This is a genomic window from Elusimicrobiota bacterium (genome assembly GCA_016788905.1).
Lineage (GTDB): Bacteria > Elusimicrobiota > Elusimicrobia > FEN-1173 > FEN-1173 > JADKHR01.
In genome coordinates, this window is the sequence record JAEURZ010000005.1 from 57672 (window position 1) to 115342 (window position 57671).

Annotated in this window: 51 protein-coding genes and 4 tRNA genes (1 of these 55 only partly in view); 2 read left to right on the forward strand and 53 right to left on the reverse strand. The window is 53.1% G+C overall.

Annotation, left to right across the window (positions count from 1 at the left end; genetic code table 11):
* From JNK54_03370 to JNK54_03610, 49 genes are all read right to left on the reverse strand, one after another.
* Positions 1-4289, reverse strand: partial view of a hypothetical protein gene (locus JNK54_03370; GenBank protein ID MBL8023310.1) — the 5' portion only. Its footprint begins 3340 nt before the window's first position; the window shows 4289 of its 7629 coding nt (coding positions 1-4289); its start codon is at positions 4287-4289; its stop codon lies off the left edge, out of view.
* 379 nt (positions 4290-4668) lie between these two features.
* Positions 4669-4742, reverse strand: a tRNA-Met gene (locus JNK54_03375).
* A gap of 20 nt (positions 4743-4762) precedes the next feature.
* Positions 4763-5551, reverse strand: a complete 789-nt coding sequence (locus tag JNK54_03380; protein MBL8023311.1) for an ABC transporter permease — start codon at positions 5549-5551, stop codon at positions 4763-4765.
* The gene (locus tag JNK54_03385; protein ID MBL8023312.1) at positions 5548-6303 is read right to left on the reverse strand and encodes an ABC transporter ATP-binding protein; all 756 of its coding nucleotides are present in this window, start codon (positions 6301-6303) and stop codon (positions 5548-5550) included. The genes JNK54_03380 and JNK54_03385 overlap by 4 nt, the downstream gene beginning before the upstream one ends.
* Entirely contained in the window at positions 6300-8039 is a 1740-nt protein-coding gene (locus JNK54_03390; protein MBL8023313.1) for a 4-alpha-glucanotransferase, read from the reverse strand. The genes JNK54_03385 and JNK54_03390 overlap by 4 nt, the downstream gene beginning before the upstream one ends.
* A gap of 86 nt (positions 8040-8125) precedes the next feature.
* Positions 8126-10513, reverse strand: coding sequence for a protoporphyrinogen oxidase (gene hemG, locus JNK54_03395; GenBank protein ID MBL8023314.1), 2388 nt, complete (start codon positions 10511-10513; stop codon positions 8126-8128).
* Positions 10510-11538, reverse strand: coding sequence for a uroporphyrinogen decarboxylase (hemE, locus tag JNK54_03400; GenBank protein MBL8023315.1), 1029 nt, complete (start codon positions 11536-11538; stop codon positions 10510-10512). The genes hemG and hemE overlap by 4 nt, the downstream gene beginning before the upstream one ends.
* A gap of 26 nt (positions 11539-11564) precedes the next feature.
* On the reverse strand, positions 11565-11942 hold the full coding sequence (locus tag JNK54_03405) for a response regulator (GenBank protein ID MBL8023316.1): 378 nt from the start codon (positions 11940-11942) through the stop codon (positions 11565-11567).
* A 14-nt stretch (positions 11943-11956) separates the two neighbouring features.
* The gene (locus JNK54_03410; GenBank protein ID MBL8023317.1) at positions 11957-12367 is read right to left on the reverse strand and encodes a hypothetical protein; all 411 of its coding nucleotides are present in this window, start codon (positions 12365-12367) and stop codon (positions 11957-11959) included.
* A 165-nt stretch (positions 12368-12532) separates the two neighbouring features.
* The gene (locus JNK54_03415; protein ID MBL8023318.1) at positions 12533-13318 is read right to left on the reverse strand and encodes a hypothetical protein; all 786 of its coding nucleotides are present in this window, start codon (positions 13316-13318) and stop codon (positions 12533-12535) included.
* A 3-nt stretch (positions 13319-13321) separates the two neighbouring features.
* On the reverse strand, positions 13322-14083 hold the full coding sequence (locus JNK54_03420) for an ABC transporter permease (GenBank protein MBL8023319.1): 762 nt from the start codon (positions 14081-14083) through the stop codon (positions 13322-13324).
* Positions 14080-14847: an ABC transporter ATP-binding protein gene (locus tag JNK54_03425; GenBank protein MBL8023320.1), complete on the reverse strand. Its 768-nt coding sequence runs from the start codon at positions 14845-14847 to the stop codon at positions 14080-14082. The genes JNK54_03420 and JNK54_03425 overlap by 4 nt, the downstream gene beginning before the upstream one ends.
* Before the next feature lie 7 nt (positions 14848-14854).
* Positions 14855-16441, reverse strand: a complete 1587-nt coding sequence (locus tag JNK54_03430; GenBank protein MBL8023321.1) for a phosphoglycerate dehydrogenase — start codon at positions 16439-16441, stop codon at positions 14855-14857.
* 10 nt (positions 16442-16451) lie between these two features.
* Entirely contained in the window at positions 16452-17588 is a 1137-nt protein-coding gene (locus JNK54_03435) for an alanine--glyoxylate aminotransferase family protein (GenBank protein ID MBL8023322.1), read from the reverse strand.
* 24 nt (positions 17589-17612) lie between these two features.
* Complete coding sequence (gene clpX / locus JNK54_03440) at positions 17613-18872, reverse strand: ATP-dependent Clp protease ATP-binding subunit ClpX (protein ID MBL8023323.1); 1260 nt, start codon at positions 18870-18872, stop codon at positions 17613-17615.
* A gap of 32 nt (positions 18873-18904) precedes the next feature.
* The gene (locus JNK54_03445) at positions 18905-19504 is read right to left on the reverse strand and encodes an ATP-dependent Clp protease proteolytic subunit (protein ID MBL8023324.1); all 600 of its coding nucleotides are present in this window, start codon (positions 19502-19504) and stop codon (positions 18905-18907) included.
* 20 nt (positions 19505-19524) lie between these two features.
* A complete protein-coding gene (tig, locus tag JNK54_03450) occupies positions 19525-20994 on the reverse strand; it encodes a trigger factor (protein ID MBL8023325.1) in 1470 nt (489 codons plus the stop codon).
* Between the two features lie 17 nt (positions 20995-21011).
* Positions 21012-21093: transfer RNA gene (locus JNK54_03455), tRNA-Leu, on the reverse strand.
* A 181-nt stretch (positions 21094-21274) separates the two neighbouring features.
* A tRNA-Lys gene (locus tag JNK54_03460) sits at positions 21275-21346 on the reverse strand.
* A 115-nt stretch (positions 21347-21461) separates the two neighbouring features.
* Positions 21462-21535, reverse strand: a tRNA-Arg gene (locus JNK54_03465).
* Positions 21536-21712: 177 nt separating this feature from the next.
* Entirely contained in the window at positions 21713-24175 is a 2463-nt protein-coding gene (locus JNK54_03470; protein ID MBL8023326.1) for a DUF3536 domain-containing protein, read from the reverse strand.
* Positions 24176-24184: 9 nt separating this feature from the next.
* Positions 24185-25417 (reverse strand): glucose-1-phosphate adenylyltransferase, encoded by a 1233-nt coding sequence (gene glgC / locus JNK54_03475; protein ID MBL8023327.1) that lies wholly within the window; start codon positions 25415-25417, stop codon positions 24185-24187.
* Complete coding sequence (locus JNK54_03480; GenBank protein ID MBL8023328.1) at positions 25414-26106, reverse strand: RNA pseudouridine synthase; 693 nt, start codon at positions 26104-26106, stop codon at positions 25414-25416. The genes glgC and JNK54_03480 overlap by 4 nt, the downstream gene beginning before the upstream one ends.
* Positions 26103-27194 carry a response regulator gene (locus tag JNK54_03485; protein ID MBL8023329.1) on the reverse strand — a complete coding sequence of 364 codons (1092 nt, stop codon included), beginning with the start codon at positions 27192-27194 and terminating at the stop codon, positions 26103-26105. Before JNK54_03485 ends, JNK54_03480 begins: the two co-directional genes overlap by 4 nt.
* On the reverse strand, positions 27191-29140 hold the full coding sequence (locus JNK54_03490; GenBank protein ID MBL8023330.1) for a response regulator: 1950 nt from the start codon (positions 29138-29140) through the stop codon (positions 27191-27193). The genes JNK54_03485 and JNK54_03490 overlap by 4 nt, the downstream gene beginning before the upstream one ends.
* The gene (locus JNK54_03495) at positions 29137-30951 is read right to left on the reverse strand and encodes a hypothetical protein (protein MBL8023331.1); all 1815 of its coding nucleotides are present in this window, start codon (positions 30949-30951) and stop codon (positions 29137-29139) included. Before JNK54_03495 ends, JNK54_03490 begins: the two co-directional genes overlap by 4 nt.
* 67 nt (positions 30952-31018) lie before the next feature.
* Positions 31019-31876 (reverse strand): ABC transporter substrate-binding protein, encoded by an 858-nt coding sequence (locus JNK54_03500; protein ID MBL8023332.1) that lies wholly within the window; start codon positions 31874-31876, stop codon positions 31019-31021.
* Positions 31873-32190, reverse strand: a complete 318-nt coding sequence (locus JNK54_03505) for a Rieske (2Fe-2S) protein (GenBank protein ID MBL8023333.1) — start codon at positions 32188-32190, stop codon at positions 31873-31875. The genes JNK54_03500 and JNK54_03505 overlap by 4 nt, the downstream gene beginning before the upstream one ends.
* Positions 32191-32192: 2 nt before the next feature.
* Entirely contained in the window at positions 32193-32729 is a 537-nt protein-coding gene (locus tag JNK54_03510) for a type 1 glutamine amidotransferase (GenBank protein ID MBL8023334.1), read from the reverse strand.
* A complete protein-coding gene (locus JNK54_03515; protein MBL8023335.1) occupies positions 32726-34216 on the reverse strand; it encodes a leucyl aminopeptidase in 1491 nt (496 codons plus the stop codon). Before JNK54_03515 ends, JNK54_03510 begins: the two co-directional genes overlap by 4 nt.
* Positions 34213-34425: a sulfurtransferase TusA family protein gene (locus JNK54_03520; protein MBL8023336.1), complete on the reverse strand. Its 213-nt coding sequence runs from the start codon at positions 34423-34425 to the stop codon at positions 34213-34215. The genes JNK54_03515 and JNK54_03520 overlap by 4 nt, the downstream gene beginning before the upstream one ends.
* A gap of 25 nt (positions 34426-34450) precedes the next feature.
* Positions 34451-34858 carry a TraR/DksA family transcriptional regulator gene (locus JNK54_03525; protein ID MBL8023337.1) on the reverse strand — a complete coding sequence of 136 codons (408 nt, stop codon included), beginning with the start codon at positions 34856-34858 and terminating at the stop codon, positions 34451-34453.
* Between the two features lie 14 nt (positions 34859-34872).
* Positions 34873-36327, reverse strand: coding sequence for an aminotransferase class I/II-fold pyridoxal phosphate-dependent enzyme (locus JNK54_03530; protein MBL8023338.1), 1455 nt, complete (start codon positions 36325-36327; stop codon positions 34873-34875).
* Between the two features lie 143 nt (positions 36328-36470).
* Complete coding sequence (dusB, locus tag JNK54_03535) at positions 36471-37520, reverse strand: tRNA dihydrouridine synthase DusB (GenBank protein ID MBL8023339.1); 1050 nt, start codon at positions 37518-37520, stop codon at positions 36471-36473.
* Positions 37517-38563: a tRNA (adenosine(37)-N6)-threonylcarbamoyltransferase complex transferase subunit TsaD gene (gene tsaD, locus JNK54_03540; GenBank protein MBL8023340.1), complete on the reverse strand. Its 1047-nt coding sequence runs from the start codon at positions 38561-38563 to the stop codon at positions 37517-37519. Before tsaD ends, dusB begins: the two co-directional genes overlap by 4 nt.
* Before the next feature lie 36 nt (positions 38564-38599).
* Positions 38600-39124: a hypothetical protein gene (locus JNK54_03545; GenBank protein MBL8023341.1), complete on the reverse strand. Its 525-nt coding sequence runs from the start codon at positions 39122-39124 to the stop codon at positions 38600-38602.
* 17 nt (positions 39125-39141) lie between these two features.
* Positions 39142-40398 carry a S41 family peptidase gene (locus JNK54_03550; GenBank protein ID MBL8023342.1) on the reverse strand — a complete coding sequence of 419 codons (1257 nt, stop codon included), beginning with the start codon at positions 40396-40398 and terminating at the stop codon, positions 39142-39144.
* A 39-nt stretch (positions 40399-40437) separates the two neighbouring features.
* Positions 40438-41592 (reverse strand): peptidoglycan DD-metalloendopeptidase family protein, encoded by a 1155-nt coding sequence (locus tag JNK54_03555; protein MBL8023343.1) that lies wholly within the window; start codon positions 41590-41592, stop codon positions 40438-40440.
* A complete protein-coding gene (locus tag JNK54_03560) occupies positions 41589-42398 on the reverse strand; it encodes a hypothetical protein (protein MBL8023344.1) in 810 nt (269 codons plus the stop codon). The genes JNK54_03555 and JNK54_03560 overlap by 4 nt, the downstream gene beginning before the upstream one ends.
* A gap of 15 nt (positions 42399-42413) precedes the next feature.
* The gene (locus tag JNK54_03565) at positions 42414-43430 is read right to left on the reverse strand and encodes a polysaccharide pyruvyl transferase family protein (GenBank protein ID MBL8023345.1); all 1017 of its coding nucleotides are present in this window, start codon (positions 43428-43430) and stop codon (positions 42414-42416) included.
* The gene (locus JNK54_03570) at positions 43412-44983 is read right to left on the reverse strand and encodes a hypothetical protein (protein ID MBL8023346.1); all 1572 of its coding nucleotides are present in this window, start codon (positions 44981-44983) and stop codon (positions 43412-43414) included. The genes JNK54_03565 and JNK54_03570 overlap by 19 nt, the downstream gene beginning before the upstream one ends.
* 13 nt (positions 44984-44996) lie before the next feature.
* Positions 44997-46493, reverse strand: a complete 1497-nt coding sequence (gene glgA, locus JNK54_03575; protein ID MBL8023347.1) for a glycogen synthase GlgA — start codon at positions 46491-46493, stop codon at positions 44997-44999.
* Positions 46490-47503, reverse strand: a complete 1014-nt coding sequence (gene galT / locus JNK54_03580; GenBank protein ID MBL8023348.1) for a galactose-1-phosphate uridylyltransferase — start codon at positions 47501-47503, stop codon at positions 46490-46492. Before galT ends, glgA begins: the two co-directional genes overlap by 4 nt.
* A complete protein-coding gene (scpB, locus tag JNK54_03585) occupies positions 47496-48164 on the reverse strand; it encodes an SMC-Scp complex subunit ScpB (protein MBL8023349.1) in 669 nt (222 codons plus the stop codon). Before scpB ends, galT begins: the two co-directional genes overlap by 8 nt.
* Positions 48164-48979: a segregation/condensation protein A gene (locus JNK54_03590; protein MBL8023350.1), complete on the reverse strand. Its 816-nt coding sequence runs from the start codon at positions 48977-48979 to the stop codon at positions 48164-48166. Before JNK54_03590 ends, scpB begins: the two co-directional genes overlap by 1 nt.
* The gene (gene trpS, locus JNK54_03595; GenBank protein ID MBL8023351.1) at positions 48976-49968 is read right to left on the reverse strand and encodes a tryptophan--tRNA ligase; all 993 of its coding nucleotides are present in this window, start codon (positions 49966-49968) and stop codon (positions 48976-48978) included. Before trpS ends, JNK54_03590 begins: the two co-directional genes overlap by 4 nt.
* Before the next feature lie 54 nt (positions 49969-50022).
* Positions 50023-50889 (reverse strand): CCA tRNA nucleotidyltransferase, encoded by an 867-nt coding sequence (locus tag JNK54_03600; protein ID MBL8023352.1) that lies wholly within the window; start codon positions 50887-50889, stop codon positions 50023-50025.
* Between the two features lie 97 nt (positions 50890-50986).
* Entirely contained in the window at positions 50987-52615 is a 1629-nt protein-coding gene (locus JNK54_03605; GenBank protein MBL8023353.1) for a tetratricopeptide repeat protein, read from the reverse strand.
* A 37-nt stretch (positions 52616-52652) separates the two neighbouring features.
* Entirely contained in the window at positions 52653-53618 is a 966-nt protein-coding gene (locus tag JNK54_03610) for a VIT1/CCC1 transporter family protein (protein MBL8023354.1), read from the reverse strand.
* 51 nt (positions 53619-53669) lie between these two features.
* Between JNK54_03610 and JNK54_03615 the strand changes: the two genes are divergently transcribed.
* Positions 53670-54359 (forward strand): 7-cyano-7-deazaguanine synthase, encoded by a 690-nt coding sequence (locus tag JNK54_03615; GenBank protein MBL8023355.1) that lies wholly within the window; start codon positions 53670-53672, stop codon positions 54357-54359.
* A 210-nt stretch (positions 54360-54569) separates the two neighbouring features.
* Positions 54570-55520 (forward strand): hypothetical protein, encoded by a 951-nt coding sequence (locus tag JNK54_03620; GenBank protein MBL8023356.1) that lies wholly within the window; start codon positions 54570-54572, stop codon positions 55518-55520.
* Between the two features lie 55 nt (positions 55521-55575).
* Here JNK54_03620 and JNK54_03625 read toward each other — a convergent pair whose 3' ends face one another.
* The 4 genes from JNK54_03625 to secE all read right to left on the reverse strand — a co-directional run bounded on the left by JNK54_03625 (position 55576) and on the right by secE (position 57545).
* Positions 55576-56262 (reverse strand): 50S ribosomal protein L1, encoded by a 687-nt coding sequence (locus JNK54_03625; protein ID MBL8023357.1) that lies wholly within the window; start codon positions 56260-56262, stop codon positions 55576-55578.
* Between the two features lie 111 nt (positions 56263-56373).
* Positions 56374-56808, reverse strand: a complete 435-nt coding sequence (rplK, locus tag JNK54_03630; GenBank protein MBL8023358.1) for a 50S ribosomal protein L11 — start codon at positions 56806-56808, stop codon at positions 56374-56376.
* Positions 56808-57338 carry a transcription termination/antitermination factor NusG gene (gene nusG, locus JNK54_03635; GenBank protein MBL8023359.1) on the reverse strand — a complete coding sequence of 177 codons (531 nt, stop codon included), beginning with the start codon at positions 57336-57338 and terminating at the stop codon, positions 56808-56810. The genes rplK and nusG overlap by 1 nt, the downstream gene beginning before the upstream one ends.
* A 15-nt stretch (positions 57339-57353) precedes the next feature.
* The gene (gene secE, locus JNK54_03640) at positions 57354-57545 is read right to left on the reverse strand and encodes a preprotein translocase subunit SecE (GenBank protein ID MBL8023360.1); all 192 of its coding nucleotides are present in this window, start codon (positions 57543-57545) and stop codon (positions 57354-57356) included.
* Between the last annotated feature and the right edge of the window lie 126 nt (positions 57546-57671).

Sequence of the window (57671 nt, forward strand, 5' to 3'; positions counted from 1 at the left end):
AAGCCAATAGCGCTGGCCCCGGCTTTCTGTAATTCCTGCGATTTGGTCCAGGCAAAATCCCAGTCCGCGCCGCGGGGGATGTAGAAGGGGATCAACAACGGACCCCATGTGGTGAACCGCTTGACGCTTTCAGGGAGGTACCGCTGAGCGGCGGAGGGCCCAATATAGCGCGCGATCTTTTCGTCCAACTTGTCCATCCCAATAAAGCTCAAGTTGACCAACGTCGCGACGCGAAGACCCATATGGTCAATCCAGATTAAGACCCGAACCAAATCCACCGCCAAGAGAGAAACAAATACCCCCAAACTCCAGGCTTGGAAGTCCCCCGGGCTCAACGTAAGGTTTTTGAAAATGGCGTAAAGCGTCCGAATGGCCCCGTCTTGGTTGTACCACGTGGCCTTGGCCATCATGTGAATCCCCGTGTTAATGATGGGCGACATCCAAAGTCCCCATCGCATCACGTGGATCAGATTGACCACCAATTCGGAAGCACCGGCCTTCGAGAAAAAATACTTAATGGGCGCTTTGTCCCTTTGAAAGTAGGCGGTCATAAAAACCCGGTTAATCGCAAACAAAGGCGCGGCAATGGACCAGGTAATCAGGCCCGCCAAAGCTTCGTCAAACAGCAATTTAACCCCGCCCGTGTAGCCCCCCAGATCGATTCGGCCCCATTTGCTCACCAGGGAGTAAACGGTGAAATTGGTTTTTTCAAGCCCCACCGATGTGTACGCCCCAAACTTTTCAATAATCGCGGTGACCTGAACCGCGTCCAAGTAAAAAGCCACCAGAGAACCGATAAACACACCCACGAGAGAATCAACGATATAGACCCGTAACGTTTGAATACGTCCCTTATTCCGAAGACCGTTCAAAAGATCGCGAAGCAAACTGACCCCACTCGAACACATCAGTCCCGCCATGAGACCGAAGAACAAACGGTCCTCCGTTTCCATGTACATCATTCCGCTGGTCAACCCATAAGCGAAAACACCGCCCACAACAATTCCCCGTAAATACAGTGTCCATTGACGGTAACCGTAACGGGCCCGCACAAGGAAAGGCATACTGCCGTCAAAACTTTCAATAATCGTTTTGATTAAAGGGAAAATCAACGCCCCGAACAACATCCCCCCGATAATCGGGGACGACAGGAAGAACAATCGAGCGCTGTCCCACAAAACCAACCCTTTGATCCCGTAAAGAAACCCCATAAAGAGTCCGCTGTAGGCCATGCCTTTCTTGAAACCCGTCCTCCCGTGGCGGGCCACCGCATCCCCATTGGGCGCGTATCCCAACATCCCATCCAAAATCATGCCCGTGATGAGGTAGGCTTCCATCCAAAGCCCTCCCTGGGACAGCATGGCCGTCAGAAGAGCAATCGGAATTCGCAAATAATCGGGAAGTGTTGCCACGGAAAAACTGGCTCCCCAATCCGCAATCGAAGGAGCCAAAACGACGCACAGAGTCACGAGGGCAATCCACGCGTGAGCCTTTTTAGTTTTGAGGCCAATTCCTTTCGTGGCATACCCAATGGCATGGGCAACCAATTGATTAAAAACAAAAAGGAGAACAAATCGACCAAGGAACTCTTGCAAAGCGGGCCACCCGCTCCCCGCTCCCACCATAAAGAATGCCCCGATGGATTGGAGAAGGGGAACAGTTTCCAACATTAATAACCATCCAAAAAGGAAGGGAGACCCAACAATCATCGCCGCGGAAATCGGCCGCAAATGCTTACCGGAAGACGAGAGGCGAACCCCGTTGGCCACGTGATAGATCGCGCAAACCAACCCCGCTGTAATATGGCTTTTCATTAACACGTGCGTCCACGCCGTCGGCGCCTGCCACAACACCTGGGTGCTGGCCGTGGCCCACAAAAATCCCGTCACAAAAAAGTTCTGAAAGATTTCACCCGACGTGAGATGGGTTTTCGTGCGGGTGAATTTATACAACTCCGCAATCAACACGCCCGCCGCCCCAATCCAAATCCCCGAAGAAAGCGCGGACACGGGAACCGTTCCCAGCGCGTAGATGGCCAAAGAAGTTGCCGCCGTTAAAACCAACGCCAGCCCGGTTAAGAAATGAAACCGCATGCGCGAAAAGGTGGTTTCCTGCCGTTCCTCTTCTCCCAAAAGGTCCTCAAGCTCCTTTTCTTGGCCCCAAACTTTTTTGGCCCATTTCCCCACTCGCTTAAAGAAGAAAGACACCCCCAACGCCAGCAACAGGATCCAGAGAGTCTTTTGAGCCCCCGACGGACCCGTTTCTTTGACAGGAAGCTCCCCCTTAAAGAATTCCAGATCCAGAGAAACCGTTCCCGTGCGCTCCCCCCCACTCAAAGGAGTCAAGACAAAAACCGCTTCTTTCAAATTTCCAATCAAAGCCCAATCAATGGCTTCTTCGATAACATGGACTCCCGGCTGAAGGACCAAGGGAATGGTTTGAATTTTCTCGCCCTTCAGTTCCAGTTTAAGCTCAATTTCTGAAACGATGGCGGGGTTGGTCAAGTTCGCCGAAACGCGAACACCATTGACTGACTTTTTCGATAACCCAGCCGGATAATCTTTAGACCAAATTCCCACCACAGCCCCCGGAGCGCATCGATACGTAAACCGAAGAACTTCTTTCTTCAAATCCGGATCAACGGAACGATCAATAAGACCTTCAGAATCTTTAATGTTGAACACACCGATCGCCCCAGCCTGGCCAATCCCATAATGAGAAAGAAGAGGCGCGTCTTCTCCCTCGCCCGGAGTTCCTTCTGCCGGGGGACTGGGAACAGCGGCCACCGTTTTAGGGAAATCCCCCTTAGAAAACTCCAAATCGAATGAAACCGTGGTGAGAACGGGTTTGGACTTAACGGCAGGTTTGAGAACAAAAACGGCTTCCTTCAATTGGCCAATTAAAACCCAATTCACCTCGTGGCGAACCGTGTTCCATCCCGCCTTGATGGGGATGGGAATCGTCTGAAACTCTTTGTTGCTTCCCTTCAGCTCAAGAGCCGCGGTAAGTTCGCCCACAGACGATGCCGGAACAAACAAAGAGGCGGTCACGCCGTTCACAGAAGAAGGCAAAAGCGTCGGGGGGTAATCTTTCGTCCACAATCCCACAATCACTTTGGGTGGGAACGAGGCCGCCAAGGTCACCACTTCTTTACCCAGGGAATCATCAAAAGCCGAACCAACGGACAGGGTCGCGGGACCCGTGTTAAACGCGCCACGCCCTCGCGCATCGCTCAGAGTAAAAGTCCCCTCGACCACAGGAGCAACTTTCGGGAATTTGACGAAAGTCAAATCCACCCAAAAGGTTCCCTTCCTCTCTGGCCCAATGGGGGCAAGGACGAACACCACTTCACGCAAATCTCCGATTAATTTCCAATCAATCAAATGGGGAACGGCCTTCCAACGGGAATCCACGTGAAGAGGGATTTTCTGTACATCGCGCGACCCCTTGATTTCAAGAACCACCTGCACTTCTTTGGCCTGTTGGGCCGAAGAGCCCTTCACAGAAACTTTCACCCCATTAAAGTTCTCAGCGTTTAGAGTAGAAGGGTAGCCTTTCGTCCAAATTCCAACGAAGCTCCCCGGGGGAGCTTTATACTCAAATTTAAAGACCTCTCGCTTAAGGGAGGAATCCAGGAGAGGGGTCACTTTCCCTTCCGACCCTTTGATGTTAAAAATCCCCTTGGAACCCGCCTGAGCGATGGTCAGGCCCCCTAATTTTTTTGAAACGACCGCTCCCGTTTTGAGAAATTCAAGGTCAAACAGCAGGGTCCCTTTTCGATCCCCACCTATCGGGGAAACAACAAAAACGACTTCCTTAAGAGGTCCCACGCGATCCCATTCAATCGGAACGTCCATGGTCACCCAACCCGATTGAAGCGCAACCGAAATCTTCTGCACTTCCCGTTCCCCTTTAATTTCCACCGCCACACTCGCTTCTCGAGCGAGTTGATCCGAGGCACTTTTTACAGAAATTCTAACCGCTTTGGCCGTTTTATCTCCCAATTCGGAAGGATAGCCTTTGGTCCAAACCCCCACGTGGGACCCCGACGGCGCATCGAACACCAATTGCAAGACCCCGGATCGTCCCGGTTCCGTGTTCACTGGAGAAACCGACCCCTTGGACGGTCCGATATTAAAGACCCCTTTCCCGGCGGCATCTTTCAGTGAAAACGAACGTTCCGCACCCTGGAGAAGTGTTCCCGAAAAGAATCCAAAAACGACAAGAAGGGCCGTGAGAGATCGCCCCATTCCCCGAACCAGGCGATTTTTTTCTGTCAAAGAGGTCATGAACAAAAAGGCTATTTTTTCCAACATAATTTGTCTCCCTCAATAGGAAAGATGAATAAACCCGGATTTTATATTAGGACGCGGCATTCAACCAAGGATGCCGGACTATTTCTTCCTCAAAACATTCAACACGTACCCCGACATCGCTACCGAATCAAGCCCCCGGCTCTCAGACCGTGGCCATTGATCCTGTCTCCGTTTAACCAAAACACAAAGTTATTGAAGCAAACCGCGGCCCCAATAGTAACAATTTTCAACCAATTTTTCAGATCGATTTCAAGGGACAAAATGTCTCTTTCGTCGTCGCGTCTTCACAACCTTCAAAAACCAGAACCAATAAAAAAACCCGCCCTAAAATCAAGGCCGGGTCTTGAAAAAATAGCGGGGGAGGGACTTGAACCCTCGACCCCACGCTTATGAAGCGTGTGCTCTAACCAGCTGAGCTACCCCGCCAATTGCGGAATATTAGCACTTTATCCGGCCATCCGCACGAGTTGGCCATTTTTTCGCCCCCGTTCAAGCATGCGAAGACAAAACCAACCGAACAAAAATGTCACGACAATATTCAACCCCACCGCGGCCCACAAAGAGCTCCAAGGGAAAACCCCATGGTCAATCACACTTCGCATCGCCTCAAAAACATGTGTGCTGGGAAGGAGGAGAACGAGGGGTTTTAACCACGCTGGATAAACAGAAACCGGATAAAATATCGCTGAAAAAGGCTGGATGAGAAAAGGGACTCCCCAAATCAACGCTTCCGCGGCATGCCCCCACCGCAAAAGTAATCCGGTCGTGAACAACCCCGTGGCAAAACCAAAAAGGAGGAGGTTGAGGGCCAACGGAACAAAATAAAACCCAAGGGAGAAAACATTAAAGGCGTAACAGAGGGCCGCCAGAAAGAGAAGAATGATAACGATAATCCCGGTTTTAATCACCCCGTAAATATACGCCCCGATCACCCACTCTTTAATTCGCAGGGGAGAAATCAAGAGATTGAGGACATTGCGGGTCCACAGCTCTTCCATAAAAGCCAAACTGAGGGATTGTTGGGATCGATAGAGAATGTCCCAGAAGACAAGCGCGTTCAAGAGAGTCACCATCAAGCGCCCTGTGGCGTCCAGGTTCTGCCCTTTCAAATAAACCGCAAAAAAACCCCAGACAAAAAGTTCCATGACAGGCCAAAAAAAGATGTCCAACAGGCGCGCCGGACTTCGCAGATGGATCAGAACGTAACGTCGAACGATGGTCAAGATCCGATTCATCGGGGAATCTCCGCATCCACCACATCCCCTGTACGAACCAAATGGATAAACACTTTTTCAAGGGAATCTTGTTCAAATCGCTCAGCCACTTCTTTAGGGGTCCCCTCCGTGATCGCTTTTCCTCGATGAAGGAACAACACCCGATCACACAACGCCTCGACTTCCGCCATGTTGTGCGATGTGTAGAGCACGGTGAGATGGAGACGACGTTGAATATCCTGAAGGACGCGGCGCACCAAATCCGCAATATCCGGGTCGAGACTTGCGGTGGGCTCATCTAAAAAAAGGAGTTCCGGATCGTTGAGCAGTGCCTTACAAAGATTCAAACGGGTCTGTTCCCCAGAAGAGAGGGAGCCGGTCCGGCTTTTGGCTTTATGGGTAAGCTTAAAGGCTTCCAAGAGAGAATCAATTTTTTCCGCACGCGAGGGGATTCCATACAGACGAGCAAAGATATCCAAATTCTCCCGGGTGGTCAGGTTAAACGGCATTTGTACATAAGCCGAAGAAAAATTGACCCGGGGAACAACTTTTTCGCGGTCCGTGAACGGAGAGAGGCCAAACACCTCCACACGACCGGAGGTGGGGGTTAACACCCCCATGAGAACATGGAGAGCGGTTGTTTTGCCTGCCCCGTTGGGCCCCAACAACCCGTAAATATCGCCCCGCTGAACGCGCAGGCTGAGATGATCCACAGCCACAACATCCTTGTATCTTTTCGTCAGACCTTCAACGACAACGATCGTCTCTTTCAAGAACACCGACCCGTGCGTCTGTTCACATCAAGAATCGCCGGGTTGCCCGCCCACCCTTGCAACGCCTCCAAGGAATGGGGAAGAACGTAGGACCAATTCATATCCCCAACGGTCCCAGGCAAGTTAATGCGAACGTCCCAGGGGTCTTGCCCCTTAAGTCCATCCGCTATCGAAAGCCAATCTTGCATCAGCTGCACACTGAAGATGGACGCGGTCTCACCGACCCGTTCCAAAACCCGGCGATAGAATTCCGGGGTAGGTTTCTCCAGGGGCAATCCCTCGAACCCCAAATGTTTCCAAAAAAGTTCCCGTTCCCAACGGGTGGATCGAAACATTTCCAAAAATTCCGTGGCCTCTTCGGCCCCCAACCCCAGCGCCGCGAGCAGAACGTCTTCCGAATTGATTTCGGATCGCCAATGAATACGCCCGTGGGCTTCCCGTGTCCCATCAAACAGTTTTTCTTTCAGCGCATCCTCCGGCAAATTCTGAGCGCGGCACTTGACCTTAAAAAAATAATCGTCAACCGTGGAGGCTTCGTGCATCCACCAGGCGGACAAAACGCACATGTCGTGAGTGGCACAAACCGAAATGGAGTTGACACGGTAAGCGTCCGGGGATTTAAACTCATAGGTTTTCCCCCAATCCCGCGCCCAGCGTTGAACATCAATCCCTGGGATCGCCAACTCACGGAGAACCTTAAAGGAACAGGGAGGAACCATACCCAGATCTTCCCCACAAGGAAGCATGCGCGTGCTTTTGAGCATCACCTCCAACAACCGCCGCCCGTGCTCTTCCCATTCCCCCTCATCCTTCGGATCAAAACATCCATCCAACCCTTCCCGCTCCGCCGGACTTGAAATGGGAATCGTGTAGAGACGAAACACGCCGATGACGTGATCAATTCGAAACATGTCGTAAAAGTTTTCCGCGTAACGAAGTTTTCGCTCTAAGTAATCGTAATCGCCATCGGCCATGGCGGGCCAATTGTAAGCGGGCATTCCCCAGCGCTGTCCTCCCGCAAAATACAGGTCCGGAGGGGCCCCCGACAACAAATCCAGCTTGAAATAATTGGTGTGCGACCAAACGTCGGCAGAATCCCGGGCCACCAAAAAGGGCATATCCCCCATCAGAAAAACCCCGTGTTTCTTGGCGTGGGACTTAACGTCTAAAAACTGTTCGTAAAGTTGCCATTGTACCCACTCATGAAACCGCACCGACTCCTTCTCTTCGCGAACCAAGTTGTCGAGCGCCTGGGGATTCCGCCCTCGAAATTCCTCCGGCCATTCTTCCCACGCCACGCCCTTATACCGTTGTTTGAGGATCTTGTAGAGGGCGTCGTCCCGAAGCCAAAAAGCGGTCCGCCGTCGATAGAGCTGAAACCGAGAATCTTCCGGCCGATTGCGTTTTTCAAACATCTTCCAGAGGAGAGCCATCTTCTCCCCCTTAATGCCATAGTTGACCCGCCCGCCAATCGGGAATCGACCAGCCATGGCTTGAATCTCTTCTTCGAAGAGGTCCGTTTCCACGCCCAGCAATCGACGTAAAGAAAGATACATGGGATCCATCGCAAAAGAACTCTGGGCACTGTAGGGGGCGAAATCATACCCCACATCATTCAGCGGAAGAAGCTGAATGATGGAAAGACCCGTCGTTTTGCACCAATCCACGAGGAGTTTCAGATCTGGGATTTCACCCATCCCAACGCTGTCCTTGGAATGGAGCGAAAAGAGGGGCACACACACGCCCGTCCTCCGTTGTAAGCCCACCCGATCCCAGTGTGGCCGAGAGGGAGTCTGTAAAAATGATTTGTAGTTAAAGTCAGTCACGGGTGTTTGGCCTCATGAGTTGATTCTATAATTTGAAGAGAGCGAAAAATACGGTCCGCGGCCGCTTCGCCCGAAGCCACGCAATCCGGCAATCCAATTCCCATGTACCCGTTCCCCGCCAACGCCAGTCCATCGATCGAAGAAAGACGTCCAAACAGCTCTCGGACGCGATCCACATGGCCCAAAGTGTAGTGGGGCATGGCGGCAGGGTAGCGGCGAATTTCCATCCATTCCGGGTTCCCGTGGAGACCTAAGAGGTCTTGTAAATCCTTTAACACGGCGGCCCGCAATGAATCGTCGGATCCCTTTAAAACATCCCCTGCCACAAAAGCGCGAAGCAGCGCGAACCCTTCCGGAGCGCGGCCTGGAAATTTAACAGAACTAAAGGTACAGCCCGTCACGGACCGGTTTTCCACCTGGGGGACCACAAATCCAAAACCATCCAAAGGGTGAACCAATCGGTCCCGCCGCACAGCCACATTCACCGTGGCCACATCTCCATAAGGGGTCTGGCTCAAAAGAGAAGCCACCCGACCATCCAACTTTCCCATAAGCCCTGCCGCCACCGGGGAAGGAACCGCCAAGAGGACCCCATCGGCCTCAAAAGTATCCCCTCCGTTGCATTTCAACAACCACCCGGATCCCGACCGTTCCAAGTGGGTGACCCGTGAGTTTCCAACGTAAGTTCCCGCTGGAAGTTTTTGAAGAATGGCCTCTAAGAAAGAACCGACACCCTTTTCAAAAGCCGCAAAGAGCCCGTACCGGGGCCCGCTGGTTCCCTGAAGAGGACGAACGCCCTTTCGCTTCGCCGCCTGGCGGGCCCGCAAAAGAGACCGAATCACCCCGCCTTTCGCCTCCATTTCAAGAAACCGCGGGAACGTCGCCTGAAGACTTAAGGTCTCCGGATCAGCGGAATAAATACCCGCCACCATGGGCTGAGCCAAACGATCCAATATCTCCTGTCCAAACCGACGGCGAACAAAAGAAGCCAAACTTTCATCCCCTCCAGAACGGCGTGGGGGAACAATCAATTCCATAGCCGCCCGAACCTTTCCCGGCCACGAAAGAATCCGTGTGCGAAAAAGGGGCCAAAATTTGGTGGGTGCCAAGAGATAAAACCCTTCCGGTGTGGGCAAAAGGTTTCCGTCACGTGCCACAAAACTCTGCTGAAAAAGACGATTGGTCCCGCGAATCTGATGATCAAAACCCAACCGTCGGGCTAAAGCAATAGCGGCCGGTTTTTCAGTGATAAAACTGTCCGGCCCTCCTTCCCAAAGAAACCCGTCCCGCCGAACGGTTTCCACCACCCCACCCGGGCGAGAGCCCGCGTCCAAAATTTTCACATCGACATCCGCTCCTGATCCCTGGGCACACTCCCAAACCCGATGGGCCGCCGAAAGACCAGAAAGACCTCCCCCCACCACAACCACCCGCCGTGACGCCTTCGGGTAGGGGCCCGAAACGGTCGGGGGAGTTGTCGGAAAAAGTTCAAGCACTTTGTTTTTTAGCATGTCCAAAAAGTCCCCATGAAGTCCCACCGTTTTAGCGCGATGGTAAACAGCGCCCACGCGTTCCGCGGCTTCCCGCGCCTTAATATCGAGATCGAAGAGCACTTCCACATGGTCCATCAAAAACCCGATCGGGATCAACACCACATCCCGCCCTTTGAGGGTGGGGTCTCTCTCCAAAACGTTCGACACATCGGGCTCCAACCACGGAGTCTCCGGGCGACCGCTTCGGCTTTGATAAACCAACGACCAATCCTTCTGCTGAAACCCGTTGGCCACGCGTTGGCAAAGAGCACGAATCTGCCCGGAATAGCCCGAGGACTCGTCCCAGGGGATGGGGATACTGTGCGCGGTAAAATACCACCGAGACGTTGACCGTCGTTCCACCGGCAACGTCTCCAAAACTTCTTGCACACGAGCAACGACGGCCTTTTCAAACAAAGGGTCCGAGTGCCAAGGGGAAACATACCTTAACCGAAACCGCCCCCCCACCGCGTGAAAAGCGTCCGCGGTTGATCGAAGGTAATAATTCCAACTGGGGATAGACCGGTAGGCCGCCAACACAACACCCACGAGGTCGGTCACCCCGTCCGCCTTCAACCGACCCAAGACATCCGACAGGGAAGGGGCCCAATTCCGCATCCCAAGCGTGACGAGGATTTGATTCCCAGCCAATTTCTTTTCCAGCGCCTGGGCCAGTATTTCCGCCAGGGAATTGTACGGAGATCTCCCGCCTAATTTTTCATATTGGCGCACCACTTCTTCCACCCGTTCGGGAGACACGGGCCTGCCCTTCAAGACATTGGCCAAAAAAGGCCGAATATCTTCTGCACGATCGGGCCCGCCAAACCCAATTAACAAAACCGCCCGTTTCACTTGGCTCGAAACTCCTTCACGCACCGAACCAAAGCCAAAACGTTTTCGTAAGGAGTCGTGGGCAACACCCCATGCCCCAAGTTAAAAACGAATCCCGGCCGAGACCCCACTTGCTTCAAAAGAGAGTGAACTTCTTTCCGAAGTATGGACTCTGAACCCAACAGAACGGTCGGATCCAAATTACCCATAAGGCCAACAGACCCCAACGTATTCCAGGTCTCCACCAGGGGCACACGCCAATCCACCCCCATCACGGTGCCCCCCGCTTCTCGCATTAAGCCCAGAAGGGTGGTCGTTTGGGTTCCAAAGTGAAGCGTGGGCACATTCTTGGGAAGTTGTTGAAACACGGCCCGGGTGTGGGGTTGAACATAGGTTTTATAATCCGCCGGAGAAAGGAGTCCCACCCAACTGTCAAAAAGTTGAACCGCCTGAACACCAGCCACAATTTGCTCATTCAACAAATCACCCACCACACGAGAAATCTTTGCCAAGAGGGAATGCCAAGCCTTCGACTCTTCCCGCATGAACCTTTTCACCAAAGCAAAATCCTTGGATCCCCCCCCCTCAATCATGTAAGCGGCCAACGTAAAGGGGGCCCCCGCAAACCCCAACAAGGGAATCTCCGGGGAAAGCGCGCACCGCGTTCGCCGGACGGCTTCAAACACATACCCCAAAGAGGCCCGAACCTCCACCGGCCGAAGCCGTGCCACATCCTCCGCGCTCCGAACGGGAGGAACAATCACAGGGCCTTCCCCCTTTTGAAACGACAAGGCAAGTCCCATGGGTTCCACGGGCAAAAGGAGATCGGAAAATAAAATGGCCGCGTCCGCGCCAATTTCCTGAACAGCGTTCACAGTGACTTGCGCCGCAAGGTCCGGGCTCTTGCACAATTCCAACATCGAGACGTGAGATCGAAGTTTCCGGTAACTGGGTTGATAACGTCCCGCTTGACGCATCAACCAGACCGGGGGCCGTTCTGTTTTTTCACGGCGACACGCGCGAAGGAACAAACTGTTTTCCCACAAAGGCTTTGTTCCCGGGGTTGTGTGCTTCACCACTCCCCCAAACAGGCCACCAGCATGGAGCGAACCGATTCCGGCGTCACGGGCTTCAGCAGGACCCCAAAAGCGCCAAGGGCCTTGGCTTCCGTTTCATGAATCTTGGCGTCCGCGGAAAGGAGGATAAGAGGAATCTTGGCCACGCGAGGATCGGCTTTCAAACGAGAGATCACATCCAAACCCGACATATCCGGAAGGCGATAATCCACCGTGACAGCGTCAGGCATTTCGCTTACCGCTTGGGTGAGGGCGGAGGCCCCGTCCACCGCCGGGATGGGGACAACCGAAATTTCATCACAAAAATCAACCATAAGATCCATAAGGTTCGGATCGTCTTCAACAATCAAGAGCCGCTTTTTCGCGTCGCCCATAGATTTCTCCTCTCTTAAAAAAGAAAATCTTTGCCCAGCCGAAACCCCGAAACGATTTGAGTCCCCAGCACCCACAGGGCCGCCAACCACACCAGAACCAACAGGGGGCTGGGCCGACGACCCGCTAAAAACCGCCAAACAGAAAGAGCCAGGAAAACGCCTGCGGACCAAATCCCTAAAAACCGATGTTCGACTTCCGGGCCTGAGAAATTTTGAATAATGACCGATTTTGGCGGCTGAATAAAGCCCAACACCACCGCCCCCAAAAGACCCGCCGTTCCCACCCACAAACACCAGCGAGCCCCCCACACGGCCGGTTGGGCCCTGGCCGATTTAAAAAAGGGATGAACCTCAAGAATAAATCCAAGAAGTATAAAACAGGCGGAAATCCAGACGCTGAAAGAGTGGTAACTTGAGGGAATCAAAGGGTATCTCCAAACCGCGACGAGGTTAGGCCAATAATGAAGGCAAGAAGACCACAGCAAGATACGTCCACATCCAATTCAAAACGAGGGATTATTTCTTCAAAACCCCTTGCCCCAAAATCGGGACAAAAAGTACGGCCCAACGAAAGGACAGGCCCTGTATTTTTAATCCCGAATCACCCCGAATCGCCGTAGTTGCTGTTCCGCTCGAGCCGAATATTCTTTGTCCCGAGAATTTAATAAATCCAGATAAAGAACAAAGGCCCTCTGGGAGTTCCCCTGCTTAATGTGTAAGTTCGCCAAAATATTTTTGATCATGGAAGGACATTCGGGGTCTTGAATGGCCAATTCAAGATTAGCGATGGCCTGGTCCACTTCTTTATCTTTCCGGTAGGCAAAAGCCCCCTGATAAAGTCGATACCTCCAGAAATGGGGATCGTGGCGAATCCCATCGTTAAGGACCGCCATCGCCTCCTCTCCACGATTTAAATTGAAAGCGAGCGCTCCACTGGCAAACAAGTAGGCGAAATGAAACCGTGGATCCAAAGACCCCACGCGTAAGACGTATTCAGCCATTTGCGGAAAAGCGGGGGAAGGGATATTGGTCAAGTCGGGAGCACTCTCGGATCCCAGATGCATATGACCGTGCCCCTCATGCTCTTCTTCAGGGTGAGCCACCGCTTTTTTTCGTCGACCCCGAGGATGATTCGGGTCAGCGTTCTCCGCGGTCCCATAGTATTGCATGAGCTGAATAAAAGCCAAATCCGCGCCCAAACGTCTGGCCCCGTTCAACACGGTTCCCATATCCTGAGCGGCAAAGTATTCCATCACAGGCCGCTCAAAAGGAGGGAAGAATACGCCCCGCCCTCGCGAAACGACCCCCGCCAGCAGCAAAAAAATGACCGCCGCTAGGATTCCACCATAAAACTCAACACGCCGACGAATCGGCACGTGTTAAAATTCCTTTTTCGAAAAAAGAGCGGAACTCAGGGCAAGACAAGCGAACGTGTAAAGAAGCGCGTAGCCGACCCCATGCAGGAGGACCTCCGCACCAAACCCAGGAAGGTCAATCATGTCGCGAGCGTTCAGAAGGCTCAGGTTCGGCAAAATGACCCCAATGATTTGGCCAAAGAATTCCGCTGTGGGGCCTGACTTATGAGCCAAAAACTTAATTTCCTGGCCGAAATGTCCCAAAACCCATAACAAGATGGAAAAGACAGAAGCCGTTGGAGCGGAAGTGAACGTGAGCGAACACAAAAGACTTAACCCGGTCATAACCATGACCTTCAGTCCAATCATCGGGACCGCGGCAAAAACCGCCAAATCCGGTTTCCACCCTTTAAAAAACAAAAGTGAAAAATGGAGCGATTCCATGAGGACAATACTGGCAAAGACAGCAAGGAGAAGACCCAAAAACCGACCCACCACATAGAACGGGCGTGGAAGCGGGCGAGTCAGGATCAAATAGATTGTTTTGGATTCCATCTCTTCAATCACCAAAGTCACAGCGCCAAAGACCGCCGTGGCCAGGGCAAAGATTTCTGCCGTCACTAAACCCACATCCAAAATCACCCGTAATTCCTGGTCCCCCGCCAATGCCCCAAAAAGGAGAGACGCCCCCATCATCAACACACCGAACAAAACCACCACCAAATAGAGACGGTTTCTGAATTGTTGAATAAACGTGTAGCGCGCAATCGCCAGGAGAGATCTCATACGGGGGCCTTCACCGATTCGGGATCAACGGTGGACACAAAAATTTCCTCCAATTTCCCGTGAGCACTTCCCCATTCGGCATGATCCACCACCCGGGCCAAACGGCCTTCAACCAAAATCCCCACTCGATGACAAAGTTTCTCGACTTCAGATATGCTGTGGGAGGAAAAAAAAATAGTTTTACCCTTTTGATTTAAACCCTGAATCAATTCCCTCATTTCCCGAAGTCCCAAAGGATCAAGACCTGTCACGGGCTCATCCAAAACCATTAATTTCGGATCGTGAATCATGGACTGGGCCAAAGCGATGCGCTGCAACATGCCCTTGGAATATTCCCGCATGGACCGCCCGGCGTTTCCCGTCATTCGAACCTGAGCGATCACTTCATCAATGCGAGCGGTCAAACGATTTTCCGGGAGACCGGACAACCGCCCATAGAACCGCAACACTTCGCGCCCGCTCAGGTATTTATAAAAGTAAGGAATTTCAGGAAGGAATCCCACCAAACGTTTGGCTTCCGGCGACCCGGACTCGGCGCCAAAAACACGGGAGTGGCCTGCCGTTGGAAATAAAAGGCCCAACAACAGTTTAATGGTGGTGGTTTTGCCCGATCCATTCAGTCCCAGAAGGCCAAACACTTCGCCCTCCCGGACCGACAGCGTGATCCCGTCCACCCCGCGACTTGTTTTCACTCGCCCGAGGTGAGATCGACGGTACGTTTTGCTCAGACCGTCTAATTGAATGGCCATCACGTTCTGTTCCATAAGTCGATTAAATTTTTACCATTTTCACCGAAAGAACGGAAGCGTGTTTTTTTACCTGCGCCAAAACATCTTCAGGCACTAAAGCGTCCACGCTCCACAAAGAAACGGCAACCCCTCCCGGCCGGTTGCGAGCGATATCCAGTCCCGCGATATTAATCCCGCCCGCCGAAAGAACCGTTCCCGTATGCCCGACAACTCCCGGACGATCTTCGTTGCTCATCACCATGAGAAATCCCTGGGGGTTCACATCCACCGCCAGTTCATCAATTCGCACAAACCGCAAATCCCCGCGACCGTAAACCGTCCCAGCCAATTGGTGGGCCCCGGTGGCCGTAGAGGCTTCCATTTCCAGAAGAGAAGCGTAGTCTTTCGCTTCCGGTTGAACCTGCTCAGCAATCTGGAGTCCTCTCTGTTGCGCCAAAAGAAGAGCATTCACGGGAGTCGCGGGAACACCCATCCCTGTGAGATACCCCGCCACCGCGGTCGCCGTGTAAAGAGCGGGGTTCACACGCCCCAATTCCCCTGAGTAGCGGAGCGATAAGCGCACCGGGTCCCCTTCCGCCACTTGCGACAGGAACATCCCCTGTTTGTACGCCAATCCCACAAACGCCAGCAATTGGTTTTGCCCGGCCACATCCAACGGGGGCAAATTGACCGCTTGACGCGCAAACCCGTTTTTAAAAAAGTCCACCAGAGTCTGAGACAACTCAACCGCCACCTTCACCTGAGCCTCTTCGGTCGAAGCGCCCAAATGGGGCGTCACAATAATTTCAGGATGCTTTAACAAAGGAGACGCTGGGTCCAAGGGTTCTTTCTCAAACACGTCCAACGCCGCGCCTTTCACGTGCCCCTTTTCGATGGCTTCAATTAAAGATTTCTCATCGATAATGCCGCCCCGGGCACAGTTGATCAGTCGAACCCCCACTTTTGTTTTCGCCAATGTCTCGCGGTTCAATAAGCCCCGCGTTTTCTCATTTAAGGGCACATGAACGGTGATAAAATCGGCCTGGACCAAAAGTTCGTCCAAGGAAACAAAAGACACACCGGCTCGCCGACACCACGATTCATCCCCCAGGGGATCAGACGCCACCACCCGCATTCCCAACCCAATCCCGCGGGTAGCGACTTCCCGACCAATGCGGCCCAGTCCCATGACCCCCAAAGTTTTTCCAGTAATTTCAGTCCCCACAAACTTGGCCCGTTCCCATTTCCCCGCCCGGGTGGAGGCATCCGCCTGGGGAGTGTTCCGGGCCATGGCAAAAAGTAGCGCCAAGGTTTGTTCCGCGGCAGAAATGGTGTTTCCGCCCGGCACATTGGCGACCACAATTCCATGCCGAGACGCGGCCCCCAAATCAATGTTGTCAACGCCGGTTCCCGCACGACCGATGAACCGAAGTTTCTTGGCCGCGGCAATCACGTCCGCGGTGACTTTCGTTTCCGACCGAACCAATAAAGCATCGCAGTCGGCCACTTCTTTCAAGAGGTCGGGTCCCTTCAGACCCGTCTTGACGTTCACCTGAAAACCTGGAGCCTGTCGCAGAGGAAGCAGGCCTTCTTCACTGATGGGATCCGAAACAAAGACGGAAATCGTCATGGATTCTCTCCTACGCCGCGGCGACGGCTTCTTGCGCCGCCTGCACGGCCTTCCCTGGGGTGACAGACATTCCGAACTTTTTCAACCCCCATTCCAAAGCGGTGAGCCCGATAATGAGATCGAAGGAATCCATATACCCCATATGGGCCAGACGAACAATTTTTCCCGCCAATTTCTCCTGTCCTCCAGCCACGGAGACGCCATGCTCATCCCGAATCCAATTCACTACTTTTTTTCCGTCCACGGAAGCCGGAAGTTTCCCCGAGGTCAGAACGGCGCAGGGACGATCCGCCAATAAAGAAAGTCCCAACCCTTGCATCCCGGCCCGCGCCATGGCCGCCAACCGGCGGTGGCGGGCCCAAACGTTTTCAATCCCATCTTTGTGAATCATATCCAAGGCCGCCACCAAACCCGCCACCAAGGACACCGGAGGCGTCCAGGGGGTTTCATTGTCTGCCAAGGATTTGCGAATTTGAAGGAAATTGAAATAGAACTTCGGGTTTTTGGACGTTTTAACCGCGTCCCACCCCTTCGAACTGACAGAGGCAAAAGCGAGACCCGGCGCCAACATCAGGCCTTTTTGGGACCCGGCAACCACCACATCCAATTTCCAATCGTCCATATGAAGCTCTTCCCCCCCCAACCCCGAGATCGCGTCGACGACCAGGATCGCTGAGGTTTCCGCAACAATTTTCCCCAACGTAACCAAATCGTTCACAATTCCCGTCGAAGTCTCCGTGTGTTGAACAAAAACGCCCTTCGCCTCCGGGTGCTCTTTCAGAGCTTGCCGAATCTTTTCCGGATCCACCGCTTTGCCCCATTCCTCGCGAACAGGAACCACCTTGGCGCCGAACGCTTCCCCGATCTTGATCCAACGCTCGCCGAAAGACCCCACGGCCCCCACAATCATCGTATCGTTGGGCGAAAGGGTGTTGGCCACGGCGGCCTCCATGGCCCCCGTCCCCGACCCTGAAATCATGAGAATATCTTCTTTCGTTTTATAAACGCGCTTCATCCCATCGACGGCTTTCTGAAACATGGCTCCGAATTCGTGGGTCCGATGATGCAAAACAGGTAACGCGCTCTGAAGCGCAACTTCCGGCGGAACCGGTGTCGGTCCCGGGGTGATCAGATATTGTTTTTTCATGGGAATGCTCCTCGTCGCTTGTCGTTACGCCGTTTTTTTGGCCTTGCCGTAAATGAGAACAGGTTGCTTGAGCCCGCTCACCACGTCTTTGTCCACCAAAACCCGCGTGAGTCCTGTTTCTTCAGGAAGATCGTACATCGTGTCCAAAAGGACGCTTTCCAAAATGGACCGCAACCCCCGAGCCCCCGACCCTCGCTTCAAAGCCCTCTGAGCGATCGCCTCCAAACTGTCCGGGGTAAACTCCAGTTTCACCCCTTCCAAGGCGAACATTTTTTCATATTGTTTCACAAGGGCATTTTTGGGTTTCGTTAACACATCCACCAAGGCCCCGGCGTCCAGGTGATCCAACGTGGCCAAAATCGGGAGCCGCCCCACGAATTCAGGGATCAAGCCAAACTGAATCAGATCTTCCGGCTGAACTTTCCGAAAGATATCGCCCAAATTCATCCGTTTCTTGGGCTTCGCTTCCACACCAAACCCAAGACCGGTTTCCCCCAAACGCTCTTCAATCACCTTATCCAATCCCTCGAAAGCCCCCCCACAAATGAACAGGATGTTTGAGGTATTCACCTGAATGTATTCCTGCTGGGGATGCTTTCGCCCCCCTTGCGGAGGCACAGCCGCAATCGTTCCTTCCAAAATTTTCAAGAGCGCTTGCTGTACCCCTTCACCCGAAACGTCACGCGTAATAGAGGGGGACCCCGCCTTCCGTGACGTTTTGTCAATTTCGTCCACATAGACGATCCCCCGTTGCGCCCGTTTCACATCGTAGTTGGCGTTTTGCAAAAGGCGAAGGATAATGTTTTCCACGTCTTCCCCCACATACCCCGCCTCGGTGAGGGTCGTGGCGTCCGCAATGGCAAAAGGCACATGGAGCAACCGCGCCAACGTCTGGGCCATTAACGTCTTTCCCGTACCCGTCGGCCCGATAAACATGACATTGGACTTTTGAAGCTCCACTTCCGGCGAAAGTTCCGATGAGCTCGCGTCCACGCGACGGTAATGATTGTAGACGGCCACCGAAAGGGTGCGTTTGGCGGATTCTTGGCCAATCACAAAATCGTCCAAAACTTTCTTAATCTCCGAAGGTTTCGGAAGAGTCCGTTGAGCCCGTCGCTCTTCTTCCTCGTTAATCCGAGACAACAGCGTATGAGAATTGCGAATACAATCTTCGCAAATATAAACGCCTTGCCCACCAATCAGTCGCAACCCGTCTTTTTTGCCTTTATTGCAGAAGATGCACTGAATGACTTCTTTCGCGTCTTTCCCGGTCCCGTTTGTCATTTGCCCACCTTAACTGTGAATTATCCACCACCCTACTTCCGAGGAACAAAAACCTCATCCACCAAGCCGTATTCTTTCGCGTCATTCGCCGACATATAAAAATTGCGTTCACAATCGGCTCGAACTTTATCGAAGGGTTGATCTGTGTGCTTCGCCAAGATTTCCGTCAATCGCATTTTCGTGTTTTCCAATTCTTTGGCTTCAATAGCGATATCCGTCACCTGGCCAGAAACGCCTTCCCCATAGATCAACGGTTGGTGAATCATGATTCGAGAGTTGGGAAGCGCATACCGTTTCCCTTTTTTTCCAGCCCCCAACAAGAGCGCGCCAAAAGACATGGCCATGCCCAAACAAATCGTCGTAATCGGAGCGCGAATATACTGCATCGTGTCATACACCGCCAACCCTGCCGTCACCATCCCCCCTGGGGAGTTGATGTACAAATTAATTTCCCTTTCCGGATCTTCGGCTTCCAAATAGAGAAGTTGCGCAATGATCGCGTTCGCGGAGTCGGTGTCAATGGCCCCACCGTAGCCGCCAATAAAGATAATCCGATCGCGAAGCAGTCTTGAATAAATGTCATAGCCAACCGCCGCGCCTTGGTTCCAGCGCTCAATGATGGTGGGGATCATTCCGGGCATAAGTTTCTCCTTTACGACGGCTTTTCATCCACCACGGTTTCGGTCACCGTAGCGTTTGAAATCAAGAAATCGAATAGACGTTCTTCACGCATCTGGGACTGAATACTGTCCCGTCGGGACTTCATCCACGTTTCCACGTCCGTGCGTTGGTCCGGCCGGGCACCCTCGATGATCTTCTGGATATGGGCGTCCACGTCCGCCTCAGGAACGCGGATGTTCTCTGTCTCAAGAATATTCCCAAGAATGTAGGACAAACGCACCTGGCGTTCCGCTTCGGGGCGGTTTTTCTCTCGCATCTTCTCTTCGTTGGCCTCCCAATCCGTAACGGCGGCCCCCCTCTCCATCAGATATTTCTTCAAATGCTCCGTCAATTGCTTCGCCCGTTCTTCCACTTGAGTCGGCGGGACCGCAAACACATGCCGCTGAAGGACAGATTCTATAATTTGCTTTTCCAAATCTTCTCTCTCCGCGCGGCGCCGGCCCTCTTGCAATTCCGATCGAAAACGCTCCTTGATTTCGGCCAAATCTTTCGCTCCCGCGTCCTTCGCCAACTCGTCATCGATCGCTGGGACCTCTTTTTCTTTTAACGCGGTCACGGTCGCTTTGAACGTCACTGTTTTGCCCGCCAACGTTTTCTGGGGATGCTCTTCCGGAAACCGAACAGGGATTTCTTTCACGTCCCCGTCCTTCGCTCCCAACAACCCTTCCGTAAAACCTTCCACATTTTGGGTGGCTCCCATCTCAATCAACTGATTGGTCGCCGCTCCGTTTTGCACAGGTTTCCCCTCCAAGAAACTTTCGTAATCCACCACGACGAAATGTTTCTTTTCCACCACCGTGTCTTTTGAAAGAATAAGCTTGGCGTGTGAATCCTGAAGTTCCTTAAGACGTTTTTCCACATCCGCGTCCGTCACGGGGTGAACTTTTTTAGTCAACGAAATGTTCTTGTAATTGTTCACTTTCAGTTCCGGCATACACTCTATTTTTAATTCGAAATTCAGGGATTCCCCTGGTCCACCTTTCAGCTTGTCAACAACAGGAGCCCCCACCCCCAAAATTTTTTCCTGCATGAGAGCCTCGTAAATGGTTTCCCGGAGCAGATGGTCCACCGCGTCTTCCCAGGCGCTGCCTTCAAAGTTTTTCTTGACCAATTCCATGGGGGCCTTCCCTGGCCGAAACCCGGGAAATTTCGCTTTTGCCTGAACACGCCGATAGGCGTTCTCTATCTCCTGGGCCACCCGTTCCCGAGGAACCCCCACGTCCATGACGATGGAACAACCCGCCCGCTCTTTCACTTTAACCTTCAACACCCCGTTGACCAGTTCAGGTTCCGACACATCGGAACGAGGTAATTCCGTTACGGCCTTTTTTTCATCGACCGCAACCTGTGTTGCTGAATCTGTTGGTTTTTCCTTTTTTTTCCAACCGAACATAAAGAGTTCCCCTGGCATCGTGACGTAAACATCAACTTCCATTTTCATTCAAATAAAAAAATAAGTGCGAGGGAAGGGAGTTGAACCCTCAAGCCTTTCGGCATACGGTCCTAAGCCGTACGCGTCTGCCAATTCCGCCACCCTCGCGAGAAGGGTCGCCTTCAATCTTTCTTTTCAACCATCCTGTTTGGGCCATGGGGGACTTCCCCGCTCCCCCGCCGCCTATCGGCGGCTCCTCCGGGGGCCGGCCGCCCTCACTTCTTCTGCCCAAGGGCAGCGTTCGGGTCGGCTGCAAGTCCCCTCTTTTCTTTTTCTTAACCATCCTGTTTGGGCCATGGGGGACTTGCACCCTCAGCCTCGCGCTTAAGAGGCGCTTGCTCTACTGTTGAGCTAATGGCCCAGATAGGATGGTCAAAAAAACGCGCCCGGAGAGTGCCGAGTGCCCTTTGGCACTCGCTGGCACGCCCCGCTTGAGCGGGGCCAGGTCTCGATGGGCTCCTTTGCATTTCTAAATTCGCGCCCGGAGAGACTTGAACTCCCAACCCTCTGCTCCGAAGGCAGATGCTCTATCCAATTGAGCTACGGGCGCAAAACCATGGAACATCTGGTTTCCGGACTAGCGTCCTTCAACCATTTCCTCGCCTCCCACGGCTCGGTCACAATTGAGCTACGGGCGCAAAAGCAGACGGGGTGAAAAAAACCCCCGGCTGAGAAGAAGTCGGGGGGTGTCCCGTGGGCCAGAGTATACAATAACCAGAGAAATTGGTTAAGCGGCGATCAGACGCAGACGATCGGCGAGGGTCCGATAGGCTTGATGGGCCGGCAGGGTTGGGTTGGTCTTTACCAAGGCCAGAAGAGATTGATGCCAAATATCGAAATAAAGGTTTTCGGTGGCCCATAAAGCCAGGGACAAATCCATCTCATCGGCTAACGCGAGAAGCTTCAGACACCCTTGAGCGCGTTCCAGAGAAGGGGTTTTAACAAACTCTTCCATTTGGACTTCAAGTTGCTTTTGAACGATTTGTCCAATCCCCTCCCAGCACAATTTCACGTTGAAAGCCTTCGCCTCCTCATGAACCCGTCGCAAGGAAGCGGTCTGCGTCGGATCGGCTTCGAACTGAACTAAACTTTGATGCAAATCCCGCCCTAAAACCGACTCCAACGCCAATCGGAAAGCGTGGGGCATTGGGTAAGCGGCTTTCAAAAGATAATTCATGAGCTTTTTATTTTCTTCCACCAACAACCGGTAGGTGCCTTCAAACCGCCCTAAAATATTTTCAATAACCGAACCCAATATTTTTCGCCGTTCTTCTAAAAAAAGGTCCTGCAAATCGTAGACCTTCGGGTCAAAATGTTTTGACAACAGGCTCAAGGCTTCGCTCACCGAGCCCGTTTTAAAAACGTCGACCAATCGATCCTGGACCACGCGAACGGTCGCGCGATCAGGAGAAACGCGAAGAACACATTGAAAATCATGCCCCCCCAGATGAATCACCGCGTAAGCGGCGTCCACCGTTTCCCATGTCAGCCGAGAGCGAACGCGAAGGTGTCCAACGGAAAGAGCCGTGCCCGCCGAACGTTCAATGCGCCGTTCTAAGAAATCGAAGTCAAAACAATAAACAGTGCCCTTGTCTTTTTCTTCTCGCCAAACAGCCTGAAGGGCCTGATGAGCGGCCACCCGAGAAAGATCGGCAGAAACGGGCTTCACGAAGCGCCGATAGACAACAGCGCCGTTTCCCATCTCCGGAAGGTTACTTTTCGCGTCCGCCAAACCGAGAACGAAATCCGCCTCCACGCGTTCTCCTTCTGGGAACGACGCAGCGATCTGAACCGCCCGCGCCGCGGACATCAGAACAGAAGTGCTCTCCAACCCCGAGACTTCATCAAAGAACCACGCGCAACTGGTGAACATCAACAGTCGCTGCCGTTGCATTTCCAACAAACACAGGGCCTTGGTTTCGTCCGACTTCGAGAGTTTTTGTTGAGCGTGTTTTTCAAAAAAGCGCCGAACGCTTTCCTCGCTTCGATCCAAAACCACATCGATATAATCGTTTCGGGCCGCCCAGGGATCGCGCAAAACGATTGACGCGTTTTTTTCGTACAGACCATCCAGAGTTTCGGCCAACCGGTTCAGAGACTTTCGTAAGGGCCCCCGCCATTCTTGGTTCCAGTTCCCATGCCCCCCCAAACAGCATCCACAGTTGGATCGCCACCGTTCCACCCCATGGGCGCAACTCCATGAAGAATTTTCTTGAATCTGAACTTCCCAAGCGGGAGGAAATTTCTCGAGATATTCCCCGTAATTGGTCAGCCTCGCGGATCCCGATTCGCGAATCCGTTTGAGAGCGATGGCCAAGGCCATGTCGCCAAACCGGTGATGATGCCCATAGGATTCCCCGTCCGTGGCGATATTCATTAATTGGGGCCCCACCCGGTCCGATGAAAACCCAGAAAGCAAGCGTTTGGCAAAAACGTCCCCGCTTGACAACACCCCTTCGAAAGCCACCGCCCTGGAAATGGGAGCGTCATAAAAAAACAGGGCCAATTCCACACCACGCGAGGATCGCCACAGATACGGGCGGCTTGGGTCTACCCGTCCCCCGGAAACATTTTCCCATGCTCCTCCACCCGTCGGAGCGTCCCCCCCCCCTGGGCGATCCCCGGATCGACGAAGAGGCCGAACCGCGTGGGCTTGAGAAGGGGAAAGAATGGTAAATTTGATGCCCTGGGCCGCAAGGGCTTCCAGGGATCCCGTGTCGGCGGCGGTTTCCGCCAACCACATTCCTTCAGGTTTACGCCCGAACCGACGTTCAAAATCACGAATTCCCCATAGGATTTGGGTTTCCCGGTCCCGGGGAGAAGCCAACGGCATAATAATGTGATTATACACCTGGGCGAGGGCGTTCCCGTGACCCGAACGGGCCTTTCGACTGGCGCGATCTGCTTCCACGATCCGCCGGTGGACATCTGGCTCCTTCTTCTCCATCCACGAAAGGAGAGTGGGTCCAAAATTAAAACTGATCTCGCGATAGTTATCAACGATTTCCACGATTCTCCCCGCGTTGTCTAACACGCGGGAGGCAGCGTTCGGGCCGTAACACTCATGGGTAATGCGTTGGTTCCAATCGTGAAAAGGATGGGCGGAATCCTGAACTTCAATATCTTCAAGCCAAGGATTTTCTCGGGGGGGCTGGTAAAAATGACCGTGAAGGCAAAGGAAACGATCCATCAAGAAACCTTAGCGCTTCAAATGGGCCCACTTGCTTCGGCCACGCCGAATGGCCACGATGCCGGACTTGCTCACGTGGTATCCCGCTTTTTCGTCAGCGACGGGATCATGGCCGATGATCGTATTCTCGGGGAACACATTAAAACGATCGGCCACCACGCGGCTAAATCGGCTGTTTTTCCCAACGACACAATGGTCCATCAAAATACTGTCTTCAACGACAGCCCCGGGCTCAATCACCACACCCCTTCCAATGACAGAGTGACGAACAAAAGCGTCGTTAATCACCACGCCTTCACTTAATATGGAATCCTCCACCTGTCGTCCCAGAACACGGGCCGGGGGCCCATTGTAACGGCCCGCCATGACGGGCCAACTGTCGTTACTCAAATCCAGTCGAGGTTTTTCCCCCAAGAGGTCCATGTGGGCGGACCAAAAAGACTCTAAGGTCCCGACGTCTCGCCAATACCCCGGTTCTTCATATTCTTTTTGACCTGGCAAGGGCGCCGTTTTAAAATTGTAGGCATACACCCGGCATTTTTCCAGCAACCCTGGAATAATGTTTTTTCCGAAATCATGGCCCGAATCTTTGGCAAGATCCGCGGTTAACGCTTCTTCCAACACATCCCGATTGAAAATATAATTCCCCATGGACGAATAGGCAAAATCGGGATCGCCAGGCATCGGTTTGGGATTTTTAGGTTTTTCATCAAAGTCCGTGATCCGCCCGGTCTTGGAAACAGAGAGAATTCCAAATCCTTTTGCATCGGCCAAGGGGACGGGAAGGGCCGAAATCGTGACATGGGCCTGCTTCTCCACATGAAAAGCCAACATTTGCCCCACGTCCATTCGATAGATGTGATCGGCGCCAAAGACAGCCACATAATCCGGATCGAAATCCCGAATGAGGTTTAGGTTTTGCGACACCGCGTCGGCGGTACCGCGATACCACAACTCCCCCATACGCATTTGAGGCGGGACCACCGTAATAAAGTGCCCCGGAACCAACCCTCGGTTGGACCAACTCATTCTCATATAATCGATCAGAGATTGCGATAAATATTGAACAAGGACGTACACCGAAAATATTTCGGAATTGGCGAAATTACTTAACACGAAATCCACAATGCGGTATTTGCCGCCAAAGGGAACAGCGGGCTTCCCCCGTTCATTCGTCAAGGGCATTAACCGCTCGCCCTTCCCGCCAGCCATAATAATTCCGAGGACTTTCGATCGAATCATTGAGTAGTTCCTCCTGTCCTGCCAAGATACACAATTTTAGGTTTTGAAACAATGTCGAAAATCGCAATAAAGGAGTTGGGGGGGCCACAAGAAATCGTGCGCGTTCCCCCTTCCGGATGGGGAAATTGAAGAACCGACGCGTGCAACATTAACCGGGCAACCCCTCCGATGGGTCGAGGGGCAGGTCCGTAGAGGGGGTCCCCCAAAACCGGATGACCGTGTCCAGCCAAATGGGTCCGAATTTGGTGTCGACGCCCTGTGACGGGGCGCACGGCCAAAAGAGATCCCCCGCTCCAGCGGGCCAAGGTTTGGTATTCCGTTCGACTGGGTTTCCCCCGTGGATCCGGGGCCACGCGACCCGAACCAAACTCGCGAAGAGGGTTGGAAAGAACCCCCTCCGTAGGATTCGGCTCCCCTTGAACAACCGCCCGGTATTCCTTCCGCACCTCTCGACGCTCAAAGGCTCTGCATAAAAAACGGTGCGCGTCCGGGTCTAAAGCGAAAAGGACTATCCCACTGGTTTCCCGATCAATCCGATGGACAACAAAGACCGGCCGCCCAAAAAATCCCAGACATTCGTCTTTTAAACACGGTATTGTATCCGGTGCCCGACCAGGAATAACCAACTGCCCCTCCGGCTTATGGACAGCCAACACCCGGTTGTCCTGAAAGAGAACGGAAACGCTCAAGGGAGAACGGAAGGTTTCGGGGAAAGAAGACTCCACAAGGGAACCGGCTCGGGAAAACCAGCCAAATCCACAGGACCTTTTTCTTCCAGCCGAAAAAGAGATCGCACGCGATCCGCCGTGGTGGGCCCCATTAAGATCTCATGGGGCCCGCAGACCTTCTCAATCCGTGCGGCCAAGTTTACCGGGGACCCAATCACACTGTATTCCGTGCGAAGCTTCGTTCCCATACACCCCGCAATCACCTCGCCTGTATTCAAGGCAAAACCGACCGCCAAACCGTTTTCCCCAACTCCAGCGGGAGCCAAGAATTGAAACATTGTCCGCGCTTTGAGAGCGGCACACGCGGCGGCGGCGGCGTGATTGGGCATGTCCCGCGGAGCGCCAAAAATAGCCATCAACCCATCGCCCATAAACTTATTAACTTCCCCCCCCTCCGCCCGCACCGCGGAAACGAGGACTTCAAAAATATTATTCAGCGCAAGAACGGCCTCTTCCGGTGAGACTCGCGAGGCAAAGGGAGTAAACCGCCGAACATCGGCAAAAAGGATTGTCACCTCTCGACGTGCCCCCCTCTTCCAAAAATCGTCGGGGTGATCCATCACAAAGTTCGCCACATCGGGAGTGGTGAATTGACCGAACAGATCTCGAACTTTTTGCATGGAGGAAAGCTCTGTATAGGCCTTCTTTAATTCGGCCCTTAATGCTTTTTCGCTTTCCAGTTCTTTCGACAAACCGCGCTTAGCGGAACAACGGTCCAACGACATGCGCAGCGTGTCCGGGGAAAAGGGCTTCACCAAGTAATCGTAGGCCCCTTCCCGAACCGCTTCAATAGCGGTAGACAAATCCGGAAACCCGGTCATAATAATGACGTCGCAATTGGATTTGGACCGGGCCACCCGCGTCAAATCCACTCCATTCGTTTTTCCCGGCATATCCAAATCGGTCAAAATGATTTCAAAATCTCCAGGCAAAAGAGCAAGGGCGGCGTCACCACTTGACGCCGTTTCAACGGTGTATCCGGCCTCTTTAAGGGTTCGGACAGCCAAGTCCCGCATACTTTTTTCATCGTCAACGACCAATACTTTCACGATGAGCTCCCTCCCTCTTGGACCGGTTGATCTGTGGACCCATCGATCGTTTGCCTAACTTTTTGTACCAAATCTCGTGGCCGGAAAGGTTTACCAAGGAAGGAAGACTGAACCTCCCGCAGGATACTGTTCCGGGTGTCTGACTCCATATAACCCGATAGATAGAGAACCTTTGTCAAGGGAAAAGCCGCCACAAATTGGCGCGCCAATTCCGTCCCCGTCATCCCGTTCATCACCACATCCGTAACGAGGATATCCACCGCCAAGGAATTATCCCGAACCATTCGTAACGCCTCTTCCCCACTCGCGGCCTCGAGAACCTGATAGCCACTCGCCGCCAATACCCGCGCCGCAAGGGTGCGGACCGATCGATCATCTTCCACCAACAAAACCGTTTCGTTTCCCTTAAAGAACTCATCGGTCTCCGTGCTTTTTTCCTGAACGGAAAGGACCTCTTCTACCCTTGGGAAATAAAGGCGAAACGACGTCCCCTCCCCCACATTCGTGGTGACCCGGATATGGCCCCCCGATTGATGGACAATCCCGTAAACGGTGGACAAGCCCAAGCCCGTTCCTCGTCCCTTTTCTTTGGTGGTAAAAAAAGGCTCATACAGGTGGGCCATTGTGGCGGGATCCATTCCGGTCCCGGAATCGGTCACAATAAGTATGGAGTAGGCCCCCCTGGGGACTTCCTCTCCGTCCACCATATCCCGATTGGATGTTTCTATGGTTAAGGTCCCGCCTTTCGGCATGGCGTCCCGCGCGTTGACGCTCAAGTTTAATAACACTTGCTCCAACTGACCCATATCCACTCGAACGCGATACAATTCTTTTTCCCGAACCGTTTTAAGTTGAATATCTTCACCGATCAGGCGCCGCAACATTTTTTCCAAGTTCGTCACCACTTGATTCATATCCAAGACCGTGGGTTGGGTGATTTGCCGCCGACTGAAGGCCAACAGTTGCTGGGTTAACGTCGCGGCCCGCCCGGCGGTCTCTTTAATTTCCTCCACATCGGATCGACGGGGATCCATCCGATCCAATGACCGCAGCAGAAGGTCACTGTACCCGTTAATGGCGGTCAATAAATTATTAAAATCGTGGGCCACGCCACCGGCCAACCGCCCCACCGCTTCCATTTTTTGCGCTTGGCGGACTTGATCTTCCAATCGTTTCCGTTCTTCAATGTCTCGCGCCACAACGACCGCCTTAACCGGGACTCCTTTTTCATCGATCGCCCAATTGATGACGGACTCAAACAACCGCCAAGCCCCTTCTTTGATTTTGTAGCGAAATTGAACTGTCCGATCGGTTTGGGATTCCAACGCCACATGAAACGCTTCCCGCGCCACCGTCCGATCATCCGGATGAACCAACGAAAAAGCCTTCTTCCCCAAGAGCTCTTCAGGATCGAGTCCCAAGGAGCGTTTAAACGAAGGGTTCGCGTAGATAAACTGGCCTTTTTGATCCAAAAGATAAATAAGATCCAACGTGTGTTCAGCGATCAACCGAACCTGGGCTTCCTGGGCACGAAGATTTTTTTCGGCCATTTCCTTGGCACGGCGAATGTCACGCCCTTTCACCGCGTTCAACACAGCGGACGGCAACCGACGAAGTGTTGATTTTAAAATAAAGTCGTCGGCCCCCCGTTTCATGCACTCCACCGCGATCTCTTCCGATTGAGCCCCCGTCACCAACACAAAGGGCACGTCCGGCCTGTAGCGTCGCAGAATCCCCATGGCTTCCATGGCATCAAACTGAGGAAGGGCGAAATCGCACAGGACGATGTCCGGCGCGAAGTCCTTCACTTCCTTTAAAAAGCTCTCTCGGTTGTCGGCCCAACACGACTCAAAGAGAACCTTCGCTTGAGTGAGCTCGTGTTCAATAAGTTCCCGATCCTCGGGACGATCTTCCACAATCAAAATGCGAAACTTTTCGTGTTTCATAGGGGAGGTGTCCGAAGAGAAAAATAAAATGTCGCGCCTTCCTGGGGCCGACTTTCAGCCCACACGCGCCCGCCATGCTTAAGAACAATTCGATGAACGATGGCCAAACCCACCCCCGTCCCCGCGAATTGAGAACTCCCGTGTAACCGTTGAAACACTTGGAAAAGCTTTCCGGCAAAATGAGGGTCAAACCCAACCCCATTGTCTTTCACGAAATAGGCCGTTTCACCGTTAATCATTTCGACACCGATTTCAATCACCGCGTGGGGAAGGCGTGAAGTATATTTGAGCGCGTTTTCAATCAAGTTGGTCCAAACCTGGCGAACCATCGCGTTGTCCCCCCTCGCGTTGGGCATAGGACGAATGGTCACATCAATGCTTCGGGGAAGGGGCGGCGTGGTTAAATCCTGGTAAACTTCCCGGGCCATTTCCCCCATATTCAATTCGATCCCCACTACTTCTTGACGGCCCAACCTGGAAAAAGCCAAAAGATCATCAATGAGTTGGGCCATGTGTTTTGAATTTTTAACCACCAACCCCAAAATCCGCCGTCCTTCCGGAAGAAGGGAAGACGCGTGTTCATTGAGGAGGATCTGCGAAAACCCATCGATCGCCCGGAGCGGGGCTCGCAGGTCATGGGAGATGGAAAACCCAAAGGACTCCAGCTGCCGGTTGGCTTCTTCCAACTCCCGTGTCCGAAGTTCCACTTTATTTTCAAGATTTTGGCGCGCCTCTTCCAGCTCTTTGTTGCGTCGTTCCAGACCTTCGGCCATGGTATCGATGGCCCTGGCCAAATCGGCCAGTTCACCAGACTGAACCCCAATCCCGGTGCGCGCGGAAAGGTTTCCCGCACGCAACTGCCCTGTGGTCGCCAAAAGACTGTGCACGTGCCGTGTAATAAAATACCCTCCCACCCGTCCGCACAACGCCGCCGCAATTAAAAGAGAAAAAGCCAACCACCCCAAATTTTTATACAAACGCCATCGCGCCATACGAAAAAGATCATCGAGATGAATATCCATAATCACCCGCAACCCCGAAAGGGGCCGCGTCCGGACGGGCGCGATTGAACAAAGACGATCCCCGGACCGAAAACTGGCGACCGACCCCGGAAGCGAATCGCCACCAGAAAAAGGGTGCGTTTGCCCTAAATCAGAACTTTGAGAAGATCCCAACACGGTCCCATTTCGGTCCACCAGAGCCAGTCTCGCCCCCATGTGGTAAACACGGTCATCAATCAAGGGGGAGAGAAATTGCAAGTCAAACGCGACAAACACAACACGATCGATTTTTCCTTCGGAATTGACAATGGGTTGAGCGCAAACAATGGTAGGATCTTTCGTGAACCGACCGGACTGATAGTCCCCCACCGAAAAACGGCCGCTCTCCATCACACGCTGAAAGTAGGCCCGATCTCCCACATGCGTGGGCCCGGTGAACGGAAGGGCACTTGCCCAAAGAGACCCGTCCGCCTTGGCCACTCCCAAATTGTCCAAATGGGGATAATTGGTGAGATATTTCGCCAAGGTTCTTTCACAAGATTTCCTGTCCCCCGATTGGATTTTCTCCACCTGGGAAAGGGCGATCAATACCTGTCGGGCACTTTCAAATCGGCCCTCATAGGTCTCCGCGGCGACCCGCACCGAAACTTCCGCCTGCCGTGAGGCTTCCAACAATTCCTGCTGTTCTCGACCGATATGGTCGTGCAAAATAGCCAAGACAGCGGGCACAAACGACACCGCCACCACCAAGGCCAACCTCGCCCGGAGGCTGGAAAAAATATGTTTGAAACGACCCCAAAAGACAATCACATGGATCTCCCTTTCTCCTCAAATTTATATCCCCCCAAAGGGAGGATGTCAAGGAGGAATAGTCGAATCAGGGTCGTTCGGGATGAATGATTTTAAAGGTAGGGTTCTTGGGAATCAAACGCCGGGCCCAGGCCAACCGAAAAAGAGTCCGAAGAGCTCGTTCGCCCTCCGGTCCCATGTCCAGAGTATCCTGGTTCACATACATTTTAACAAACCGCTCCCCGACCGTAGCGTTGACCCCTCGCCCATACCGTAACGCGTAGGCCACCGCCTCTTTTTTATTCTGATAGGCAAATTCGATGCTTTTTTTCAGAAGAGTGGCCATCCGTCGGGCTTCCGGCAACCCCATGTCTTTGCGAACCACATCCAACCCCAGCGGGATCGGCAACCCCGTTTGATCGTGCCACCAGCGGCCAAGATCCATAACCTTCACCAACCCCTGTTTCGCAAAAGTGATTTGGCTCTCATGAATCACCAACCCCGCGTCCACCTTCCCTTTCCGAACCGCGTCGGGGATTTTATCAAACCGAGTGTCCACAGCCATGAACCCTGGATGAGCCAACCGCAACAACAAGAGAGCCGTTGTTTCCGGCCCCGGCGTGGCGATACGAAGGGCGGACCAATCCTTGGCCGCCAGGTCACGTTTCCGATCCGCCCGACAGACCAACACCGGCCCGTACCCGCGCCCCACAGACGCCCCCACAGAGAGGATATAATACTTGTCGGCAATTGAAGGGTACGCCCCAGTGGAAACCGCGGTCACCTGGTGCAACCCCTTCCGGGCGTCGCGGTTCAGGGATTGAATATCTTTCAACACATGGCGCACCCGCCATCCCTCAGGAAGAATCCCCCCCTTCACCATCCCAAAAAACATGAAAGCATCGTCCGGGTCCGGACTGTGGGCCACACTCACCAATCGTTTCATGCCGCCGACTCCAGATCGACAAATAAAACTTCGCCACGAACTTCGACGGGGTATTTTTTTTGTTTCGTGTTGGGGTCCATGGCCAAACAAGCGTTCTTCACGTCAAAAGCCCACCCGTGCCACGGACAGACGATAGAGCCCCCTTCCACCCGACCATCCGCCAAGGGCGCCCCCCGATGGGGACAGATGTTGTCCATGGCAAAAAAAGATCCGTTCACGTTAAAGACCCCCACGTCCTGGCCTTCCACGAGGTAACCTCGCCCTTCCCCCACAGGAACGTCTTTGGTTTCCCCCACCCTGACCCAGCGACCCATACTCATTTCCCCACGGGTTTGACCCGTTCCAGAAGAGAAATCAGTTCCCGGCAAAAGGCCGGCAAATCGTCTGGGGTTCGCGACGTGAGGAGATTCCCATCCACAGCAAATTCCTGGTCCACCCATTGGGCCCCGGCGTTCCGCACATCGTCTTTAATGGCAAAAAAAGAAGTGGCGGTCCTCTCTTTCAAAATCCCCGCGGAAGCCAACACCCATCCCGCGTGACAAATGGCGGCCACAGGGCACCCCCGGCCGTCCAGGTCACGCACGAACTGAAGAATGGGTTCATGCCGCCGAAGAAAATCGGGCGCCCAACCTCCCGGCACAACCACCCCATCAAAATCCTTACTTTTCACTTCCGAGATCGCCTTGTCCGCCACAGCGGGATACCCAAACTTCCCGCGATATTCTTTCTTTTCAGGGGCCACAAAAACCACCCGAGCTCCCTCTTCTTTTAATCGAAGCGCCGGATACCAGACTTCCAAATCCTGAAAATCTTTTTCCAACAAAACCGCCACCACACGGCCGGCTAATCTCATTTTTTCCTCCCTTTCCATTCCACAGCCAACGTCAAAAAGGTTCGAACCAAAGCCCCTGTCGCCCCGGGTGGGGAAAGGGGTGTCCCGTTGCCGTTCCAGCCCACGGAAGCCATGTCCACATGGGCCCAAGGGCCCTTGCCCGCAAATTGTTGAAGAAAAAGCCCCCCCACGATTGTCCCCGCCTCACCCGGATTTCCAATATTTTTCCAGTCGGCGACTTTACTTTGAATATGCTCCAGGTAGCCCTTTTCCAAGGGCAACGGCCACATCTTTTCGCCCGCCCGATCGCCCGCGGACCGCAATTCTTTTTCCAGGTCAGGATGGTCCGTCATGAGCGCCGCGTAGGTTTTTCCCAAAGCCACACCAGCGGCTCCAGTGAGGGTCGCCACATCAATGATCGCGTCCACCGGAAGTTTTGCCGTAAAGGAGAGGGCGTCCGCTAAAATCACCCGCCCTTCCGCGTCCGTGTTCAACACTTCAATGGTTTTTCCGTTCATGGCTTTCACCACATCACCGGGCTTGTACGCGTCGGGCCCCGGCATATTCTCCGTCAACACCGCCACGCCGTGAACTTCAACCGAAGGTTTCAAACGGGGAAGAACTTTAAACATAGAAAAAACCGTGGCGGCACCGGCCATGTCGTATTTCATGGTCATCATACCGTCGGCGGGTTTAAGGGAAAGCCCTCCAGAGTCAAAGGTCACTCCCTTCCCCACAAAAGCCACAGACCCCCGGGTTTTTACGGAAGGCCGATACCGGAAATGAACCAGAACCGGCGGGTGAGCGCTCCCCCGGTTGACACCCAACAGCGCGTGGGCCCCCATCCGTTTCAGTTCGGCTTTACCATAAACCCGAACCGTCACCCCCCGCCCCGCCAAGGACCGGGCCACCACGGCCAGTTGCTCCGGCCGTTTGTCACTCGGGGGTCGGTTGATTAAATCCCGCGTAAAGTTGGTGGCCTCGGCAAACAACACTCCCCGAGCAAGAGATTCGTTACCGTTCTTCACGGCCAAACGGTCCGACACCAAAATCATTTCAAGAATTCCCGCCCGTTTGGCCCGTTCCGATTTGCAGGCGTCAAAAACGTAGGCCCCTAACCCAGCCCCTTCCGCTAAGGATTGCACGCAACCAAGGGGATCCAGCTCTTTCCCCAGCGCGGAAAGATCTGGAACAAGGAATTGAACTCGGGGGAGATGGGCCTCAACCGAAAATCGCACCACAGCCGCGGCCGCCCGCCGAAACGCGTTCCCGTCCAATTCGGACTTTTCCCCAAGTCCCACCAACAGCACCCGTTCCGCTGGCTGACGATCCACGGGACGAATCAAAACCACGGTGCCCCTCTTGCCCGTAAAACCGTCTTCCCGGGCTTGGGCCAAAAGGGAGGCCGAGAGTGAACCCGCCATCACACGCCATTCCTTTCCCACAAGGACCGCGGGAACCACCACCGGAAGACGTGCCACTGTTTTGGGGGAGAAAAGAATTTTCATGGTTTTTTTTGTACTCTCACTCGAAAGCCGCGTTTTAAATCCACCACACCCACGACCCGATGGCCAAACTCCGCACACCACGCCACCAGATCGCGTCGTGTCGTGGGGTCATCCGCCAAGAGGTCAACCACCGTCCCGGGCGAATTCTTTTCCAGCGTCAACGACAACCGCACCGTTGGGACCGGGCAAAACGCTCCTCGGGCGTCCACCCGAAGGGGCCGCTCAGTCCTTTGATTAGCGACGGGGGGTATCGATCTTCGCCTGACAGGCAATGCAGTGCCGCGCGTGGGGAATGGCCTTTAACCGCGGAATAGCAATTTTACCCCGACAGGATTCACACACGCCGTACACACCGGTCCCGATTTTCCGAAGAGCGGCTTCCACGGAATCCAAGGTGTTCCGTTCGTTATCGGAAAGCTCAAAAAGAAGTTCCCGTTCAGAAGATCGCGTGGCCTGATCCGCTTCGTCGCCCACATCCTGGGAAGAAATATCCGGACTTTTATTCCCTTCCACCAGACGAAGGATCTCTTCGCGCATTTTGTTCAATGCCTTTTCATACGCTTGGGTTCCGGCCTGTTTAAATATTTTAATTATGGCGGGCTTCTTCTTGGCCACGCTTTTAGACTTCTTGGGTTTGGGCATCGGAATCTCCTTTGTTAGCGCGCGGCCACAATCTTAATGGTCCGAAGCGCGTCTCCCTCTTGACCAACAACACGAATATCTTTGTCAGACAAATCGGACAGGTAGTTTACTATTTCCCGCGTGATTCGTTCACCCGGAATAAGAACCGGAATGCCCGGAGGATACGGGGTGAGCGTCTGGGCAGATATTTGACCCACCGCTTTCGAAAGCGGGACCCGCTTACTTTTGTGAAGGAGGAAGACGTCCCGGGGGTTCATGACCATTTCGGTGGTCAGCTCGGGAATCTGAAGGACCCAGTTCTGAGCCCCCCCGCGGTGCTTGTCGTCAATTTCCGCCAAGGCATCGATCAGTTTGACCACATCAGACTTGTCGGACCCTATCCCCATAATCGCAATCAGGTTGAAGAGATCCGCCGCGTCCACCTGCACGTTATACTTTTCAGCCAAAATATCTTCGATTTCATGCCCTGACAAACCGGTTCGGGTTACATTCACCGTTAATTTTGTCGTGTCCAAATCGTAACCCCGCGCCACAATATCCTTTCGGGAAAAGGTGAAAATATTCTTCATGAGGCTGATCTGTTTCCGGGCCCATTCGGCATTGCGAATTACCCGCTCCAACATTTTCTCCCCTTCCAACACGGCCTGGCGGCGCGCCACGTCCAAGCTGGACAGGATCAAATAGTTAGGGCTTGTGGTTTGAAGCAGGGAAACGATTTTGCGCACTCGCCCCACATCCACCAGATCGGATTGTAAATGCAACACGGATCCCTGGGAAAGGGCCGATAGAATTTTATGGGTGGATTGCACACACATATCCGCCCCCGCCTCCACGGCGGAAACCGGAAGATCCTTGTGGAATTTCAAATGGGCCCCGTGAGCTTCGTCCACTAAAAGGATTTTTCCCCGAGCTCGACAAATCTCTTTGATTTTAACCAAATCCGCTGAAATCCCGTTGTAGGTCGGGCTCGTGACAAACACGGCCTTGGCCTCCGGAAAAAGCCGAAGGGCTTCTTCAATTTGCTCTGGGCTCGAATCAAAAAGGATGTCCAGATTCTGATCCACTTTCGGCTGAATCCATATGGGCCACACCCCCGAAAGAATCACCCCCGCCATGGTGGACTTGTGGGCGTTTCGGGAAATAATGACTGAATCCCCGGGCTGACACGCCGCCATCAACATAATCATGTTCCCCGAAGAAGACCCGTTCACCAGAAAGAACGAATGTTCCACCCCATAGGCCATAGCCATCAACTGCTGCGCTTTTTTTATGGGCCCCACCGGATCGTGAAGAGAATCCACTTCCGGAAACACCGTCAAATCCATAGCGTAAAGATTTTTCCCGGTAAACGCCTTAAGACGACGATCCACCCCCCGCCCATTTTTATGTCCAGGCGTGTGAAAACTAACCACCTGTTTTTTGGCGTGGTTTAAAACAGTCTCAAAAAGAGGCGCTCGGTTATGTCTCATCGTAAAGTCTCATCTCCTTCGAGGGCATATTAGAAAGCATTTCCCAAAGGATGTCAAGAATCCGCCGTTTGATCCGGGAAAACAGAGCCTGGATAAAGCATCGACCCCAGACAAAAAAAACGTTTGAGTGGGGCACCCCCGCGTCAATCGTTTCCTGCACCATCGTTCGAAATTCCACTGAGTTTTGTTTCAAAATCACCCAATAAGGCTAAAAACGCATCCAGACGATCAACCCGATTGGCCAAACCCCGAAAGGCCGAAGCGTTCGGAAGACCTTTCACATAAGAGAAAAGATATTTTCGCAATCGCCGAATACCGACGGTTTCCCCGTAATACTCCACGATCATTTTGGCGTGTTCTCGCAAGAGGGAAAACCGCTCACGTACCGGAACGGCCCAAGAAGAGGGGCCACCGGCTCGCGCCGACAAAAACTCCAAAAAAAGGAATGGATTTCCAATGGCCGCCTGCCCCACAAGCACCCCCACCACACCGGAAATATCCATCATCGCCCGAACATCTTCATAGGCATGCACCCCGCCGTTTCCAAAGACGGGGATGTCCACAGCTTGAACCACAAGCCTTAAGGCCTCCAGGTTAGGCGGGCCGTCGTGCCGGTCCTCTTGGGAGCGCGCGTGAATGGAGACCGCGGCCGCGCCTTGATCCTGGGCGATTTGGGCGAACCGAACCGCGCGGTTTTCTCCTGGACGAAAACCCAAACGCATTTTGACTGTCACAGGAACCCGAACCGCCCGAACCATGGCCCCCACACAACGGGAAAAAACAGACTCCTCTTTCATGAGCGAGATACCGCCGCCACTTTTAGTGATTTTAGGAACAGGACATCCACAGTTGAGATCCACCACGTCGGCACCCGCCGCTTCCGCCGCTTGAGCCGCCCCCGCCAAACGCTCGGGATCGTTCCCGAACACCTGCATACTGATCGGATGTTCGTCCGGAAAAGTGGCCAGCATTCGATGAGACCTTTCGTCTTTGTAGTGAAGAGCATTGGCCGAGACCATTTCAGCACACACCAGACCCGCGCCACCGCGACGACACAGCCGCCGATAGGGGGGATCTCCAATGCCGGCCATCGGGGCTAAGATAAACGGGTTCTCCAATTGGAGGGAACCGATTCGGGGATTGGCACCTATGGGCATGAGGGAGGTCGCCTTCCGGAGAGACAAAACGGTCATCCCCAGCTTTCAATGGCCAAGGTTGAATCCACAGAGAGAGGCTCAGGTTCGGAAACGCGCCCACCGCGGAGGTGCTTATAGTATCCCGCAACCGCAATCATAACCCCATTGTCCGTGCAAAGAAGAGGGGACGCCATATGAATCTTGTGCTTTTTCCCATGAACGGCAAAACCCTCCCGCAACGCGCTATTGGCGGCCACCCCGCCGCACACCGCAATATGGCGAAGCCCCAAAGTATCCGCCGCGGCCACGGTTTTTTTGACCAAAACGTCAACGACCGCCGCCTGAAAACTGGCGCAAACGTCGGCCACCTTTTTTTTAGAATCACGAATTTCAGGATGATCCCGAAGATAATAAACCACTGAAGTTTTTAATCCTGAGAAAGAAAAATCAAACCCTTCGCCCAGAAGAGCTCGCGGAAACGGGATCGCCGCGGGGTTCCCTTTCTGCGCCGCACGATCAATGGCGGGCCCGCCCGGATAGCCCAACCCCAAGCAACGGGACACCTTGTCAAAAGCTTCCCCAGCGGCATCGTCCCGGGTTCGTCCTAAAACATGGTATTTCCCGTAGTTCTGGACATGGACCAATTCTGTGTGGCCCCCCGAAACAACAAGGGCGAGATACGGAGGCTCCAAATCCGGGTGACCCGGCAAAATGGACAGGAGATGGCCTTCCAAATGATTCACCCCAATAATGGGTTTCCCGTAAACCCACGCCACCATTTCCGCCACGACCTTTCCCACCAAAAGAGAGCCCACCAACCCTGGGCCGACGGTCACCGCCACCATATCCACAGGGAGCGTTTTGGGGAAAGGAGCCGCTCCACGTGGGGTCTGCCCCTTCAACGCCGCCTCCACCACCCCCTGAACCGTCTCTACGTGAGCCCGGCTAGCCAATTCGGGGACAACGCCCCCATACGGTTGATGGATGGGCACCTGACTGGAAACCACGTTCGATAAGATGTGGCGACCGTTTTCCACCACTGCCGCGGCAGTTTCATCGCAAGAAGTCTCAATACCGAGAACGCGAATCATTTTACTCATGGGCCATTGCCGCCTTTTAAAGAATCTCGTTCACACTCATTGATCACGAATCACAACCCGTTGAAAAACATGGTCCCGATCCCCAAATTCCATGAGCCATATTCCCCGTTCCGTTTCATCGCGCATCAGGACCAACCCACTGTTGGAAAGAAACTCAACGACGCGCTCCAAAAACACCCCCGACTGAAAAGAGAGAGGGCGCGCCATCTCAATGGTGGATTCAATCCAAACCACCCCCCCCTCTCGTCGTTCTTCATTAAAGTTTTTAAGGACATGCGCGTCCCCCACACCGGCTCGGCCCAGGAATTTCCGAAACCGCGCGTGGGCCGTCGCGCTTTGGCGAGACAAATCGGCTGTGGGGGGCCGAGGGACACCCGATCGCGAAGAAAACGCAGACAAAAAAGCGGGCGATTTCAGCGCCGGCATTTTGAAGGACGACACCCGCCCGATCCACTGGTCCCGGGTCCACCACGCCACGCCCCCTCCGACACACAGGACCAAAATTAAAAACGCGTCCATAAGAATACCACCACGAACAGAAGAAAACCCTTTCTTTCTCACGAAAGGAGAGCTCCTGGTCAACGTTTCATTTGCTGAAAAACAGCTTCCGCCTTGAGAATCTGAATGGCGCGCTCCAACACCTCATCTTTTACACGGTCTTCTTCTTTTACAACGGACATGGGGGCCTTATCTTTCGCGTAAAGTTCATCGGCCTGCATGTAAAGCTTGGCTTCAATTTCTTTTGGAACGTTGATGACGATGTCCGGGGTAATCCCCCCTTTCTTCGTGGTCTCGTCCCGATGAATGGACCGCCCATTCGGCGTGTAGTATTTGGCCACGGTCAAACGGAGCGCTGAGCCGTCATCCAGCGGGATCACGGACTGAACACTCCCTTTCCCAAAGGTCTCCGACCCAATGATGATCGCCCGCTTGTGGTCCTGAAGGGCCCCTGTCACGATTTCGGAGCCGGAAGCGGACCCCCCGTTCACCAAGACGGCCAAAGGAAGATCGTCAAAGGGGGCCTTGCTGTCTGCAAAAAAATCTTGCCGCGGCTGGGCGCGTCCCTGAGTATAGGTCACGATCTTTGAATCACCGATAAACAATTTTGTGACATCCACGGCCGAGGTTAACAACCCGCCAGGATCGTTACGAAGGTCCAGGACCAAAGAGGTCATTCCTTTTCCTTTCAACCCTTTGAGCGCCTTGCGCATATCGGCTTCACTTGTCTCAATAAACTCATTGAGTTTTACATACCCGATGTTTTCCTCTAAGAGGGTGGAACGTACGCTTAATATTTTAATCACCTCCCGGGTGATCGTAAAATCACGGGGCTCCTTGTCGCCTTCGCGAGCGATGGTGATGGTGACTTTGCTCCCTGGTTTTCCCCGGAGCCGAGTGACCGCGTCTTCCACCGCTAGCCCTTGCGACACTTCCCCCTCAATTTTCACAATTTTATCGCCCGGCAAAATTCCCAACCGATACGCGGGGGTATCGGGCATGGGGGTAATCACCGTTAACCACCCGTCCCGCACCGCGATTCGAATGCCGAGCCCTCCAAACTGACCGTGAGTTTCGGTTTTCATCTCTTTATGGGCCTCAGGCTCCATAAACTGGCTAAAAGGGTCCAAGCTCCGCGCTATTCCCGCCGCCGCGCCATAAATCAATTTTTTTTGGTCTGTTTCTTCTACGTATTGTTCACGGACGTGCTGAAGGATATCCACCAGAAGTTTGATTTGGCGGTACGTTTCATCCACAGCCGAACGGACCGGAGACAAAACCGTTCCCAAAACCAGGCCCGCGAATAGAAAAGAATAAAGCATCGCTCTTTTTTTCATAGGACAACTCTCCTTAAAACAACGTGTTGCACGGCGAAATTAGTTTCTAAGCCACTCTTCAGGGTTCACTGGTTCCCCATCGACCCGAAGTTCAAAATACACCTGGGGACGCCCGTTCTCATCCCGCCCGGGATCGCCGACGACATCGCCGGCCATAACCCTTTGACCGCGTGTCAACTGAAGGCCTCCCAGTTGGGCGTAAATGGTGTGCACATGGTCCGAGTGGCTCACCAACGCCATCAAACCGTAATTCATAAAAGGCCCCGCAAAAAGAACCTCACCCTCTTGAACAGCACGGACCGTGGCCCCGGCCATCGGGCGCAAAAGGACCCCGTTGGATATGGTCGGGGCCCCCACCTCGGCGTTTAAAGTACGCCCAAATTTTTCCACCACGGGTCCCGCCACAGGCCAGGGCAATCGCCTTCGCCACTTGTTCCCCACACCTTTGACTGTTGGCACAACCGTGGCTTTGGCCTTTTTGGCCGCCAAAGCCTTGGCTTCTTTCTCTTTCAAAAGCAAATCGGCAATCTTCTTCTCAAACTTCCGAGCGGAGACATGGAGTTCCTTGAGCTGGCGATCCAAAACCATCTGACGCCCTTCCGCCGTTTTTTGTAAATCCCGCATGCGCCCCCGGGCGTTCTCGGCCCGTCGTTCTTCCCGCTGCTTATCCAACCGCAGCCGCCGCAAATTTTCTTCGGCTTCCGCCAGATCATCCCGTAGGGATTGTACGCTTTGGTGATTCTCTTCCGCAAAAGAAAGACTGGCAGCCCGATCGGACAACAGAGCTTTTTCATACATCAAACTGGAAAAGGACCCCTCCGATCCCAAAGACCATCGGATAAAGTAATCCCGAGTCTCTGAGGACAAACGGTCCCGCCATTCCCCTAAATCGTGTCGAGAAGATCGGACCCGCGACTCGGCTTCCGCGCGTGTCTTCTCCGCCTTAATCAATCGGCTTTCCACCAACGAATACGCTTTCCGCGCGCTCTCCAATTCCGTGGAAATCCGATCCACTTCTTTTCGCAATTCCCGAACCCGTCGTGATGTGTTTTTCTTTTCCTGTCGTTTTTCTTCTATTTCCGACTGGATTTTTTTTAAGCCATCCCGTTTAGATTCCACAGACTCTTTCGCCCCCACCACCGCACAAACGCCCACAAAACCCAGCAGGAAGCAGGCGCGAGCAGAGAAGGTCATTCTTTTTCTCGTCCGCGAAAGAGGCCTCCCAAAAGACCCACAAACGTTCCCGCCAAGACACCAAGGGGTTCCCAGGTCCCCAACCACAAGAAAAGGACAATCCCTCCGCCCCCCCCGCCCAACGTTCCGACAACCGCCCCCCACAGAGGAGACACGGCTCTCGCCAAAGAGGGTCCGGAAAAAAGAAGTCGCCCGAAGGCCAAAACAAGAACCATCGCTCCACCCCAGAGAAGGGCCGAAAACAACACTCTCTGTTCATCTCGCACGCGCCCCAACAAAGCTAAACGATCCAGACGGGAACGGTCGTAACCCACCTGATAAACGCCTTCGAGTTGCTTCCACTTCTCCGCCGTTGACACCATGTGGGCCGGGGCGAGAAAAGCGGGATCCCACACCACCTCAAACGATTCGGGAAGGGGATTCCTCACCGTCAGTTTTAACGCGTCCACTAAAGAAGGATCGTCCTGCGCTCGCCCCAGGGCTTCTTCGCGGGTGACAAACCGGACCGACCGAACTCCCGGCGTTGACAAAAAACGTTCCTCAAGAAAAGACCGATCCACATGCTCCGTCAAGAAAACTTCAAACCGAAAATCCCGCGTTTCCCGTTGAACAAACCCCTCGACCAACCGTTGAGTGTGTCCCCCCATCGCGAAACAAAATCCAGCCGTGATCCCCAAACCCAAAAGAATCACGAAAAAAGGATATTCCCTCCGCTGAGGTTTCGGTCGAAGAGCTCGCCGCCTCAGTTCAGGGATGAGGGTTTCAAGTCTTTTTTTTAGCTTATCGTTAGGCAATGGAGCGGTCATTCCCGTGAGATTTTACTAATTATGGAGCGAAAGGGCTGTGAGATCCCGGAGAAGGTCTTTCAAAGCCATTGCCGCTTGGGCGGGCCGTACGCCCGGAGATCGCGGGCCCATCTCAAAGGCGTTCCGGAACACCCGCGCCCAATCCGTTGAAGCGACGGCTCCGGGTTCAATCATCGGGACCTCCAACTCTTGAGCCAAGTCCCGTACCTTCCCGTGCCCCGGGATCGCAATCACCGGGCGGCCCGCCAACACCGCGGCAATCAACCCGTGATAACGCATGGTAACCACCAAATCATACGCCGCGATCCGTTCAAAAATATCTCCGGGCACATGCCACGTTTCCAACCGATGAAAGTGCGGAAAACCCTGTCGGCATTGGGCCAAGGGGATCCGATCCTCCATAGGATGCAGAGGGAGGAACCCGTATTGATAGTGAGGGGAAACGGATCGGAGAGCGCCCCCAAATCCACCGCCCGCATTGATCTCTGAAGGGAACCGGGGAATCCATAAAACTCGTCGGAGAGAAGGGGAAGGCTTAGGGGTCGCCGTGGGCCACGCCCAAACGATATCCGGCATCCACCGAACGGCAACCCGACGCCGTGAAAGGAAATTCAGGGACGTCTCCTCTCGAACCCAGACACCCAAAGCTTTTTGCAGCAAAATAGCGGTTAATCTTTTCCCAAGACTCCCGAGGTCCGGATCCAAAGCCAGACTGAAACCGAACAAGGGTCGTCCTAACATTCGTGCAATAAGAGGGAGTGATAAATAATACGCCAGGCTTCGGCCGCTGGTTCGGGATTGAAAGAGTTCTCCCCCGCCCAAAACAAGTGCCCGGGATCGACCAAGTTCTAAGAGCACTCGCCAGAGATGAAACCGAGGAACCGCGGGCCCCCCTACGGGCCAAGGCCCCGACAAAAAAGGAGCGGGGCCCAAGGCCCCGCGCAGCATTTGAAGTATCATTTCGTCCCCAGCGTTTCCGTTACCGAAATATCCGGCCAGAAGGGGAGGAGGATTTAGGCCAACCTGTTCCACCGACCCTCAGCCCATCGAAGAAGAATAAACAGGAGCCCCGCGACAACGGTCCCCATCCAGACCCCATGAAATGTTCGCGTCAAGGACACCCACAGGGGCGTGTGGGCGTGGCAAAACGTGTTCACCAGGGAGAGGGGACCAATAAATCCGACCAGAAGAAAGGGCCTCGCGTCGTGAAAAACAAATCGAAGGGCCTGGGGCAAAGGACCTCGGCCGCCAGGAAGAAAAGGGGTCTCTCTTCCCAACCTCTCTCGCAGAGAAAATCCCAACCACAGAAGGGGATACCCAATGAGAAATTCTTTAAAGCGTGGCCGAACACCCAGAAATGATTCCAAATGCCCCCGCAAAACGAGTTCGAGGGAGGAAGCATCCGCCACCGTTCCATGCCCAATGCGAAGAATAAAGTAGGCGACCGCTCCCAGGACCGCAATCCCCAAAACCAGACGGCCCACAGTGACAACCTCCAAAAAAATGTGCCGTAATTCATCCGCCCGGTAAAGCGTAAAAAGTGCCAAAAGCAAGGGAAGCAAAAGCGCCGCTTTCACCCCGCGAAAAACAGAAAAGCCAAGGGCAAAGGAGGGTGTGGACAAAAAAGCGGAAACCAGGAGTCCCGTTCCCAAAGCAGCCCCCGTCAATCCAATAAAAGCTCGCGCGGAAGAGCGTTGACGCAGAGCCCACATGAAGGCCAAAGAGGGGAGCCCAACCGACACCCCAAAAGCGAACAATAACCGGAGCCTTTGGGAGAAAGGAATCAACGGGGCGGGCCATTCGTTGAAGCGGGCGTTCGCGGGCCCCAACCGCCATCCGTCGGCCTGGAGAGCCGTCGTTAAGGAAACCAAAAATTCCTTATTGGCTTCGGTTGAAAGGCCTGGAAACAACCGAATATAAAGAAACCGCACTCCCCGTTCCCGCACCGCCCGCAACAGCCGCCCCCGCACCGCCGCACGACTGGCAAGAGACATTTCGTCCTCCAGCAGTGTGTGGGCACGCACAACACGGTTGGGGAAAGAATCTTTCAACGAAGACATTCCCCTCTGACGGCCGAACTCGACCCAAGGGAGATGACTGTCGGTCTCCAACAACCATTCTTTGACAGGGGAAAGATCCGGATAGCCCATCACCGCCGCCCCTGAAAAAAGAACATTCCGTAGGGGAGGCCCCCCTGCTGTTGGACGAGCAACGCCCGGCCATTTTTTGGACCAATCGGAGAACGGGACAGGTTCAGGCCGAAGAGTGAGGCTGAGACCTTCAGGGATACGGGAAGCCCATTCTCGCGTCAACAACCGAAGAGGCCGGGTGGGATCCCAATAAACAGCGACACTTGAAACTCCCGCTTCCTTGAAAAAGGTCAGTGTCTTCCAGGTCTCTTCATCATCCTGGTCGGATAAAAGTTCAATTTCAGACCCATCCACACAAATTTCAACCGTGTTGTCTTTTTCCCATTGCCAACGGGCCCCCAAGGAATGCACGACAAAAAGCGTTACCCAAACCCCTGCAAAAAAAAGAGCCGCCCCGCGGGGGGACCATGCCTTGGAAACGTTCCCGCCCATCACTCTCTGGCTTCTTTCAAAATGAACTCTTTTTTGAGGCCTCTGCCTGAGAGGCACGTTTTTTAGATTGGGCCAACCGATACAGATCCACATAGTGACGCACAGATTCTTTCCAATCAAAAGAGAGTTCCATCCCCCGTCGCACCAACGCGCGCCATCCCTGAGGATTCGTCCTCAAAAACCTCACGGCCGTTTGCAAGGCCGACCGGTAGGACCCCGTCTCAACCCGGTCCGCGACAAACCCAACGCCTTTCGCTCCATCCTCTGAGACAGGGGCCACCGTATCCAAAAGGCCTCCCGTGGGGTTCACCACGGGGACAGCCCCATAGCGAAGCGCAATCATTTGGCCCAACCCACAAGGCTCGAAACGGGAGGGCATCAGAAAAATATCGGCCCCGCCATATATTTTATGGGCCAGGGGTTCATTGAAATCCGTTGAGACAGAGACCCGCCCCGGATATTTCCGTTGCAGGGTCAGGAGAGATGCCTGGTAACCGGGGTTCCCTTGTCCCAAAAAAACGGCCTGACACCCGTCGCTTAAAAAATCCTCAAGAATAGCCAACAAAATATCTATCCCTTTTTGAGGGTCAAGCCGAGACACCATCCCAAAAAGAGGGGCCTTCGGGTCCACATCCAAACCGGAGCCCCGCTGAAGATCTTCGCGACAGGCCACTCGTCCCGACAAAGTTTTGGGCGAGTACCGGCGGAGCAAAAAGGGGTCTTGCCGTGGATTCCAATATCGGGTATCCAAACCGTTCAATACACCGAAATATTCTGAAGAACGGGTGCGAAGAAAACCATCCAAACCCACCCCAAATTCCCCTCGTTGGGTTTCCGCCGCGTAGCTGGGGCTCACAGTCGAAACCAGATGGGCGTATGCGATCCCCGCCTTTAGAAAATTCACTTGATCATAAAATTCGATTTTATCTGGGGTAAATTCCGGCCATCCAAGTCCTGCTTTTAGGAGAGTTTGTTTGGGATAAATTCCTTGATAGGCAATGTTGTGGATGCTAAAAACGGACGCGGTGGGTAAGAAAAAGGGATCGTCACGATAAACCGTTTTTAAGAGAGCTGGAACGAGACCCGTTTGCCAATCGTGCGCGTGAATAATATCCGGACGAAACCCAACGGTTTTGGCAATTTCCAACGTTGCCCGAGACAGAACGATAAAGCGGTTGTCGTTGTCAAAAAACTCAGAAACGCCCGGCTCTCCGTAAACACCATCCCGGTCAAAATGATCAGGGCTGTCCACCAGATAGACACGATAGCGGGCCGAAAAAGTCGCTTCATAGACCCGCACCAGAACCGCGCCATCCCCCAGGGGAACACGAAGTGAAAAAGGAAGGAGGGTTAACGGTGGAAAATCAGAAGAAATCCCGCGATAGTATGGAAGGACCAAACGAACATCGTGGCCGGCGCTCTTGAGAGCAACCGAGAGCGCCCCCACCACATCGCCCAGCCCCCCCGTTTTGATAAAGGGGACCGCTTCACTCGCGGTAAAAAGGATTCTCATCCCGCGGAAAAACCGTTGCTCACCTCGCGAAGATACTGGGCCGCCTGCTCCGGCGGAGTGGGGTTGATGTAAAAGCCGGCGCCCCATTCGAACCCCGCGGTGTGAACAATTTTCGGCATCAATTCAATGTGCCAATGGAAATGTGCCAAACGATTGGTTTTCAAAGGACTGGTATGGATGATAAAGTTGTAAGGAGGATTGTCGAGCACGTTATTTAATCGCCCAAGAACACTCTTCAATGTTCGACTGAGAGAACGCAAGGTCGCTTCTGATGATCCATCAAAATTGGAAGCGTGCGCCCGGGGAAGAATCCACATTTCAAAAGGGAACCGACTGGCAAAGGGAGTGAGGACAGCAAAATCATCGTTCACTTCAACAAGACGGTCCTTTTTATTCAATTCCGCCTCAAGAATTTGACAAAAGATGCACCGTCCCTTTTGTTCAAAATATTCTTCGGCCCCTCGGAGCTCTTGTTTAACTCGGATCGGGACCATGGGCGTAGCGATCAATTGGGAATGCGCGTGCGCCAAAGAAGCCCCTGCCGCGGACCCCCGATTTTTAAAAACAAGAATGTATTCAAACCGCGGGTCTTTTTTTAGATCCAAAATTCGGTCGCGCCAACTTCCCAAAACATCAGCAATTTGGGCTTCGCTAAGATCTTCCAACTCGCGGTTGTGGTCGTCCGTTTCAATGATAACCTCATGAGCTCCCAAACCATCCATACGATCAAACAGATCCTCACCCGACCGATGCAAATCCCCTTCTATTTGAAGCGCAGGGAACTTATTGGGGACCACACGCGTCGTCCATCCAGGCGTATTGGGAGTTCGTCCGCGGGGACCAAGCGCAAAAATTTCCGGAGGTGTCTTGGCTTCATTTCCCGGGCAAAAAGGACAGGGGACGGACCCCTGATTTTCCCGATGAGTCGAAAACCCAACCGGGCGCCGACTCCTTTCGGTTGAAATAATGACCCAACGACCAATCACGGGATCGCGACGAAGTTCAGGCACGGGGTTCCTCCACGGGGGTTTCGAGCGTTTCAGCGACCGGAACTTCCGCCACACCTTCGGGCGGAATGTCCGTTTCGCTCAGAGTTTCTAAAGGGGGTTCGGTCGCCAAGGGCTCCGTGGGAACGGAATCATCTGACGGGACCAGCTCCTCCAACCGCGGAAGTTCGTCCAACGATCGGAGCCCAAATTGTTTCATAAAATCCGTCGTGCTTCCATACAGGAGCGGACGACCCAACGCCTCTTTTCGTCCCACGATTTTAACGAGTTTTCGTTCCAAAAGTGTTTCCAATGTGCCGGACACGTCCACCCCACGGATGTCTTCAATTTCTCCTCGAGTCAAAGGTTGTTTGTACGCCACGATAGACAAAGTCTCCAAAGCTGAAGGTGAAAGGCGTAGAGCTGTCTTTTCTTTATACAGCTTCCGGACCCATTGACTGAACGCGGGCCGCGAAGCCAACTGAAACCCATGGGCCACTTCCACCACGTGATAGGGAGCCTGACGGTCATCGAATTCGCGCCCAAGAATATTGAGATCTTCACGCAGTTCCAATTCCGTAAAAGAAGAATCCCCCAAAATATGAACGATTTCCGTCGCCTTAAGTGGACGGTCTGTCATCCACAGCAATAGTTCTAAAACTTTTTTCCGTTCGTCACGTTCCATCACTTTCCCTCCGAGGGGGGCGTACCAAAACCTTCTGGGTTATCCGGAAGAGGTCCCACCGGAACCGTTTCCGGTTCTTGAGCCACCGGTTCCGTTTGAAGCTCCGAGGGCAACGCGTTTGCATGGTACACACGAATGTCTCCAAAAGATTCTGTTTGCCGCGCCGCAATCTGCCGCAATCGAATCAGTTCCAAAACCGCCAAAAACGTAATAATCAAACCACGCCGTGTGGATTCCCGTTGCAATATTTCTTTGAAGGTCGCAAACGGACGGGACGCCAGAAACGCCAAAACGTCCTTAATTTTAACTTCGATCGGGATGTCATCCGTATCGATTTCCCGGAATCGCGGTTTGAGATTCTTTAAAACATCCCGGAAAGCGTCCAGTAAATCAAACAGGGACGCCTCCATGGTGTAATCGATGTCGTTCAAAACCGGTGATCCCCGAAAATGAACGTCTTTCGCGGACTGAAGCTTCTGCTCAAGATGTCGGGACACTTCTTTGAACCGTTGGTATTCAAGGAGTCGATGAACGAGATCGGTTCGAGGGTCTTCTTCTTCCGCATCGGAAGGAGGCGCGGGAAGAAGACTTTTCGCTTTGATCTGCATTAACGTGGCAGCCATCACCAAGTATTCTCCTGCCAAATTCAAATCCATGTCTTTCAAGAGGTCCAACACGCCCAGATATTCCGAGGTGATACGTGAAATGGGGATATCGTATATATCCAGGTCGTTTTTCTTTATGAGATAAAGCAGAAGGTCGAGGGGCCCCTCGAACACGTCCAGCTTCACTTCGTTCATGGTGGTTTCGGTCATTTTGTCCTTAGGCCCAAAACAGAGTGAACTTCCGCCAATGTTTCTTGGGCGACGGCCCGCGCCCGTCCCGTACCGTCTTCTAAAACGTCCCGAACCAGGTTCGGCGTTTGGGCCAACTGGGCCCTTTTCTCCTGAATTTCTTTCAAAGGATCGAGAAGAGACAACAGATGTTTTTTACAAGGCATACAACCGATCTGCCCTTCCCGACATTCCTTTTCCCGGACAGCGGCGTCGCGATTATAAATCTTGTGCAGAGCGAAAACAACGCATCCGTCAGGATGTCCCGGATCGTTGGCGCGAAGTTTGGATGGATCGGTAAACATTTTCTGAATTTTTTGCCACAAGATTTCGGGGGTATCACTTAATTCGACAGAATTCCCATAAGATTTCGACATTTTACGGCCGTCCAAACCGGGAACCCGAGGAGCGTGGCCCAAAATCGCCTTGGGTTCAGGAAACACATTCCCATACAAACGATTAAAACGTCGAGCAATTTCCTGGGTCAGTTCAAGATGCGAGAGCTGGTCTTCCCCCACGGGGACGGCTTGAGCCTTGTAAAGAAGGATGTCCGCGGCCTGGAGCACAGGATACCCTAAAAAACCGTGGGTGGTGATTTCTCTTCCCGAGATCTCTCGCAATTGCTCTTTATACGTGGGGATCCGTTCCAACCACCCCAAGGGGGTCATCATGGAGAAAATCAACGACAACTCGGAGTGTTCGGGAACCCTGGATTGAACAAAAAAAACACATTTTTCAGGATCCAAACCAGCCGCCAACCAATCCAAAACCATATCGTGGATGTTGCCTTGGAGATCCTTGGTGTCTTCATACCCGGTCGTCAGGGCATGCAAATCCGCCACCATAAAAAAACACCGATGTTTTTCCCCCTTTTGGAGATTGATCCAGGGTACAAGCGCACCCCAATAGTTGCCCAAGTGCAATTTTCCGGTGGGCCGCATTCCAGAGAGAACAGGGATAAGAGGAGTCATAGAAGGTTATCGTCGTAAAATTGAATTGGATTTTAAGTTTTTAGGAGGGAAAAGTCAAGAAAAAGAGCGTCCCGCCCCCGACAGAAGGAACCCGATGACCCGTCGACGTAAATCCGTCGGTGTGGAGAAACCTTTAAGAACTGATTCGGCGATCAAGGGATCCGGCCCCAAAAAAGCGGCCAACCTTTGAGCGGGAGGGTGTTCTCGTGGGAGGTTTGTTATCTGGTCACCCTTTTTCTCTGAAAAACACAAACGTTCATCCCAAGACTTCCACAACCCCCATTCCCAAGCCAACCGCAAGGCGGGGGTGGGATTCACCTCCTCCAAGATATGGAACAGTTCGTGCCGAAGCCTGACCCGACTGACAGAGAGAAGACGCCCTTCCCCCACCGCTTTTTGGATAAGATTTAAAGTCTTATTTTCTACGGACCAACCGTAGCGGGCGGCGTAGCGGGCGGCGCGGAAGAGACGAGTAGGGTCGTCAACAAAACTTTTTTCATGCAAGACGCGGAGAAGCCCGGCCCGCATGTCTTCTCGGCCACCTGTGGGATCCCAAATTTCTCCAAAATAGGGATGGAGTTTAAGATAAAGGGCATTGGACGTAAAATCCCGGCGGCGAGCATCTTCCGCTAAAGTCGATGGACGAACAACCGGTAGTTCGCCTGGCTTCGGATAGACTTCCGACCGCGCGGTAGCAACATCCATTCGCGTGGCATCAGAAAATTCCAGGGTATACGTCCGAAACCGCGGGTGTTCAATCAAACGAGCCGATAAATCCTTGGCCACCCCACGAACCAGTGAAGGCACAGCCCCTTCGATAACCACATCCCAATCGTTTGGAGACAAATTCAACCACAGGTCTCGTACACACCCGCCCACAAGCGCCGCGGATATCCCCCGTTCAGCCGCAGATCGACCCAAATGGGCAAGCCGCCCGCTCCACGGGGCCGGAATCCGCTCCCACAATTCCCCAGATCGCCTGCCGCGTGATCCACCATTTTCATTCATCCGAAAAAACTTACCTTCCCTTCGGCATGCGACGTAGAACCCGCCGGAGGTCATCGTTATCCGGGTCAAATCGCAACGCCAATTCCAGGGACTGGCGCGCCAGGGCGAAGTTCCCCACATCCACGGCAATAAGTCCCAGGAGTTCATGTATCTTGGAATCGAACGGATTGATTTCAAGGGCTTGTTGCAACACCCCTTGAGTCTCCTCATACCGCCCCTGCTCAAAATAAAGTTCCCCTAAAAGGACAAAAGGGACAACATAAGCCGGGTTCTTTGCCGTCGCGCGCACGAGAAGCTCTTCCGCTGATTTTGTTCGACCCATGGTTTGATAAACCCCGGCCAGGCGTGCCAAAGCCACCCCGTTGTCCGGCGCAAATTCCACCGCTTTTTTGTATTCCAGGACCGCCGCTTCGGACGCCCCTTTTTTTCGCAAACCGTCGCCCAAACGGATCCGCCTTTCCACTTCACCCACGACCAAAGGAGACTCCGTCTCAAACCCAAATCGAACCACAGACCCAAGCGCCCCCCGCTCTAATTCAGTAGGGTTCTCAGTCAAGTCGGCCAACGAGTCCCGCCAATTTTTTTCCAATTCCCCTTCCGAGATTCCCAGGGTGAGGCGAAAACCATCCGATCGGCTCGATTCTCGAAAAGAACGGAGTAAAGCCCGCAGTTTCTCCTCACCGAACTCATTCACGATAAAGTGGACCACATCGGCCACTTGCGCCAACGCCAAGTCCACTTGATCTGGAGAAGAAAGGTGTCGGAAGGAAACGTCCAGGTCATGAAAGGACAACAAGCCTTTCCCTCCTTCCGACAAAACGGCTCGCGTCAGGAGGGCACGATCCCGAGGCGGGTGAACAAATCCGGCCGAGTGACGCCAAAGCAGCTCCAAATAACGAGCGGTCCCCTCTTGCAACCAGTTGGGGCAAAGAGCCCCGGAAATAGGGGCGAGGCTCGCGTGCACGTGTTCATGAACCAACGCGTCAATCCAACGGTATCCGAACACGGTCGCCCCCGGGGAAACCGCCATAACACGACCGAACACAACCGCAGAAACCACCCCTGTCCGTTCCAATGTTTTTATTGAATACCCCGATGCGAAAACAAAATCATCAACAGATGTATAAATCTCGACGGGAACGGGAAGAGTGGAAGAAGACCCCAAAAATTCCGCCACACGCGATTGAGCGTTTTCCAAGGCGGCCAACACGTAAGGAGAAAGGAAAGCCTCCGCCGAGGATGTCCGGACATGAAACATGTCCGATTTGGTTTCTTCGAACCCCCGCTGAATCTCCGTGAGCCGGCTCAAATACTTTTCCTGGTCCTCTGTCCATACCGAAGCCCGATCCAAAAGTTCAAGGGCCTGCGCCGCTCCCGCGTTATTCCCAGCAAAAAGTTCTTCTAAGAACCAGATCTGGTTGGCGGTTTCCGGTTTTCCCCGCGCGATCAACGATTCCCGAAATTGATGAACCGTTCCCGTGTCCCGGGCCACTAAAAAAGAACTTGCTAATTTCAAGGGGGAAGATGATCGCGCCAGAGACTGAAGGGGGTCCGCCCAGTCGCGGTGGGTTAATCCCGCCGCAGGAATCACCCCCCATAGGAATAGCCCTAAAACAGCGATAATTCTTTTCAGTCCCATATCAAATTATCCTCCGGGCTCAAGCAATGAATCCCCTTTAAAGGGAGACACCCCATAAACGATGGACCACCACCCCGATCAGTGTCGTAATGGTCACCGCAAGAGCGATCACCCCCAGGTTTAAAGCGATCCGGCGCCGGACATCCATACCGGACAAAAACGCCAAGACAGAAGAAACAACAACCGTTGCTAAAGCGCCCGCCGCCACAGAAAACAGAGCGTTCCTCGCTCCAAAGAGGACAGGCAACACGGGAAGACTTGCCCCAATAAAATAACTGATGCCCACAAGAACACCGGTGGAGACAGGAGATCCGGGTGTATTTTCATAATCTTTTTGTCCCAGGAAAAGGGCTTTCCCCTTCTGTACCCGTTCAATCTCTCGTTCAGAACTTGTGGCGGCATAGGCTCCCGCCGCCATAGAAAGAGCCCCCGCCACGGCCACGGCCACGCTTGCGGCCAAAACCAACGGGGGGTCCCGCAACGCGGCAAAAAAACCGCTAACGGCCCCCAATATTTCCACCAACCCATCGTTAAATCCAAGAAAGATTCCCCGCACCCGTTCCGGATTTATTTTCCGACCCGAGAAACCGGAAACGATTTCGTCCTCATGCTGAAACTCATCCATCAGGGTGTCTTTGAGTGCCTGCCCAAACGGGGTATCCCGATACGTGTCCCACAAGGTCAAATATTTTCGGATCCCATACACCTCAATTCCCTCCAAAACCAAGAGGATGGCGGAAGGGCCCACCATGCGACAGATCACCGTCACAAGGGATAATTTGAGACGGCGTCCCCAATCCAGATCGGACCGTCGAATCGAAAAGAAATCCTGCCAAAACGCGTAATGCTTGGCTTCAACCGCCACCAGCCGGTCCAACATTTCCGATAGCCCTCCGCGTGAAACACCACGCAAGCGCTCATAGAGACGCAAATCGAAAAGCTCATCCAAGACCAATTCTTCACCCCGAGCCCGTGCCGCGGTATCTAGAATTAAATGTGTCATGGGAAAATAGTAGCAGTTTCGTCTCCAGCGTTGGTTTGCTAGAGTAGTGGCATGATTCGTCGAGAGAAAGTGATTGTGTTGACCAGCGGAGGGTTCGACAGCGCGGCCCTACTCGCTTGGGCGGTACAACGCTATCGCCTGGTGCAGCCCCTCTATTGTCGGTTCGGATTGCGATGGGAAAAAGCTGAACTTTATTGGCTTAAGAAATTCCTCGCCGCTTACCAACCTTCCGGCCTTCTGCCCCTCTCTGTGCTAGAGAATTCATTTAAAAGCCAATACAGAACCCATTGGAGTCTCACAGGGGAAGGCGTCCCAGGAATCTGTTCCCCAGATCCCTCGGTCTATTTGCCTGGAAGAAACATTGCTTTGCTTTCCCAGGCAGGGATATACGCTGCAAAAAACGATTATAAAGATATCGTCCTAGGCACTCTTGCGTCGAACCCCTTTCCAGACGCCACCCCTCAGTTTTTTCGGTCCATGGGACAGGCGTTAACTCACGGCCTTGAAAAAAAAATTCGAATTGGGGCCCCATTCCGAAAAACCTCAAAACAAAAAGTATTCAAATTATTTCCAAACCTTCCCTTCCATCTTGTCTTTTCCTGCCTTAATCCCAAACGTTTACGTCCCTGTGGAGACTGCAACAAATGCGCGGAATTAACTCGATTAACCCGGAGTCTTCCGTTGGGCGCGAGGACCAGCCAGGCTCAGAGAGCCTGGCACCTGAGGCGGCAGAGCCGCTGATGCGAGACGGGAAAAACGGTCTTTTTTACGAACAAAAAAGTGCAGGTCGTAGGCCGCTCCCACGCGGCACTTCCGCTAGCGCGGTCGCGGGGACTACGGACAAACTTTTTTGGGAAGGAAAAAGGTCTGGATTTTTCGTTGAATCCCGCGATCCAACTGAAGATTTCGGCTTAACCGACAATTCATTACCCATTACAATAGGACCTTCCCATGCTAAAAAAAGATAACCTAACTCTCCTTGTTTTTAATCTGCTCGCCTTACTGATTTTTCCTTTCTTGGCCCCAGCCCAAGCGGGAGAACCTCGTGTGAAAAAGGCCGACCCGTCAATCCGTTATTGGTATCAATTTCGTTCCGCACTCTTGGAAAACAACATCGACAAGTTAATTTCAGTCACCTATTTCCCTTTCGAGATAACAACTTCGGATGGCAAGATAGAGCACCATTCTCGAACCACTTTTCCACCGCTGTACCACCTCCTCATGGACACCGAAATTGGAAAAGAAACCATGAGACCCTTTCTCCTGGGGAAAGAAGAACTGACTAGAGAAGAGCGCAACGCTCTAAAAAACGGCGAAATAAAAATAGGTTCTTTTCGTTTTCGAAACATCAAAGGAAAATTGTATTTTGTGGGAGCAAAAATAGGCCGGGATTTTCCTCTCAGACAGATGGCCCCCGAAACAAATAGCCATCCCTCCCAAGAGCCCCATCCCACTCCTTCAAAAAATTCGGGAGTTTCTTTTTCGAATTCAGCGAGGACCTTTACTCGACATTCATCTCCCACCACACCGGAGGTTCGGGAGAGAGTCGACGTGTTTCGGTTTTTTTGGATTACCTTTCGACAAGCGGCTTTAGACAATAACACGAGGGTCATTCAATCCATCACGAAATTCCCTTTCGAAACGAAAGGCCCCCTTGAGGACGATCGAAAGAAGAAATTCATCCCCCGGGAATTTGAACGGCTCTGGCCACGCTTGATGGAAGCCGACCCCCATTCTTGGGGCCCCCTGCGCGATTCGATGAAAGCGTTAATCGCCCGCCGGGAAGAACCCACCGCTGAGGAGTTAAAATCAGAACCCACCGGCCATGTTCAAATCGGCATCTTTTTATTTCGAAAGATTAAGGAGCGGTGGTACTTTTCCGGGTCAGTTTTTAGCGAATAAAAAAACCCAGCCTTTTGGTGGGCTGGGTTTTTTTAAGAAACGTTTTTTAAAAAAGTTATTTTTTAACAGATTCCGTAACAACTCCAACACCGGGCCCCATGGTCGAGGACATGGCGATCGTTCGAATAAAGGTACCCTTCGCCGTTGACGGTTTCGCGTTCTCAATGGCTTCTAAGAAGGCTCGCGCATTCCCGACCAAATTTCCCACAGGGAACGATGCCTTGCCCAAAATAGAATGGACAATCCCCGTCGAATCCATCTTAAACTCCACCCGCCCCGCTTTTAGTTCCTTCACCGTACGGGCGATATCAAACGTCACCGTTCCTGATTTCGGATTCGGCATCAAACCCTTGGGCCCTAGCGTTTTGGCAAGTTTCGTCAGGTCCCGCATCGCGTCAGGAGTGGCCACCAAAACATCAAAATCCAACCACCCCTTTGAAATTTTTTCAATGATATCCGCTTCCCCCGCTTCATCCGCACCAGCGTCTTGGGCTTCCTTCAACTTATCCCCTTTCGCCACCACCACAACCTTTTTTGATTTTCCTGTTCCAAAGGGAAGAGATACAGTTCCCCGCACATTTTGGTCGCCTTTTTTGGCGTCCACACCGAGACGCACATGAATTTCAACCGTTTCATCAAATTTAGCTTTCGCGGTCTGTTTTACCAATGAGACAGCTTCTTCTATGGAATAACGCTTGGCGGGGTCAACTTGTTTTTGAAGTTCTTTAATGCGACGTCTCATGGAAGGAATCTCTCTTTCTTCCCCGCGCCCGGGTCGGCATACACCGCCTCCGGCAGGCTCCCTCTCTTTCACCGTAGATGAAGAGAGGTGTCGGGAAGTCGTGGAACGAAATTATTCAGCGGTGTCCACACCCATGCTGCGGGCGGTGCCTTTCACCATTCGAATAGCGGCCTCAATGTCCGGGGCATTTAAATCCGGCATTTTGGTTTTGGCAATATCTTCCAATTGTGGGCGTGTAAGTTTTCCCACTTTGGTTTTGTTCGGCTGGGCACTGGCTTTAGCCAATCCCGCAGACTTTTTAATCAATGCCGAAACGGGGGGCATTTTTGTAATAAAAGTAAAACTACGATCTTCAAAAACCGTGATGACAGCCGGAATGGTCATCCCGGCTTCCATGGTCTTCGTTCGATCGTTGAATTGCTTACAGAAATCCATAATATTGACGCCATGTTGGCCCAGTGCGGGCCCCACAGGAGGGGCCGGGTTTGCACCAGCGGCAGGAATTTGAAGTTTGATTTGGGTTTTTATTTTTTTGACAGGGGCCATTAAAGTTTCTCCACTTGCAGATAGTCCAACTCAACGGGCGTCGATCGCCCAAAAATATCCACCGTGACCCGTAACTTGGCCCGGTCTTCATTAATTTCTTCCACCATACCAAAGAAGTGACGGAAAGGCCCTTCTTTAATACGGACTTTCTCCCCTTTGTCAAACAAGACAGCGGGACGCGGTTTGTGATCTGGGGGCGCCACCGTGAGTTGAAGAAGGGACTGAATTTCCGATTCAGGCAACGATGTGGGATTCACTCCACCCAAAAATCCGGTCACCCCAGCGGTGTTTCGAATCATCCAGTAGGTCTGATTGTCAACATCCATGTCAACCAAAACATAGCCAGGAAAAAACTTCCGTTTCTTGACTTGCTTTTTGTTTCGCCGAAGTTCCACAACATCTTCGGTGGGAATCAAAAGTTGAAAAATCCTCTCATTGAGACCTTGCTGAATTGCCGTTTTCTCAACCAGAGCCTTCACCTTATCTTCATGTCCAGAATACGTATGAATAACATACCAGCCACGGGCCACAGGGATGTCCTTTCGTTAGGAGATAATAAAATTAAAACTTCTCGAAATAACAAAATCCAACGCACCCACAAAAACAGCAAACACAATGACCAGAAGGATCACAAGCCATGTGGAAGCCATCATCTGCGGACGAGTTAGCCAAGAAACTTTTTTAAGTTCCTCATACGCTTCGCGAAAAAACTGAAAGAGTTCTCGAATCTTTCCCAAGGTATCTCTCCATTCAACCCAACAGTTTTAAACTTATTAAAACCGTCCATCGGGATTTGTGGGATAACACTGAATCAGAAAGGCGTGCAAATAATAGTTTAAAAGACGTCCCACGTCAATAAAATA

Excerpts from the sequence above, each read along its gene's own strand:
- JNK54_03380 (MBL8023311.1), bottom strand. The coding sequence starts at position 5,551 with ATGAATCGGATCTTGACCATCGTTCGACGTTACGTTCTGATCCATCTG.
- JNK54_03405 (MBL8023316.1), bottom strand. The coding sequence starts at position 11,942 with ATGGGCGACGCGAAAAAGCGGCTCTTGATTGTTGAAGACGATCCGAAC.
- JNK54_03420 (MBL8023319.1), bottom strand. The coding sequence starts at position 14,083 with ATGAGATCTCTCCTGGCGATTGCGCGCTACACGTTTATTCAACAATTC.
- JNK54_03425 (MBL8023320.1), bottom strand. The coding sequence starts at position 14,847 with ATGGAACAGAACGTGATGGCCATTCAATTAGACGGTCTGAGCAAAACG.
- JNK54_03430 (MBL8023321.1), bottom strand. The coding sequence starts at position 16,441 with ATGACGATTTCCGTCTTTGTTTCGGATCCCATCAGTGAAGAAGGCCTG.
- JNK54_03435 (MBL8023322.1), bottom strand. The coding sequence starts at position 17,588 with ATGAAAAAACAATATCTGATCACCCCGGGACCGACACCGGTTCCGCCG.
- clpX (MBL8023323.1), bottom strand. The coding sequence starts at position 18,872 with ATGACAAACGGGACCGGGAAAGACGCGAAAGAAGTCATTCAGTGCATC.
- JNK54_03445 (MBL8023324.1), bottom strand. The coding sequence starts at position 19,504 with ATGATCCCCACCATCATTGAGCGCTGGAACCAAGGCGCGGCGGTTGGC.
- tig (MBL8023325.1), bottom strand. The coding sequence starts at position 20,994 with ATGAAAATGGAAGTTGATGTTTACGTCACGATGCCAGGGGAACTCTTT.
- JNK54_03470 (MBL8023326.1), bottom strand. The coding sequence starts at position 24,175 with ATGGATCGTTTCCTTTGCCTTCACGGTCATTTTTACCAGCCCCCCCGA.
- glgC (MBL8023327.1), bottom strand. The coding sequence starts at position 25,417 with ATGATTCGATCGAAAGTCCTCGGAATTATTATGGCTGGCGGGAAGGGC.
- JNK54_03490 (MBL8023330.1), bottom strand. The coding sequence starts at position 29,140 with ATGAAACACGAAAAGTTTCGCATTTTGATTGTGGAAGATCGTCCCGAG.
- JNK54_03500 (MBL8023332.1), bottom strand. The coding sequence starts at position 31,876 with ATGAAACGATTGGTGAGTGTGGCCCACAGTCCGGACCCGGACGATGCT.
- JNK54_03505 (MBL8023333.1), bottom strand. The coding sequence starts at position 32,190 with ATGGGTCGCTGGGTCAGGGTGGGGGAAACCAAAGACGTTCCTGTGGGG.
- JNK54_03510 (MBL8023334.1), bottom strand. The coding sequence starts at position 32,729 with ATGAGATTAGCCGGCCGTGTGGTGGCGGTTTTGTTGGAAAAAGATTTT.
- JNK54_03515 (MBL8023335.1), bottom strand. The coding sequence starts at position 34,216 with ATGAAAATTCTTTTCTCCCCCAAAACAGTGGCACGTCTTCCGGTGGTG.
- JNK54_03525 (MBL8023337.1), bottom strand. The coding sequence starts at position 34,858 with ATGCCCAAACCCAAGAAGTCTAAAAGCGTGGCCAAGAAGAAGCCCGCC.
- JNK54_03530 (MBL8023338.1), bottom strand. The coding sequence starts at position 36,327 with ATGAGACATAACCGAGCGCCTCTTTTTGAGACTGTTTTAAACCACGCC.
- dusB (MBL8023339.1), bottom strand. The coding sequence starts at position 37,520 with ATGACCGTTTTGTCTCTCCGGAAGGCGACCTCCCTCATGCCCATAGGT.
- tsaD (MBL8023340.1), bottom strand. The coding sequence starts at position 38,563 with ATGAGTAAAATGATTCGCGTTCTCGGTATTGAGACTTCTTGCGATGAA.
- JNK54_03550 (MBL8023342.1), bottom strand. The coding sequence starts at position 40,398 with ATGAAAAAAAGAGCGATGCTTTATTCTTTTCTATTCGCGGGCCTGGTT.
- JNK54_03555 (MBL8023343.1), bottom strand. The coding sequence starts at position 41,592 with ATGACCTTCTCTGCTCGCGCCTGCTTCCTGCTGGGTTTTGTGGGCGTT.
- JNK54_03560 (MBL8023344.1), bottom strand. The coding sequence starts at position 42,398 with ATGACCGCTCCATTGCCTAACGATAAGCTAAAAAAAAGACTTGAAACC.
- glgA (MBL8023347.1), bottom strand. The coding sequence starts at position 46,493 with ATGAGAATCCTTTTTACCGCGAGTGAAGCGGTCCCCTTTATCAAAACG.
- scpB (MBL8023349.1), bottom strand. The coding sequence starts at position 48,164 with ATGGAACGTGACGAACGGAAAAAAGTTTTAGAACTATTGCTGTGGATG.
- JNK54_03590 (MBL8023350.1), bottom strand. The coding sequence starts at position 48,979 with ATGACCGAAACCACCATGAACGAAGTGAAGCTGGACGTGTTCGAGGGG.
- trpS (MBL8023351.1), bottom strand. The coding sequence starts at position 49,968 with ATGACTCCTCTTATCCCTGTTCTCTCTGGAATGCGGCCCACCGGAAAA.
- JNK54_03605 (MBL8023353.1), bottom strand. The coding sequence starts at position 52,615 with ATGGGACTGAAAAGAATTATCGCTGTTTTAGGGCTATTCCTATGGGGG.
- JNK54_03610 (MBL8023354.1), bottom strand. The coding sequence starts at position 53,618 with ATGACACATTTAATTCTAGATACCGCGGCACGGGCTCGGGGTGAAGAA.
- JNK54_03615 (MBL8023355.1), top strand. The coding sequence starts at position 53,670 with ATGATTCGTCGAGAGAAAGTGATTGTGTTGACCAGCGGAGGGTTCGAC.
- JNK54_03620 (MBL8023356.1), top strand. The coding sequence starts at position 54,570 with ATGCTAAAAAAAGATAACCTAACTCTCCTTGTTTTTAATCTGCTCGCC.
- JNK54_03625 (MBL8023357.1), bottom strand. The coding sequence starts at position 56,262 with ATGAGACGTCGCATTAAAGAACTTCAAAAACAAGTTGACCCCGCCAAG.
- rplK (MBL8023358.1), bottom strand. The coding sequence starts at position 56,808 with ATGGCCCCTGTCAAAAAAATAAAAACCCAAATCAAACTTCAAATTCCT.